Source organism: Mesorhizobium sp. LSHC412B00 (assembly GCF_000503035.1).
Classification (GTDB): domain Bacteria; phylum Pseudomonadota; class Alphaproteobacteria; order Rhizobiales; family Rhizobiaceae; genus Mesorhizobium.
This window is the reverse complement of record NZ_AYWB01000008.1, coordinates 56274-110335: the sequence shown is the minus strand read 5'-3', so window position 1 is coordinate 110335 and position 54062 is coordinate 56274. Positions and strand designations below refer to the sequence as shown.

Here is a 54062-nt window from a genome sequence, read left to right as displayed (position 1 = left end):
TCCAGTTTGCTGGGGTTCCTGGAAGCTTTTCGAACTTTCTGCGTCGCGGGTCAGCCCGAATTGCGCTTGCTTATGGACTCGTTAAGCCTGTGGTCGGGAGGCTCGGACCGCACCGGCCCACGATATCGCGTCGGCGGCGCCGCACCTATTAGAGCGCTTATGGGTGGCTGCTGCTCAACAGGGCGAACGTCTACGACGCCCGCCTTCCGCATGAGCCAGGCAGGACACAGTTCCTTCAGTACCGATTTGAGATAGTCGACCATGCAAAGGCAACGCGCGTTGCCGCCTGCCGGTTCCGCCGCCGACTTGGCGCTCACATACCGAGCGTTTGAGTGCTTCCGACAGGTCGAGCCGCCTCAGCGAACAACTCAGCCGCTGCTTGCACCTTATCGGCAGCCTCTTCGACCCGATCGAAGCGCGTCAACACACGACATTGGAGCATCGACAACCGCGCCGCATGGTAAAGCTCGCTGCGCTTGTGACCGTCCAAGTCCAAGGATTGAAACAGCATCGTCATGGCGAAACCCCTCCCTCCGGTGCCCGGCTCTCGTCGAAGGCCGGGCGGTTAGACTGCGATCAATAGTCGGTGTCATAATCGCTGTTGTCGTCCTGCTGAATGACGACGTGACGGCGGTGATGCATCGGACGGTTGATCGATCCGGTGACCACAAAGTCGCTGGACCGGTGATGATGCCGGCGCCAGGCGCGCTCGCCATTGTCGTAAAACGCCTGCTCGCCATGATGGCGGCGATGGAGACGGTGTCCGTTCCGATAGATGACCACACGGTCGTTATTGTTGTCGTCCCAATAATGGCGGTGGTGATGTCGCTGGGTCTGGACGACGATGCCTTCTTCTGCGGACGCGACCGCAGGCGCAGCCAAGCAAAGCGCCAATGCGCCAAGGATGATGGTCTTCATTTCGAGTTCTCCAAAAACCTAAAACGCCCTTCGTAAGGAAACTTTGCTCAACGACTTTGGTTCCGGCATCGGTCGAGACGTGCCCATGAGCACCGTGCGCAAACTCGCAGCGATCAGACGCCAACTCGCGCAAATAGCGGCGCTCGTCGCTGAGATCGAAACGGAGTTCGAGGATCGGAGTTCTGGAGATTGGGTCGAGACGGCGGTTGCCGCCGAGGCTCTCGGCCAGAAGATCGGAAAGGTTTCGGCCGGCGCGTCGGCGGCAGATGGAAAGCCGAGGTAGCGGCTATGCGGGAATATTTTCGGCAAACGTGACATACGCGACGGGACGCATCGCGTTTGCGATGGACATAATGGCAATGAACATCGCTGCCAAGACATCTTGCTCTTCGAAAATGGCCAGCGCGGCTTACTTCAGATCAGCACTGAAGCTCCCGAGACCGACCTCGGAATTCGTCGCGGCGGAAAATGCCTACCGCAAAGAGTCCGGCGCTCGGCGGGGTCTGAGCGGCAGGCTCGAAGCACTGAAGATCGAAGCAAACATCGACAACCCTTCCACGGCGAAGATTCCGACGCCCGGCACCGATTCCTTCAAGGACCAGACCGGCGGCGGCCGGCACTTCGAGAAGATTGGGGTCACCAGTGCGCAGCCGGCCTTTACAACTGCAGGTCCAATCAGCCGGACATGCGCCGATTTCAACGGCATCACCAGCCAACTGATAGGCGCGAGCATCTCCAATTTCGTGGGGCTGTCGTCCGGCTTTGTGATCTGTTCGGGCTACATCGATGCCATCAACACTAACAACATTGGCGCAGGCAACGCCGCTAACAATGACATCCTGTGGGTGACGACGCTGGTTACAAATGGCACTTCTATCCCGGGGCCCATTGGCCAAGGATCGAATTTCGTGTCGTACCCTTGGCAGGTTCCCAGTACTGCCATTTCGACCGGCGTGCCTGTGGTGACGACATGGCGCCACGAAGGCGGGAGCCTCTATTCTCAGTCAATGGCGGCATCGAGGCGTCCGTGGCGTCGGGTAATACCATCAACGATTTGACGACGCGCAAGATGTGCCTCGGCAAATCGGTTGGCGGCTATCTCGACCGCAAGATTTTTGAGGTTGCAACGTTCTCGACGGTACCGAGCGCACCCGAGAGGGACACCGCCATGCCGATTTCATGGCCCACATCGGTGCAGTCTGATGGTTGCGGCAACCTTCTGGCCATGATGTGCAACCAATCGCGATGCGCTAGTTTATGAGTTTGAAGCCTGCGACTAGACCCACGCTGCGTTCAATCTGGGCAGTGTACAGCCCTTTGTTCGCCACGTTGTCCCAGATGTAGAACACGGCGACAGCGGCAAGGATCAACAGAAATATTCGCATGATCTGCGCCTCGGTAACGTGGTTTGCCCACGGCGCCTTAGGCGAGTTGAAGGTTTCGGCCCGAGCCCGCGCGCATCCTCAACACCAGCAGGCGCGTCGCTGCGAATGGCGTCAAAACAATAAGCGCCATCGTGGTGTTGACTAAGAGCGACAGCAAACAGATCGAGCTTTGGGCGTAGCAAACGGATTCCATGACGTTCCCCTTTTCCATCGTTACTGGTGGCCTCCGTGCGGCAAGAATGATCCTGGTTCACGGGAAATACAAGCAGTTGCTAATACGTTGATATTTCCCCTAGGGTTGGGCAACGATGCGAAATCGACGCCGGTCAGTTGTTTGGATAGCGATTGCCCTTGTCCTGGCGGCGTTGGCGATCACGGCGGCGATCATTGGCTTTCAGAATTTACGGCGCGCGTCACCGATCATGGTCTCGGCTGTGTCGTCCTTTAATACTGGCGGGCTCGTCCCTGGCCCGACGGTTAAGGCGCCCTCGAAAAACCTTGGTGCTGTTGCTGCCGGTCGGGATATCTGGCTCGAAGTCTCATGGAAGTTCTTCGGGGAGTTGCGGACGCTGGATACCGTAACTGTCGGCGACCTTCAGGCAAGGCGCCTGGTGCGCAGTCATGATGTGCCCTCAAGCGCCAATTCCGAGATCTGGTTCATATCAGCCGGCAGCGGCGACATATTGGAAAACACAACGTCGACCGACATCGGGTTCACTTTTGATGGCGGCAACCCGTCTGTCACGGCGCAGATTTACAGAGTGGTTGGAGCTTCCGAGATACCTGCCGCGACAGCTGCAGAAAGCGGCGACAGGATTACCATCACCATTCCAGCCGATGGCATCGCTTTTATCTCGCTCATCGCTTCCGGTACCACCTCCGGCTCCCTGAGCAATGTCACCGAAGATTTTAGTGCCCTTTGTGGAAAGGATTTCCTTGGCATCCATGCATCAACAAGTTCGACCTCCGCTGAATCAGCGACTGCTACGTTTTCGGGAAACTCAACGGCAGATTTTGCTGCTGTCGCACTTCAGCCGGCCGCAGCGAGATAGCTAACCAGCCGCGCCATTCCAAAGCCAACGCCTAGGCCGACAGCGAGGCCAAGGAACAGCTTGGCGGCAAGATCGAGGGCGCGAAGCGGACTGGGCGCCACACGTCTGAGCGGGGCTCTCTGAGGGNAGCTTGGCGGCAAGATCGAGGGCGCGAAGCGGACTGGGCGCCACACGTCTGAGCGGGGCTCTCTGAGGGCGTTGGCGATATCATCAAACACCGTTTCCATGGAATGATTCTAGATCGGAACTCCGGAAATGTGAATCCCCTGTTTGTTCCACTGTCGCCCCATTGGGCAACCTGCACGGTTCGCCCGAAACCGTGCAGCAGCAAAGGTGGCTTAACGCACCACTCTGAAGCCACTCGACTTCAGCGACGCTAGTGCCGTCTCTGCAAAGGTCGAGCAATTGTCCGAAAGATCATTGTTTTCATAGAGCGTGGCTTGATAGGCTCCTGCTATGCCTTCAAAAATGGCGGCTAGAACTTGGTCGCGGCCTCTAGCGGCGTCAGCGGCCGGTTCAACAGTCATCTTTGGTGTTTCTGGGTGTTTGCCTTCCATGAGGAAATCGAGGAGCGCCGACCCAGCCACTCGGCGCTGTCCTTGTCCAGGGTCCCGCAAGACTCGGCCGGGCTCGCGTCACCTCGCCGGGCGGTGCGAGCCCACAATCGCGGGCCATCTGGTCCGCTGCTTCAGCTTGGGCTTCATCAGAATGAAGGGCGACATGGTTCATCCGAATGTAGAAATTTGCGTTGGGGGGAGGTGAGAATGAGGCTACCAGGAAATGTGTTGGCTGGGAGAACGCCGAGGTGCAGTGCGGTCCGCGAAAGCGATCAATGAGGTTGAATGCACAGAACGTGCCGCCAAGACAGCCAGGTTGAAATCGCTACGCTTGGCTCAGATCTTGCCAGAGGCCGACCCGCACTTTTCGTTCAACGAGGAACTCGACTGCTCGGTACTTGTCGCCGTGCTGGCTCGGGAACCGCATAATAATCCAAAGCGGCCCGAATCCCATTCTTTCCGGCGGCTGCCCCTGCGACGAGGCCTTTGATCTCCTCAAGCAGCGCCGTTAGGCTTTGTCGACAATCGGCTTTTTTCGCCGTGGCGACCCCACATGGCTCTCAACAACGCGCACGTGCTCGGCGTCGACAGTCACCAGTGGCCGCAGGCTGACGGTTACCTTGTCGCCGTCGATGCGCGTGACCGGGCCGACTAATTCCATATCTGGCCGATCACGGCCTTCGAAGTCGAATCGACAACCGCATGCGGGAAGTCATAGGAGGGAATCGTCACGCTTATGCGATCGGGTGTCACCCGGCCGCGGGCGGGTGCAGTGTCAAGGATGAGAGGTTGCTAACAAATGAGCGTCCGTGGCCTGAGGTTTCTCGATAAGTGGGTAGCCAACAACTGCCCATTGTGGCGCGGGGAGACCCCATCTCGGTTGGCGACTTGAAAGACCAGTTGATGACAGCTGCCGAGAAGGCCGGGATTCCTGCCGACGAGATCAACGGCGAGCTTGAAAGCGTCTTCGAATTGATTATCGAAGTGAATCGTCGTGTCGCCGAAAGGGTGGACTTAGCCTGAGGCTTCCCCGACGTGCCGGTCATGTCCTACATGCCGTACTGCCCTGACAAGGGGCTCGCCAGCAAGTGGGCCTACAACGTGTTTGCGGTGACAGACACCTACCCCGAGCTTCGGGCTGAAAGCCTTATCATTGATCCAGACGCGGAACTGGAGGACGGGTGCGTTGTGGTCGCCATGTTTGGAGGCGGTCATCCGCAAACCATGAGCTGGCGCAACAATCACGGGCGAGGCTAGGGGGGCCGCTTTGCCGCCAAGGGAAGTCTGCACGAGACGTTCCTTCTCGATTCCCTGGTGTGCGGACGAGGGCCATCTTCTTGCATTCGCATCCTCGGCCGGGTGTTCGGCTACCGGCCGCGCTTCCCGCGCTACAGAACCTGGAACGATCCAGTTTAATTCTTGAATAATTTGGCTCGCTGCCTCACGGTGGCGGGCTTTTTTGTTGCTCAGCCCCAACGTCTCGACGCCGGGCTGCGGAACGCAAACGTCGTGATGTCGTCACGGGAAATCCCGATGTCGCTGAGCATGTCGTCTGGTGACTTGCTCAACTCGTCCGTCGCCTTAAACAGCGCCTTCTGCTCGGCTCGATGACGGACCCAATCGGCAAGGGGACCAACTGCGACAAGACGAAGATTCACAAGCATAGGAAGGTTCACAAGCATCGGGACCACTCCCTTTACCCCTGCAGGAAACTGCACGTAGCCTACGCCGATACGTCGATGCGTCCGTGACAAACCTCACAGTCCGATCCGACGGGGCAAAAACTGCCCGGACGCCTGACGGTGGCGGGCCTTTTATATATTAGCAATGCATAAAATTCGAGAAGGTTCATGTCATGGTTGTTAGCAAACTCGCTGCTATCGTGCGACGCAGGTCTCGGTGGATGGTGTGCTGGAATGCGCGGGGCTGGATGGATCAGGGGTCTGATGGAAGCTGATGCTCGCGATCTGCGGAGCGAGATCAGTCGGCTCCAAATAGACTTGATCGCTGCCGCCAACTCTCAGGGCAAATCCAGGCTGCATGACGTCGCGCACACACTGCGATGCCAGAAGGCGCGGCTGGAACGTCTGGAAGAGTGCCTCGCTTCAATGACGTCGAATGTCCGGCCAGAGACATCTGCAACCCCGCCCCATGAAGGCCGGCCGTAAAAGGCAGCTCATCATTTCCGAAAGAGAACCCGCTGCCTCACGGTGGCGGGCTTTTTATTGCTCAGCCCCTTGGCGGCGTGGAATAGCTAGCCGGTTGCGCATCAGAGGAAATTCTCAATACCGCCATAGCCTGTTACTCGGCTGACGATGTGGAATACGATCGCGCAGATCGCCGCGATTGAGATCGGCACGCCGAACGGAACAACACCCTTGCGATCGAGATGCTCGGCGTAAAGCCGAAAGGCACCGGCAGGCAGCATGAAGGGATTCTTCACGACCGCTGCCGTGATGAGCGCAAAGACCAGCAACAGCAAGGTAAACAACACGAGGTCGGTCCCGCCGGCCAGAAACGGCACCACCGCTATAAGCTTGACGTCTCCGGCCCCGACCTTGCGCAAGACCCAGATGGGAAAGAGCACGACAAACAGGGCAAAGCCCACAATGACGCTCAGACCCATGTCCCACCATGACCCGGCCTGAATCGACATAAATTGCATCGATCCGATTCCCAGGCACAACAGCAGCAGCACATCACGATTGGATATTTTCTGTGTCGTGAAGTCCAGCCATGCAACTCTCGCGAGAAGCGGAACGGCGAGCACCTTCAGCAGCAGCGACGCGGCAAGCAACATGCTGGGGCTCTACCGCTCTATGTTCTGCACGCTGGATGACAGCAGCTTCAGATTGTTGACCACGGTCGGATCGTTGGGCGCCAGTTCGTAGGCCTTGAGGAAATTCGCGCGTGCGTCCTGCAGCTTGCCGCGCAGCAGATAGGAATAGCCGACATTGTTGTAATATTCGGGCGTCGCGCCGACCAGCTTGAAGGCTCGGCCATAGGCCCGATCGGCGAGGTCGAAGCGGTGGATCCGGTCGCATGAGGCGGCCAGTCCCATCCAGGCGCCACCATCATTGGGGGCCAGTTGCGTCGCCTTGAAGAACAGGGCGCCGGCATTGCCGTAATTTTCTCCACGGAACTGATTTTTGGCCTCGGCGACGGCCTGGTCCGAGGCATAGTATTCGACGTCGCCGACCGTCTTCAGCCCGTCGAAAGCATCGCCAAAGGACGTTACGTCGCCTTTCGATGGCTCGTTGGTGCGAACGACACCCAAGCTGCTATCGGTCGACTGGCAACCGGCGAGCACGAAAAGCAACACGCTGGCTGCGGCGGTGAGACGTATTGGCCCTGTCATTTCGTTCCCCAGGGTTCCTTCGACTCGGTTAATTAGAACCAAAGCATATAGGTTAATGATTGAAAATGGCCTGCATCCGAATAACAACAGGCAGAAGGACGATCATTAGCACCACCGGGAAGATACAGATACCCAACGGGATCATCATCTTGACCGGCAGCGCATTCGCACGCTCTTCCGCTTGAAGGATTCTCTGTGACCGCATTTCATCGCTGTAGACGCGCAACGCATCCGTAAGGCTGGTGCCGAGTTCTTCCGATTGACGAAACAACACAGCCAAAGCTCGCGCCTCATCCAGGCCGATGCGGTCCGCCAGTTCACGCAAAGCCTCTCGCAACGGTTTACCCGCGCGCAGCTGCAACGTCATGATCGAAAGCTGTATCCCCAGCCATTTGTGGGTCGCGACCAGTTCCTGGCTCACCCGTTCGACAGCGGCCTCCAGGCTCATGCCGGCATCGGCACAGGTGATCATCATGTCCATGAAATCGGGGAAGCCGCGCCGGTAGATTCGCTTCTGCGAATTTTCGAAACGATCGAGCATGATGCTCGGAATAACGATGCAAGCAAGCCCGAACAAAGCGGACCCGGCAAGGGTCACAAACGCGGGCAAATCAGGGGGCAGCACTTGAGATAGAAGCGCATACATCAACGAGAAGCCGACACAAACCGCTCCAAATCGTGACAAGGTGTATATGAAAGGAGCGCTTGCTTGATAAAAGCCGGCGCGAAAAAGCTTCGCCTCAAGGGCATTGGGCTCGTCCCGCTCTTTCTCTACGGACCGGAAATACGCCTCGATGGGTCGCTGGGCCAAGACTTTAGCCTGTTGCTCAAGGCCGAGCATTGACCGGCGATCGACGATCCCCTCGGCTGTCAGGCTTTGTGCGACCAGCTTTCGTGTCTGCAACGCGGGCAAGAAAACAAGAGCGCCGAAAAGGAAAAGCGCCACCGCCGCCATAAAGACAGCAAGGGAGACAAGAAGGCCCACATCAGGCATATTTGCTAATATGTTTATACTTACCTCCCGTCAAAAGTCGAAGTTGACCATTTTATACATGATGAAATCACCCAGAAGTGCCCATGTCCCAAAGATCACGAATACAGGCATAATTATTGGATTGCCCAAAACATCGCCATAGTACGCTGGCGCAAGAACCAGTAGAACGAAGAACATAACGACTGGAAATAGCGAGATGATCCATGCTGACACTCTACCTTCCGCTGAAAGCGCTCTGATTTTCATCCCAAGCTTATGCCTTTCACGCAGCACCGATGAGAGATTGTGCAAGATATTCGTCAGATTACCGCCTGTTTTTGCCTGAATCGACAGTGACACTGACAGCAGATGAAGGCCTTCGAAGCCGACACGCTGAGACAGCTTCCGCACCGCTTGCTCCATGCTGAGACCAAAGGTGATCTCGTCGGACACGATGCCGAACTCGGTGCCGAGAGGATCGGGCATCTCCCGGGCCACGAGACCAACTGCCACCGTGGCGGGATGTCCAGCCCGCAGCGAGCGCACGATCATGTCCAGCGCATCCGGAAGTTGCCTGGCGAACTTCCGGATACGCTTGTTTCGGGCGCGTCGCAGAACAAGGATTGGCAGCAAAAGCCCAGTCACCAGGAAAATGATGAACGATATCAGGGTCGAGACACCCAGGAACAATGAGAGAACCATTGCCAGGGCAAGCCCAACGACAATGAATGTCACCGCGAAAGTCACGGGATTCCCTGTGATGCCGGATTGCGTGTAGAGTCTATTCAGACCCACTAGACCAAAAAGGAAGTCACCGGAGCTTGTCAGCCCACGCTCGCGCAGCAGTCGTTGCAGGGTCTGCTCGGCCGGAACCTCGTCAGCAAGGCGCTTCAACCGGCGATTGACCGCTCCGGCGCGCGAGCGGCGACTGGCATAAGAAAGATACAGGGCCTCAGCGGCGAGAATGACTGACGCTGCCGCCACCGTATAGATGAAATAGAGCAAGGGCTGGCCGGACAGCATCAGAGCGGAACCTGCGGATTGAAGGCGTCCTTGCCAAAGTGATGTCCGAGCGTCGCCGCCTCCGATGAGAAACGCGGACGGACACCAGTTGCTCGAAAATCGCCGATAATCGCACCGTCCGCAGTGACGTCGCGTCTGACGAAGTGATAGATTTCCTGAAGCTGAACGACATTGCCTTCCATGCCGGTCAGTTCCGATATCGAAATGACCCGTCTGCCCCCATCCGAAAGACGCTGCGTCTGCACGATGATGTCGATGGCCGAGGCAATCTGAGCTCTGATGGATTCGTGTGTCATCGGCATGCCGGCCATGCCGACCATCTGCTCCAGGCGCGAGATGGCGTCTCGTGGTGTGTTGGCATGGATGGTGGTCATCGAGCCTTCATGGCCGGTGTTCATGGCCTGCAGCATGTCGAAGGCTTCCTCGCCACGCACCTCACCAACGATGATGCGGTCGGGCCGCATGCGCAGTGCGTTCTTGACCAACTCACGCTGACGGACCTCGCCCTTGCCCTCGACATTCGGCGGACGTGTTTCGAGCCGACCGACATGCGGCTGCTGCAATTGCAGTTCCGCCGCGTCCTCGATGGTGATCAGGCGTTCCCTGGAAGGAATGTAGCTCGACAGCGCGTTGAGCAAGGTCGTCTTGCCGCTGCCGGTGCCACCCGAAACCAGGATCGACTTGCGCGCCTGGACGGCGATTCGCAGCAGATCGATCATCGGCTGCTTGATTGAATTGAGCGTCATCAGTCGTTCGAGCGAATACGGATTCTTCGAGAATTTGCGGATTGAGACCAGCGGGCCGTCCACCGATATCGGCCGAACCGCGATGTTGACGCGGGAGCCGTCCTCCAGCCGCGCATCGACCATCGGGGACGATTCGTCGACGCGCCGGCCGATCGCCGAAACGATCTTGTTGATGACGCGCAGCAGGTGCGCCTCGTCACGGAACCGGATAGCCGTCTCTTCAACCAGGCCACGCCGTTCAATGAAGACACGCTTGTGGGTGTTGATCAGGATATCGGTAATGGAGTCGTCCTTGAGCAGCGGCTCGATCGGCCCGAGGCCCAGCATCTCGTCGGCCGTGTCGATGGTCAGTTGGTCGAGCTCGCGGGCGTTCAGCGGCACACTTCGATTTCGAACGAACTCGCGAACGATCGGACGGATCTCATTCAGAATCTCGTCCTTGCTGGCATTTTCAAGAGCGGTCAGATTGAACCGATCGATAAGGTGCCGATGAAGTTCGACCTTGAGTGTCAGAAAATCATCGCCGCGCGGTTCAATATCAGCGGCCGGCGAAAGGGCCGGAGCGGCAGGCAGCACCGTCGGCTGCTCGGCCCTTATCGCAGCCTGCTGCTCGCTTGGTCCCTTGATAAACCGCCCCAGCATAATCCCTTACACCCCGCTAGCCCTTATTAGCGGAAACTAAACGTTAACCAAGCGAGGCACAAGCGCTGGAGGGTCTCGCGTGAGGCCAATGCTTTCAACATAGTTAAGGAGGAGGCCAGAAAAATATCGTTTTATTTCGATGCCGCGCGCTTGACCGTCTCCCCAACTTCCACCTCACGGGACCTTTCATACCGCAACAAATGAGATGCGGGTGAAAGATCCCCGTAAACCCTTAGATATAAAGGAATATGCAGATTTGCTAATACGACTGTCGTTTTGCCTTGGCTGCGGCCAAATTGTGAACGAATGGTTAAGGACGGTTGAAAATCCAGCCGAATCAAGCTCTTGTTACAATTCAAATGGCTTTTGATTGCGCAAGTTCAGGTATTGGAGGGTTAAGGAACCGTTAATCCGTTTGACTCTGCTTTTTCGTGCGACCTAGGATCGAGACGACGGGGGATGCTTGGGTATGGGGTTCATCCTTGGCTCTGTCTCGTCGGGTTCAACCTCCAAAGGGAGACATTGACATGAAGAAGCTCATGACGATGACCCGGCAGTTCCGCGACGATGAAAACGGCGCTGCTATGGTCGAATATTCCATCCTCGTCGGCATTATCGCCGGCGCGGCGATCCTGGCGATCCTCGCCATCGGCGGCTGGGTCAGCGGCCGCTTCAGCGGTCTCTGCGACACCCTGAATGGCAAGGCTGGCGGCACCTGCCTTAAGGGCACCGGCGTCGGCACCTGATCGGGACAACTGACATCGGGACAACTGACATGGAAAAACTCACGACGATCACGCGGCAGTTTCGCGATGATGAGAGTGGTGCTGCCATGGTCGAATATTCGATTTTGGTTGGCATCATCGCTGGTGCAGCCATTCTCGCCATTCTGGCGATCGGTGGCTGGGTGACCGGGCGCTTTACTGGTCTCTGCGGCAAGCTCGACGGCAAAGCCGGCGGACTTTGCGATGCAGCCGCCGGGACGGGCAGCTGATCGACAAGAAATCAGGCCCGGATCCTAAAATCCGGGCCTGATCCTAAATCGAGGCGGGCGAGTTCCCGCAGTGGCCTGGGGGCTTGGGTCAAATGCGTGCCAATACATTTATCATGATCGTGCTCGCCGGCGTGTTTGGCGTGCTCGCGGTGGTGCTTGTCAACATTTGGCTGGCCAACCAGCGCAGCGCCATGGCCGAGGCAAACGGCGTCCAGCGCGACACGGTCGTGGTGGCGGCGGTGCCGTTGAAGTTCGGCGACACGCTGACATCAGAAAAGCTGCGCGAAATCGCCTGGCCGGCGGGCGCGGTTCCAGCAGGCGCATTCAAGACAACAAAGGACGCGCTCGCGGGCGAAGGCGCAAAGCAGGCGCTGCAGATGATCGGCGTCAACGAACCGCTGCTTGCCAACAAGATCACCGGCCCAGGCCAGCGCGCCACGCTTTCGGCAGTGCTCGGCGAAGGCATGAAAGCAGTGTCCATTCGCGTCAACGACGTGCTTGGCGTCGCCGGATTCGTCTTCCCGGGTGACCGGGTCGATGTCTTGCTGACGCGCACTGTGCGCGACAGTGACGGTATGGACAAGAGTTTTGTCGATGTGTTGTTACAGAGCATGAAGGTGCTTGCCGTCGACCAGGTCGCCGATGAAAGCAAGGACGCCCCGACCGTGGTCAAGGCCGTAACGCTGGAGGCCAGCACCAAGGATGCGCAGAAGCTGACCCTGGCGGCGGGCGCCGGCCAATTGTCGCTGGCGCTTCGCCAAGCAGCGGCCAGCAAGGGCGAGACGACCGAACGCGTCACGCTCTCGGATCTGACCGGCGAAACGCCTGACGATGTTGCTAAAAGGCAGGCCGAACTGGATAAGCAGGCAGCCGCCGAAGCGGAGGCCGCAGCTGAGCGCAAGCGCGCCGACGACAAGATTGCCGGATTGACCCAGGCGGTGGACAGAGTGGGTAGCCGCCTCGACGAGTTGGGCAAAGTGAAGCCGGCTCCGGCCGTGGCGTCCGCGCCGGAAGTCCGGGAAGTCGTTAAGGAAGTGATAAAATACGTACAGCCGGAACCGCCGAAGAATGTTACAGTGGGCGTGTTTCGCGGCGTAAAGCTCGAATCCTACGATGTGCCGCGACAACCATAGAAGACACGCGGTAATCGAGGGCTGCCGGCGGCAGTGATTGGGGAGATGGGGATGCAGGGGTTTTGGGCTAGGATGGGGGCGGCCGCGTTGTCCGGTATGGCTGCGCTGATGCTATCGGGCCTTGCAGCCGATGCGGCTGACCGTTTCATCGACGTTTCGAACCCCAGTGTCCATCGTGTTTTTCTGCCGATCTCGCAATCGGTCACGATTCAGGTGAGCGCCAATCTGGGCGATATCGTCGTCGGCGACGAGAAGATCGCCGATGCTCAGCCGATGACCGATCGCACGCTCTATGTCATCGGCAAGGGCGCCGGCACCACCACGGTCAATCTCTTCTCGCCTGAGAAGCGCTCACTCGGCGTCATCCAGATCGAAGTCGGCGTTGATGTCAGCGACATGGCGCAGGCGATCCGCCAGGTAGCGCCCAGGGCGCGCATCGAAATCGGTTCGATCAACGGCAAGGTCAGGCTCGGCGGTCACGTCAAGGATGGCGCCACGCTGGCGTCCATCATGGAAGTGGCGCAGCAATATGGTCCCGACGCCATCATCAATTCCGTCATTGTGGATGATAGCCAGCAGGTCAATCTCGAGGTCCGCGTGCTGGAAGCCAAGCGCAATGCTGGCCGCGACCTCGGTGTGTCGATCAAGAGCACAAATCGCAGCGGCACGACCCGTACAGGCACGGGCGTTGCTGCCGTCGACGAAGATGATGTGGTGCTGGGGCCCGGCAATCTGATCACCGGCCTGCTGTCGAACACCAATCCCTTCGCGGCGCTGATCACCCGCGTCATCGACAGCAACATCAAGGTCGATCTGATCATCGAAGCACTCGAGGCCAAGGGTGTGGTGCGCACGCTGGCTGAGCCCAACCTGACGACGCTTTCGGGCGAGCCGGCCAGCTTCAACGCTGGAGGCCAGGTCCCGATCCGCAGCGTCACCGCCGACGGGCTGATCCAGATCGAATACAAGCAGTTCGGCGTCAATCTCAATTTCACGCCGGTCGTGCTCGACGACGGCAAGATCCATATGAAGCTTGCGCCGGAGGTGAGCGACCTCACCGGTTTCACCACCGCCGGAGACCCGATCTTCACCAACCGCAAGCTGGAAACCGTCGTCGAATTGCGCGACGGCCAGAGCTTCGCCGTCGGCGGACTGCTGTCCACCAAAACCACCAAGTTGCAGAACCAGGTTCCGTGGCTCGGCCAGGTTCCGGTCATCGGCTCGCTGTTCCGCAATTCGAGCAACCAGAAGGAAGAGACCGAACTGGTCGTCATCGTCACGCCGCACATCGTGCGGCCGGTGAAGCCCGGCGAGCAGCTGGCGACACCATTCGACAAGACACGTCCGGCCAACGACCCGGAGTTCTTCATCCTCGGTCAGCTCGAAGTGAACAAGGACATGATACGAAAATATGAAACGGGCGACGGCGTGACTGGCCCCTATGGCCACATGCTGGACTTCAAATCGAAGGACAAGATGCTCTATGTCAAGAAATAGCGCCTTGATCCTCATTCTGTGCGCCGGTGCACTATCGGGCTGCGCCGCCGACTATCTGAACCACTACGATTCAGTGACGCTCGCCGCCGGCGACACGCAGAAATACAATTCGCTGCTGCAGACGGTGGATCCGTTCAATCCGAACGCGAAGAACACACATATCGAAGGCGACGGCACGCGGGCTGCCGCTGTTGCCCAGAGCTACAAATTTCCACCGCCACCACCGCCACCGCCAGCGATAACGGTCAATGTCGGCGGGTCGGGTGTGACCAACGGAGCGAATTGAACAGAAGGATGCGGTCGCGTTGTGCCGGGTGAGCGAGGGGCCCGGTGAAAGGAAGCAGAGAGTAAGGTCATGTTGGGGACCATTAGGGCGTTCTGGAACGATCAACGCGGCCTAGCGATGCTATTCGCCGCAATCATGGTGCCGGTGCTCGTTGGCTTCGCGCTTCTGGCGATCGACATGAGCCGGGCCAATAGTCTTCATAACGATATGCAGAAAGGCGCCGATGCATTTGCGCTGGCGGCAGCGGCCGAGCTGGATGGCAATACGGACGCTATTACCAGGGCCAACCGGGCTCGCGACAATCTTCTGAAGACAAATGCCACGAAATTTTCTACCGCTGACTATCACAAGCTGGTTCCCGCCGACCTGACCGTCACCTACCTGTCCGGCATTCCCGCCAGTGACAGCATCGGGCTCAACGCCGCCGGCGTGGACGAAAACGGCGTGAACTGGAGCACCACAGATCCGAAGGTGGCGAGATTCGCTGAGGTAACTGTCAACTCCACTGCGTTTGCTACAATCTTCCCGGCGAGTTTTGTCGGAAGCAATGACACCATGAACCTGCAGACGCAGGCGGTGGCAGGGTTTAACAACGCCCTGTGTCAGTTCACACCGATGTTCATTTGCAATCCCTATACGTCTATCGGCGCTCTCCAGACAGCCGTGTCGGGAACCACTAAGCCGATGATTTGGCTGAAGGAGCAGACCGGCGGCTCCAGCGCACAATATGGTCCCGGCAACTATGGGTTCTTGTCATCGCCGCAGGGCGACAAATCGACGGAGACGCTTACTGAAATGTTCGCGGTTACCAGCCCGCCTGCCTGCTATAGTCAGAACGGCGTAAAAACCCGCCCGGGCAACATTCCTCCAGTAAATGCCGGAATCAACACCCGTTTCGACATTTACGACAATGGCGGGCCATATAAGACCGATCCCACACTTAACCCGCCGGCGCCCAATGTCCGCAAAGGCATGGTTGTGAAGAATGCGGGAAAGTCAAACTGCAGCTATGATGCGCCCAACAGCGGGCAGGCGAACAATTATAAGGCGCTTCCCCGGGACAATTGCTTTACGTCGGGCAGTTGTTCGCAGGCAGGCGTGCTGGGAGATGGCAGCTGGGACTTCGCAGGTTACTGGACCGTCAACCATGGGAACGCCAGCACTGCCGGGGTGATTACCTCGTGCGGCGCAAATCCCAGCCGATACTGTGTCTACAAGTTTGAAACTGCCAATCCCACCCTGAAGAGCGGGCAGGAGGCGACTGCCCCTCAGTGCAACACGACGACGCAGGGTGCCGACAGAAGACTGCTTTACGTGGCGATCATCGACTGCGTGGCCAACACAGTCCAAGGTGGTGGGCAGACTTTGCCGGTGCAGGCTTTTGCCAGCGTGTTCGTAACCGAACCGGCGGGCGGTGCGCCCAACGCCGACATTTACGGCGAGATCGAGGACATCAGCACGGTCGTCGGTCAGAATACGCTGAAGAAGCTTCAGCGCAATGAAGCCCAGCTCTACCGGTAGAGCAGATGATCAGGCTCAGGCAAATCACCCGGCGTTTCAGAGGCGACGAGAACGGCGCTGCACTGGTCGAGGTGGCGCTCATCGTACCCTTAATGCTGCTTTTGTCGGCGGGTGTGTTCGAATTGTCCAACATCCTGAACACGCGCCTTCTGCTCGAGGCTGGTGTAGAGGACGGCGCACGTTACATGGCCCGCTGTAACGACAGCAACTGGGCCAATTGCGTTACCCTGGGAACGAACCTGGCTGTAAATGGCACTGTGACCGGCAGCATCGCGAGGGTAAAAGGCTGGACCAATGGACAGGTCACGGTCACCAAGAGTTTCGCTGACGCGGTCGATGTCTCCACTGGCACCGAACTATACCTCAGCAGCACCAGCACAGTGGATGTCGTAGAGGTCAGCACTTCATTCCCATACAGCGATCTAGGGCTTTGGAGCTATCTGGGCTTCGGGGCTCTCACAATAACCGTGTCGCATCAGGAGCGAGTCTTCGGATGGTGACGGCTAAGACAAAATTCGGCGCGGATCAGTCCGGCGCTACAATGGTTGAAATGGCCGTTGCCATGCCGTTGCTGCTGACGCTGCTGCTCGGCTTTGTCGACTTTGGCTATCTCTTGTACCAATGGAACGCGGGCAACAAGGCCGTACAGATGGGCGCCAGACTGGCGCAGGTTTCGACGCCGGTCGCGAGTGGGCTTGCGCAGGAGGCAAAGACACCCTCCGACACCTTGCTGGTGGGAACCGCCGTTCCTGCGGGCACGTACGACTACATCTGCACCGCCAATACCGCCGGCACCGTTTCGTGCGTTTGCCGCACAGGCAGCACATGTCAGGACCTCACAGCGAGCCAGGTCTCATTCGATTTTGTTTTCAGCGGTGGCGGGGGGCGGGCGGGCATGGTCACTCTTCTGCCCACCCTCCAGAAATCCGAGATTCAGATAGAATACGCCGCCTCCGGCCTCGGCTACTGGACGCGTCCCAGCGGGCCGGTTCCGACGATAACGGTCAGCATAGTCAATCATCCTTTCCAGTTCTTCTTTCTCGGCGGACTGCTCGGGTTCGGCGACATCACCATGCCCTCGATGCTGAGCACGGTTACGGGCGAAGACATGAAGAGTAGCTACCCATGAACGCCATCAACACCAAGGTTACACCGACCAAACGCAAGCAGGTCGCCCTGTTCTCGTCGGATGCGAATTTCAAGCGCGATGTGGCGACGCGGCTCGACGCGCTGGCGATCTATGATGTCCGGATTTCCGAGACCGGTGACTTCCTTAAAGGGCCGCCCGCGGACACGCGCCCCGGCATCGTCATCCTCGACCTCGGCAATGGCGAGTTGCTCGGCAGGCCGGGCATCGTCGAAGTGCGCGCCCTTTGGGCAACCGTGCCGCTTATCGCGGTCTCGGACGAACTGTCGTCGGAGCAGACGCGTGTGCTGGTGCGCATGAACGCTTCGGACTGGCTGCACAAGCCGCTCGACGGCAAGGAACTGCTCAATGCGGTGACCTTCCACGACACCGGCAACCAGGGAACCAAAAGCCGTATCATCACCTTCATCAGTGCGAGCGGCGGCGCCGGCGCGACGACGCTCGCTCTCTCGGCGGCCGAGTTCCTGTCATCGAAGTCGAAAGAGCGGGCGGCTTCCACTTGTCTGGTCGACCTAGATTTCCAGAGCGCCAATTGCGGCGCCTATCTCAACCAGTTCAACCAGTTCGACCTCGGCGGCATCATCGGCCAGCCGGAGAGGCTCGACGTCGAACTGATGGATGTCATCAAGCTCTCGCGCCCGTCCGGGCTGACGCTCTATTCCTTCGAGAGGCCGCAATTGCCTTTCGAACCGCAGGGCAGTGATTTTGTCTTCCGGCTGCTGGACCTCGTCGCCTACCGGTTTGACGACATCGTCATCGACCTGCCGAACATCGAGACGCCTTGGCACAATTCCGTGCTGTCGACGAGCGATGAGATCTTCATCGTCTTCGAACTCAACGTCGCCTCGCTGCGGCAAGGCAAACGGCTCTACAAGAAGATCCGTGAGTTGCGTGGCAATGCTGTCAGCATCACGCTGGTCGCCAACAAGCACAAGCGCAAATGGTTCGGCAACCACTTTTCGCGCAGCGAACTCGAAAAGATTTTCAAGGCGCCGCATATCAAATCGGTCGCGCTGGACAATGCGCTTCTCACCGATGCGTTGAACCGTGCTATCCTGCCTGCCGAGGTGGATGGGCGTGCGCGCTTCAACAAGGACCTCAAGCGGATGTTCAAAGAGCGGCTCGATGACGCTGCCAAATAGGGGGCGGCCAAGTAGGTATCGGATTGGCCCGGGATTGGCCTGCGTCATGAGCATTGCGCTGATGATGCTGGTCCAGGATTTCGCCAGCGCACGATCGGCACTTTCGGATCGGCCGCCGCTGCCGGCAATGGGCCCCAGCCTGCGCAAGACAGTTGCCTTCGAGACGACAGAACAGCCCGGAACAATCGTTATCCGCAAGGACGAGAAAGCGCTTTACCTGGTGACCCGACAGGGCCAGGCGCTTCGCTATCAGATCAGCGTCGGACGCGACGGATTTGGCTGGACCGGGGTCGTCAAGGTGGGGGCGAAGACCGAATGGCCGGAATGGCGCCCACCCCGCGAAATGCGCGCCCGCCAGCCGGACCTGCCGCAAATGGTGCCTGCCGGTCCCTACAACCCACTCGGCGCCAGGGCGCTCTATCTGCTTCGGGACGGGCGTGACACGCTCTATCGGATACACGGAACCAACGATCCCAAGGGTGTTGGCTTCGACGGAACATCGGGGTGTTTTCGCCTTACCAACACCGATGTGATCGATCTCTTCAAGCGCGTCGCGATCGGCGCAAAGGTGGTGGTTCAATGACGATGATCAGCGAACCGGACATGCCGGCAATCGAGATTGGGACAGCAGCCCGCACCGGAGAGCAGGCTGTCGTTGGGAAACCGAGCGACAAAAGCATTATCGGCGCGGTCATCATCGGCACCTCCCTGCTCACTTTGGTGAATATGGTAGCCGCGGTTTATCTATACCGCGGCATCAGCGATATGCGCCTTTTGGAAGGGCGCTTGGAACAACTAGGCACGTTCGAACAACGAATCGGGGGCCGGCTGGACATGGTCAACAACGGTTTTCAAAGCCGATTTGAAAAACTCGACAGTCAACTGCAGAGCAGCTTTGGCGAAATCAACCGGAGCATAGCCCGGCTGGAACAGAACCAGCCTATTGTCCATGACGAAATCACGTCGAGCGCAGCGGAACCTTCCGTCGACACGACCAGCAGCATGGCGGAGGCGCCTGCTGTTCTCGATGGTGAAGACGCGACCGAGCCCAGCGTCGTCGATACACCGCGTCCGCCCAAAAGGAGGATTGCAGCTGCAGCGCCTGCCCCAAGCCCCGACTACCAGCGCATAGAGCAGGCCGACGGCAAGGTTTACTACCGGAAGATCAACTAACGCCGGAAAAAGGTGGGGCTATCCTAGAGATCTCGCTGCAGAGCAACGAGCCTAGCGGCCAGCGCTTCGGACCGCTGTCGGGTTTCGCTGAGGAAGATGACATGGCAGTAGGCGCATGCCGTCACGCCCAGAAACAGCACAAGACTGTTCTTCAAGGTGAAATCGACCGTTAGTTGGAACGGAAGGCCGCCGGGTACCGTGAAAGAGGCGATCGTGCTGGCTGTTTCGGAATGGCTGGTGACAGCGATCATCAACCCGGCGAAAAGCAGGGCGACGTGGTTGGCAAGGAAGAAGAACGCGGCCGACCTTCTTGTGCGGCACGCCATCCAGCAAGCGGTCGACGCGGCGGCCAGCATCAAGGCATCAAAAACCATCGACGACCCGAGATAAAGATCGACCTGTTGCCAGAACATGGTCGACAGCGGCCTTAGTTCAAGCCAAAACCGCCACATTGTGGGACTGGCCGGATATGCTCCCAGCAAGAAAGTCGCCATGCGCTCCCCTGCCAAGATAAGCAGGATCAGAGCTGGGAAGGCAAAGAGCATTATCGACTTGCGCTTCATGTCACCCTCGACAAACTGGCAACAAGATAGCTTGCAGAGATTGAGCGAGGCTTAACGGAGCGTTGGTGGTGCCGCGGCAGCGCAGCCAGCGGCGCATGGCAGCTGCATATCAGAAAGCGGCATGCGCCATTAGTTGTTTTGGGTGAGCACGAGCGTCACCACCTTCGGCTCGACTCGTTGCAGACATCGTTCCGGAATATTGGGCCACATCGCCTTGGCGCATCCCTCTTCGCCTGGCGCCGGCGCCAGCGAGAGTTCTGAGCTACGGGCTTCCTCGGCGGTCGACAGGAATACCTGTGTAGCCAGCGCGGTCGCCATGGATACCTGGACGAGGATAAGAGCGTAAGCGAAACTTCTGATCATCCGCTCGCAACGCCGAATTCGCGAACTGGTTCCAATGGCCTGGCTACCGGGTAACCACGATCGCGATTCTTGGCTCCTCGCAGTGAATTTTGCCATTCAATACCGGCGGATGTTGAACGAAGTACGCGTCTTGTCCTTGGCCGCCTTTCCAGAATACGACGCGTACTCGCGAAAGGTGCCGATGCTCGTCCCTTTTTCGCGAAGGTTGACGCTAGCCGCGCATTGATGGCCAGCAGTCGGGGTCGGTTCCGGTAGGGCGCGCGCCGGCATTCATCGCTGATCCGGTGCCGCTTGAACGTCCGCTCTTGACACCCTTGAAACTAGAGGCCCCCGAATTCGCCTCCGAATGTCAGTAATTGCGAGAGCGCTTCGGGCAATCCCGGAAAGAGCAATCCCACTTCAATCGCGATTACCGCGAGGACTTGGAGCAGGACGATGCGAGCGAGGCTGGAGCGGAACGGCTCCTTGCGCGTCTTGTGCCGGATCGTCTTTTGCGCGATCACAGTCCCGATGCTACCGCCAATGATGGCGAGTGTAAGAAGCGTCGACTCTGGAATGCGTTGGGCACCGTTTTTGGCCTTAGCCTTGTCGAACGACATGGTGGCGTAAGCCAGCAAGTTTACCGCGACAGCGTAGCCGATGACCCCGATTGCAAACTGCCCCGGCATGCGCTCCTCCACCTTCGGGCCAGTATAACCTAAGCCCGCTAAATCATCGGATGGCAACGGGTCCATCTAAATGGGCTATCTGAAACGTCGTCATGGTGACACGAAGTGACCGATGAGCCTGTCGAGTTCATCCTGCGTCGGGCGCCTGTCGCGCTGATGGCCTTTCCAACCACGCGAAGCCTCTTCAGGGCAATACGCGCGAGATCAACCGGTTCGACCTTGACGGGCAGACCGTGCACCGCAGCGGCATGAGCCAGAATGAGTTTTACAAAGCCAATGTCGATGCCGAGCGTCATCGGTCCGGCACCTTGGGCGGCCCGGTCGCGACCAAAACGAATGAGCCGTTCGCGATCAAGGGCAGCTATGTTGCACTTCCCCAGATGTCTTTGGAGCATATCGAGGGCTGCGGCCTTGGAGCGGCGAGGGGACTTGCCTACATCGCACATGTCGTCGATATGAAGGTCGATGGGTTCGCCGAAAGTTTTCAGGCGCGCTATACGGACTTGGTCGGCGTCTCACCGCGATCGACTTGGCGCTCGGTTTAGGTTGCCCAGCGCCTGGCGTCGTCTCGGCGCAGAAAGGTCTCGCTAACGTAGCGACCCTTGCGACGGACTTGGACACGCCATGAACCGGACGAGAGTTTTGTGTAGGTGGCCATTTTCTCGTGTGCGCTCCGTGTGCACTGAGAGATCGAAACGTGGCGAAAAGGGTCGTATTCTGGCGTAAATTCGCGTGCACTCGGGCTGCTCTAACGATTTGATGTTAAAGAAAAAATGCTGAAAAATCAAGATCATAGACTGGCTATTGCACCCATGATGGACTGGACCGACCGGCATTGCCGGTTCTTCCACCGCCAGTTGACGCAGCGTGCGCTGCTCTACACCGAAATGGTGGTGGCGGACGCTGTCATCCATGGTGCGCGCGAGCGGCTGCTTGGTTTTGACGAGACCGAACATCCGGTGGCACTGCAGCTCGGCGGCTCCGATCCGCAAAAGCTGGCCGAGGCGGCGCGCATCGGCGAGGGCTTCGGCTACGACGAGATCAATCTCAATGTCGGCTGTCCGTCCGACCGCGTCCAGTCCGGCACGTTCGGCGCCTGCCTGATGAAAGTGCCTGACCTCGTCGCCGATTGTGTGGCGGCGATGAAGGCGGCGGTGAAAATCCCGGTGACGGTCAAATGCCGCATCGGCGTCGACGAGCAGGATCCGGAGCCCGCGCTCGACGCGCTGGCCGACGGCGTTTTCGCGGCCGGCGCCGACGCGCTGTGGGTGCATGCGCGCAAGGCTTGGCTGGAGGGTCTGAGCCCGAAGGAAAATCGCGACATCCCGCCGCTCGACTATGACAGGGTCTATCGCCTCAAGGCGGGAAAATCGAACAAATTCATCGGCATCAACGGCGGCGTTCAATCGCTCGAAGAGGCGGCTCGCCACCTCGATCATGTCGATGGCGCCATGCTTGGCCGCGCCGCCTACCACACGCCAGGCATCTTGGCCGGCGTCGACGCGGCATTCTACGGCGACAAGGCCGGCGCCTACGATTTTGCCGCGCTGATCGACACGATGGCCGACTACGCCGCGCGGCATATCGAGCAGGGCGGGCGGCTCGGCCACGTCACCCGCCACATGGTCGGGCTGTTCCACGGCCTGCCGGGCGCGCGCCGCTTCCGGCAGATACTGTCCACCGACGCGACGAAACCCGGCGCCGGACCGGATGTGCTGAAGGCAGCGTTCGCTGCCGTCGATTTCGACCGTGTTGAAAAGGCCGCTTAAGCAGTTCAGTCGCGCAGAATCATCCGGTCGCCGCGCACGTCGAAACCCGACAGGGAACCGATGAAGTTCATGCCGAGCAGGCTCTGGCTGAGCGCGCCGGGCGCGGCGACCATCACCTGCATGTTCTTGCGCACGATGCCGCCGATCGCCAGTTCGTCGGTGCGCACCGAAGCGGCGCGTGCCATGCCATTGGCGGTCGAGACCGGGACGGTGAAGCTCAGCGCGGCCGGATTGAAGCCGGCCGCCTGCGCGTCTTCGGCGGTGAGCACTGTACTGGTCGCGCCGGTATCGACGACGGTGCGGATCGGCGCGCCGTTGATCGTGATGCGGGCCTCGAAATGGCCGCTGTCGGCCTTGTCCAGGGTCACGGTGGCATGGCCGTCCTCGACGCCGAGCGCCAGCGGGCTGCCGGGAACGAGGCCCGCCGTCACCCGGCTGGCGAAATCCTGCAACTCGTAGCGGTACTGGTAGCCGGCGACGAGCGCCAGCACGATCAGGGCCCACGTGCCGAGATTGCGGGCCATGACGCCGAGCGGCCTGCCGGACCGGACAAGGCCGGCGCTGACGAGCAAGCCGATCGCCCCCAGCCAGACCAGACGGCTGAAATCGTAATTCTCGATGCCGAACGTGCTGCCGGCGTCGTTGTTGATCATCAGCAGCACCAGCCCGAGGCCGATTGCCGCCATCACGATCCAGAACAGTCGGTTCATTGGACCTGCCGCCTCAAGAGAGGACGTCGCGCTCGCGCGCCATGCGGCTGCGGCGTGTTTCCCGGCGCGGCCGGCGCTCGACCGTTTCCAATCGGGCCGGCAACTCGGCCATGACGCTGCGGCGTACCTCCGGCGTCATCCCCATCCAGGCGCCGATTTCATCGCGCGTGCGGCCACAGCCGAAGCAGAAGCCGGTTTTCATGTCGATCGAACAGACCAGGATGCACGGGGATTCGATGGCCGTCATGACTTTCTCTTGAAGGTTCCGTCCGGAATCCCTCGTTCCATCTCCACATGGTGCAACGGCAAAGCCAATGCAAGCCCTTCGGAATGCGGCGCGGGCAACCGCTTTCGCGCCAATGTCGAGGGGAGTTGTGCCGGCCGGGCAAGGCGGTTATGCCGCTGATCAACCACAGGGAATGATCAGGACCGACATGACCAGCGCGCTGCCCTTCGACGACTTTCGCAATCTGCTGGCGAGCCTGCCGCCTGCCGATACAGTCGCGGAAAACAGGGTGCGCACCCTGTTTTCCAAGGCCGACAAGCCGAAAGCCTCGCTTGGACGTATCGAGGACATCGCCGCCTGGCTTGCTGTCTGGAGCGGGCGCGCCCCGCCGGCGGTGAACCGGCCCCTAGTGGCGATCTTCGCCGGTAACCATGGCGTGACCCGCCACGGCATCTCGCCGCGCCCTGTCGCTGCGACCGCAAACGCCGTTGAGCTGTGCGCCGCCGGCGGTGCGGCAATCAACCAGATTTGCGTCGCCAACAATCTTGGCCTCAAGGTGTTCGATCTGGCGCTGCACATTGCGACCGCCGACATCACCGAGGACGCCGCCCTCGACGAACGCGGCTGCGCCGCCACCATGGCCTTCGGCATGGAAGCCATTGCCGGTGGCTCCGATCTGATTTGCCTCGGCGATCTCGGCGTCGGCAACTCCACCGTTGCGGCGGCTTTGTGCGCCGCCCTGTTCGGTGGCAGCGGCGCCGACTGGGTCGGCCCCGCCTCGGGCGCCGACGCGGCCATGCAGGCGCGCAAGGCTGATGTAGTCGATAAAGCCGTCGCCTTGCATGGTGCGGCTCTGAAGGACCCCCTGGAAGCACTGCGCCGGGTCGGCGGCCGCGAATTCGCGGCCATTGCCGGCGCTATCCTCGCCGCCCGGATGCAAAAAATCCCGGTGCTGCTCGACGGCTTCGCCGCGACCGCTGCCGCTGCCGTGCTGCATGCCGCCAACCCGGGTGCGCTCGACCATTGCCTGCTGGCCAGCCAGTCGCCCGAACCCGGCCAAAGGCTTGCCGCCGAGCGGCTCGGCCTCAGGCCGCTGTTCGATCTCGGCATCAGCCACGGCGAAGGGGTAGGGGCCGCCCTTGCCGCCGGTCTGGTCAAGGCGGCGGCGCTTACCAGTTCGGGCATGGCGGCGGCGGTCAAAGCCTAGAACAAGCTGTCAGCGTCGGCGAGCCGCCGCGACCGCCTTTGTCGGCAGCGCCGGCAGTTCCTCCATCACTCGGGCGAGCGGGAAGATGGCGATTGCCTCGGTGCCTTCGCGCAATTTCGACTGAAGTTCGAATTCGCCGCCATGCATGGCGAGCAGGCCCTGAACGATCGGCAGCCCGAGCCCGGTGCCCTGTTCGGCGCTCTTGATGGCGATCGAGCCCTGGCCGAAGGCGGACAGCACGATCGGGATTTCGTCCTCCGGTATGCCCGGCCCATTGTCCTTGACCGAAATGTACTGGCCGCCGCCCGCCGTCCAGCCGACGCGCACGCGAATTTCGCCGCCGGTGGCGGTGAATTTGATGGCGTTGGACAGGAGGTTGAGCGTGATCTGCCGCACCGCGCGCTCGTCGGCGAACAGCCGCGGCAGGGCACTTTCGAAATCCTGGACGATGCGGATGTCCTTGTTGCGCGCCTTCAATTCCATCATGTGGCAGCAATCTTCGGCGATGTTGAGCAGCATCACCGGCTCTTCGTTGAGCTGATAGCGGCCGGCCTCGATGCGCGACAGATCAAGGATTTCATTGATCAGGTCGAGCAGATGCTGGCCGGAATCGTGCACGTCGCGGGCGTAGTCGCGATAGGTGGGGTTGCTCATCGGCCCGAGCACCTCATTGGCCATCACCTCGGAAAACCCGAGAATGGCGTTGAGGGGTGTCCTCAGCTCATGGCTCATAGAAGCAAGGAAGCGCGACTTCGCCAGATTGGCGTCTTCGGCCCGCCGACGAGCTTCGTCCGACATTGATTTCGCTGTCTCCACCTCGGCGAGCAGCGCGTCCTTTTCGGAGCGGAAGGACAGAAGTATCAGCGACGAGCGGTTGAGATGGCGCGCGATATAGGCAAAGAACGGCAATGCCGCGACCAGCAGGGCGACCATGATCGTCCCGACCGGCACCCAAAATTTCGTTTCAGCATAGGCATAGACCGCCACCGGAACGACGAAGGTGGCAAGCAGAGAGCCGCGCAAGGACGACGCCATGATAGCGGTCGCCGCCATGGCCAGCAGCAGCACCACCGCCTTGGCGGCCTGGAACTGGTCGATCTGGCAGGTGGCGCAGCCGAGCCATGCGAACCACGCCCAGCCGAGGCCGCACAGCGAATGTCCGATCAGGAAATCCCTGCGGGTGTGAACAGGATTGAGCTCGGCGGCTTCGGTGCGCTCGACGCGGCGCGCCATGAAGGCGACGATCGAATAGCAGATCAGGGTGAACAGCGCCCAGACGCTGATCTGTTTGTCCACACCGGCCAGCAGCCCGGCCGCCGCGACCGCCAACACCAGCAGTGGGATGACGGCTGCGCCGCGCACCATGGTCCCGGCATGCAGCTTCAGCAGTTCACGGTCGAAGTCGAGATTGCCAACCTGCTGCGAAAGACGGTCGCGCGTCTTGCGCACCGCGCGCGCCACATCGCTGTTGCGGTGCGGTTTCCGGCGGTCCACAATGAATTTATCCGCTGTGTTCGAGCGTAGCAGAGGCATGGAAACTTCGATTTATGCGCGCAGCGATCTCAATTCGTTAAGCTACGTTCGAATGATTAAGAGACTGTTTGCCATATGAGCCGTTCGTGGTCGCCAAGGCCGCGCCGGCGATACTATCCGCCGCCGCCGCGAAGCCTGTGGCGCAAGCTGCTGGATTACGCGCTGACGGTCATTCTGCTCGGCCTGCTGATCCTGCTCGCCGCACGCCTCGACCGTTTCGAGACGCGCAAGGCGGAAGGGGTGGCGATCGTCAACGATGGCGATTCACTCACTCTTGGCACCGAACGTATCCGCATGCGCGGCATCGACGCTCCGGAATACCAGCAGATCTGCCGTAGGGATGGCGCAGACTACGCCTGCGGCAGGCTGGCGCGCCAGGCGCTGGTGCGGCTGATATCAGGAAATCCGGTGACCTGCAGCGGCTGGCAGCGCGACCGCTACGGCCGCCTGCTCGGCGATTGCAAGGCCGGCGGCAAGGATCTCAACCGGGCCCAGGTTGAGGCCGGCTGGGCCATTGCCTATGGCGATTTCGACACCGAGCAGGCCATTGCCCGCGCCGGCAAGGTTGGCATCTGGGCCGGCACGTTCGATGAGCCGCAAGACTGGCGCGAAAGCCACCACGGCGGCCCGCTCGAAAGAAAGCACGGCACCCTGGCTTCGGTCGGTGACGCCTTGCGAGAGATGTTTCGCTTCTGGTGACGAGCACTATAGTTGAAGGACCAGATCGGGAGGATAAGCATGAAACTGTTCGACGGCGGCCGCGCCCCCAATCCGCGGCGCGTGCGGGTTTTCCTCGCCGAAAAGGGCATCGCAGTGCCGCTGGTGCCGGTCGACATGGGTGCGATGGGGCACAAGCAGGAGCCGGTCAGGTCGCGCAACCCGCTGCAGCGGCTGCCGGTGCTCGAGCTCGACGGCGGTACCATCCTCACCGAATCCGTCGCCATCTGCCGCTATTTCGAGGAACTGCATCCCGAACCGGCGCTGTTCGGGCAAGGCGCGCTCGGCAGGGCCAAGGTCGAGATGTGGCAAAGGCGCATGGAGTTCAATCTGCTCAGCTGCGTCGCCCAGGCTTTTCGCCACATCCATCCGGCGATGAAGGAATGGGAAATTCCGCAGATCCCCCAATGGGGCGAGGCCAACAAGGCGAAAGCGGTCGAATTCCTGAAACTGCTCGACCCCGAACTGGCAAACCGCGAATTCGCCGCCGGCGACGCCTATTCGATCGCCGATATCACCGGCATGATCGCCATGGATTTCATGAAACCGGCGCGCATCAAAGTGCCGGACGAGTGCACCAACGTGCTGCGCTGGTACAGCGCCGTCTCGAGCCGTCCGAGCGCTTCCGCCTGATGGAGGCGGAACTCGAACGCTTGACGGCAAAGGTCCGCGCCTGCCGCATCTGCGTCGACACTCCGGTCGGCAGGCCACTGCCGCACGAGCCGCGCCCGGTGCTGCTGCCATCATCCAGTGCCCGCATCCTGCTCGCCGGCCAGGCGCCAGGCACAAAGGTGCATTTGTCGGGCATGCCGTTCACCGACGCGTCCGGCGACCGCTTGCGAAGCTGGCTGGGCGTGACAAGCGAGGAATTCTACGACACGGATAAATTCGCCATCGTGCCAATGGGGTTCTGCTTCCCCGGCCAGGACGCCAAGGGCGGCGACCTGCCGCCGCGCCGAGAATGCGCGCTGGCCTGGCGCGCGCCGCTGATGGCGCTGATGCCGCAGATCGACCTCGTTTTGACAATCGGCTCCTACGCGCAATCCTGGCATATGGGCGCCACGCGCCGGCCGTCGCTGACCGAAACCGTGAAGGACTGGCGCACCATCTGGGATGCGCCGGCCAGCCTGAAAGTGCTGCCGCTGCCACACCCGTCATGGCGCAACTCAGGATGGCGGAAGCAGAATCCATGGTTTGAAATGGATTTGCTGCCGTTTCTGAGATCGGAAATCCGCTATCGCATAGATTAGACTTTAAGCAAGATATCACTCGCTTTTGTGCCATCCGGCAGAATTTCTTTCTTGTGAAAGGTCGAAATAAGAGGGAGTATAGCCAATCTATTCCCAAAGCGCGTCGCGCCCGAGGGAACGCGGCCTGCACCAGGAGCACCTCAATGGATCGCCTCGACAGAAAAATTCTCCGCCTCCTGCAGGAGGACGCGACGCTCGCGGTTGCCGATGTCGCCAAGAAAGTCGGCCTGTCGACGACGCCGTGCTGGCGCCGCATCCAGAAGCTGGAGGAAGAGGGAGTCATCAAGCGGCGCGTCGCCATTCTCGACCACGAAAAGGTCAATGTGCGCGTCACCGTCTTCGTGTCGATCCGCACCAATTCGCACAGCCATGAATGGCTGCGGCGTTTCTCGGAAGTCATCCAGGAATTTCCCGAGGTGGTCGAATTCTACCGCATGAGCGGCGACGTCGATTATCTCTTGCGCGTCGTGGTGCCCGATATCGCCGCCTATGACGCCTTCTACAAGCGGCTGATCGCCAAGATCGAGATCCGCGACGTGTCGTCGTCCTTCGCCATGGAGCAGATCAAGTACACGACCGAAATGCCGCTCGACTACATGCTGCTGGACAAGGAATCCGGCGCCAACGCGGCCTGAGCGCGGTTGTCCGTGACTGGGCGGTGACGCTGCACAAGCCGGCGGCGCTTAGTTTTTCTTTTTGTTGAGGAAACTCCAGGGCGAGTTGACCGGCAGCGTGATCGTGTCCGGCACCGTGTCGACTGCCACCACATCGGCTTTGCGTACGGTGTAGCCGGACTGGATGATGCTGACGCCGTCGAGAATGAACAACTGGCTCTTCTCCAAGCCGGGCCGCAAGGCGCCGGTCACGGCAACCGACTCATAGGCCTGCGACATCTTGTAGGGACGGGCCGGCGTCACCAGCACGATCTGGTTGGGCGGCGGCGTCGGCATGTGGCTGCAAGCGCCTGTCCACGGCACCAGCAGGAACTGGTAGACGAGGTCGCCATCGCGGTCGACCGGCAATGCATAGCCGGCTAATTGTACCATCTTGTCCTGCAGGTTGAGCGACAATGTCTCGCCACGATCGGGCAGTTTTGCCGCAATCATCGGCAGGCCGGCATCTTCGGCCACCGCCTGCGTCGCAGGACGCAGATCTTTCCAGAAGATGTGCGCGGTTTGGCCTGAGGCGTTGGTAGCGGTGAACACCAACAACGCGGCTGCAAGCGCCAAGGTCGATTTGAGAGGACTGCTCATCGGCCGCTTCCTTTGTGCAGGAGTAAAGACGCCGCGGCCGATCGCGTCAACGCTCGAGCCGCATCACATGTCTGCGAGAGCCGGCCATGCCGACCTCATGGAACCCGCGAGCGATGAACACGCCGCGAAACCCCATGAAACGGTAGCTCGGCGATGCCTCGTCGACCGGGTAGGCCTCGATCACGCCGGCGCCCTTGGCAAAGGCGTGATCTATGGCAGCGTCAAGCAGCGCTGCCGCCAGCCCGCCGCCGCGCAGCGCCCTTGGCACATAGAAGCAGACGATCGACCAGATGCCGGTCTCGTCATCGTCCTGTTGCGACGTCAGCTTCCGATAGGTCTGGCGCGGCGCGACCGAGCACCAGCCGACGGTCTTGCCGTCAATCTGGGCCAAGATTCCCACCGGCGTACCGGCCTCGACAAGCGCCATCATGGCCCGTTTCAACTCGGCGTGCTGGACATGCTCGCGGCGGCCGGGCAGGGGCCGCCAGGCCATGCACCAGCAATACTTCGGACCGCCTTGCGCTTCGAAGAGGCCTTCGAAATCGGCGCGCGTCTGCCGCGTCACCTCGGTGAACCGGACGTTGGCTAGGTCAGCCTTTTCTGGCGGCGATCCGCTCGACGATCTTGGCATTGGTGAGTTCCCGTACGGCGTCCTTGCCAATCCAGCGCGCCGTCTTGTCGGCCGACTGGGCCAGTCGTTCGGCCACGGCAAGGGCAGCGCCGTGCATCTCCAACGATCGCTTGCCGATCGAACGAAGCGCCCAGTTTGCCGCCTTCTTCACGAAATTGCGGCTGTCGGCGGCATGCGCTTCGATGATCGGCAGGAAGCCGAGGAAAGTCGCCACCGGCTCCTGCTTCCGGTGCACGACGGACCACGCCATCATGGCAAAGGCCGTGCGTCGAACGAACTCGCGCTCGTCCGCCGCGAACTCTTCAATCAGCTCCTTCCAGGCGTCCGTGTCGACGAAGAGATCGGAGACGCCGTCGACGATATCCCAGGAATCGAAGGACGCGGCCCATTGTCGTGCATCCGCGGCTGAGAAGCGCTTCGGGTCGGCCGTGACGGAAGCGATGAACTGCGCCTCCATGATGCCGGTCTGCCAAAGTTCGAAAGCTCGCTCGTGGTTGCGCTTGATCTTTTTGGCGATCTGCCGCTGCATGCCATGCGAGATGCCGAGCGCGCGCTCGGTCTTGATACCGTAGCGCAACATGCCGCGGCGATTGTCCTCCGAGCCGATCGAGCGCAAATGGGCGACGATCTCATCGGCGCTCGATTGGGGCGAAAGCTCGGCCATTGCGAACGCTTATTTTTCCAGGCGCGCCAGCAAGGACGAGGTGTCCCAGCGCTTGCCGCCCATCGCCTGCACATCCTTGTAGAACTGGTCGACAAGGGCGGTCACCGGCAGTCTCGCGCCATTGCGGTCGGCTTCATCGAGGCAGATGCCGAGATCCTTGCGCATCCAGTCCACGGCAAAGCCGAAATCATATTTACCGGCATTCATCGTCTTGTGGCGGTTCTCCATCTGCCAGGACCCGGCAGCGCCCTTGGAGATGACTTCGATGACCTTCTCGATGTCGAGCCCGGCCCTCTTGCCGAAGTGGATGCCTTCGGCCAGTCCCTGCACCAGCCCGGCAATGGTGATCTGATTGATCATCTTGGTGAGCTGGCCGGCGCCCGACGGCCCCATCAGCCCGACCATCCGGGCAAAGGCGTCGATGACCGGCCTGGCCTTGTCGAAGGCAGCCTGCTCGCCGCCGACCATCACCGTCAGCACGCCGTTCTCGGCGCCCGCCTGCCCGCCGGAAACCGGCGCGTCGAGGAAGGAAAAGCCGGCCTTTTCAGCGGCGTCGGCCAGTTCGCGCGCCACTTCGGCCGAAGCGGTGGTGTTGTCGATGAAGACGGAGCCTTTTTTCATCGCGGCGAAGGCGCCATCGGCCCCGGTCGTCACCGAGCGCAGATCGTCGTCATTGCCGACGCAGGAGAAGACGAAATCCTGGCCCTCTGCGGCGTCCGCCGGCGTCAAAGCAAGCTTGCCGCCATGCTGGGCCACCCATTGTTCCGCCTTCGCCGCGGTGCGGTTGTAGACGGTGACGTCGTGGCCGCCTTTGTTCCTGAGGTGCCCGGCCATGGGATAGCCCATCACGCCAAGACCGAGAAATGCCACAGATGCCATGGGTTTGCCCTTCAGACGGAACGGAATTGTCTTGGACAGCTCTAGGCTCTACGCGCCATTCGTCAAGACGCGCATGAGCCGATCGACTGGTACAGCCGAACGCTCAGCGGATCAGATGAATGGTGATCCGTCGCTCGATCCATTCGACGCCGTGGCGCAGGATCTCGACCATCACCAGATAGACGATGGCGACCCAGACATAGGCCTGGAAGTCGAAGGACTTGGCGTAGGCCAGCTTCGCGTTGCCCATCAAATCATAGACTGTGATGATGGCAACGATGGCGGAGGCCTTGATCATCAGGACGAGTTCATTGCCGTAGGGCCGGAGCGCGACGATAAACGCCTGCGGCAGGATGACCTTGCGCAGCGTCTGCAATTTGTGCAGGCCGAGCGAAGCAGCGCCCTCCCATTGGCCCCTCGGAACACTTTCTATGGCGCCGCGCAGGATCTCGGCCTGGTAGGCGGCGGTGTTGAGCGCGAAGGCGAACACACCGCAATTGAAGGCGTCGCGGAAGAACCACCACAGTCCGACGGATTCGAGCTGCACCCGGAACGAGCCCAGGCCGTAATAGACGAGATAGACCTGGACCAGCAGCGGCGTGCCGCGGAAGAAGTAGACGTAGCAATAGGCCAGGACGGACAGATAGCGGTTCTTCGACATGCGGGCATAGGTGACGGGCAGCGAAAAAAGCGCGCCGAGCACCATCGAGATGGCCACCAGCGCAAGCGTGGTTCCCAAGCCCTGCAGATAGGCCGGCGCGTATCTGGCGAAGAATTCGCCATTCCAAGCGTAAACCAGATAGACGGCGATGCCGATGCCGAACAGGATCCAGAAGCCGACCAGCGCGTAGCCGACGATACGGGCCCGCGGCCAGCCTCGCGCCCGTGGTGGTGGCTTCTCGATGTCGACGGCGGCGCGCGTCACGACGCTCATCGTGCCTCCCTCCTCCCGAGCGAACGCAGGATGAAGCCGGTGGCGATCGACGACAGGATGGCAAGGATAAGGAACACCATCGCCGCGACGCTGTAGAACAGGAAGGAATGTTTGGTGACACGGGCCGCCACGCCGGCGTTGCGCAAGGTTTCAGCCAGGTTGACGACCGACACCAGGGCCGTGTCCTTGAGCAGGCTCAGCCAGCAATTCTCAAGGCCGGGGAAGGCGATGCGCAGCAGCTGCGGCAGGATCACCTTGCGCATCGTCTGCCATTTCGACAGCCCGATCGCATAGCCGCCCTCATACTGGCCCTTCGGAATGGCGCGAAAGGCCGAAAGGAAGACTTCGCTGGAATAGGACGAAAAGATCAGCGACAGCACGATCATGCCGGCGAGGAAGCTGTCGACATCGACCGTCGCTTCCGGCCTGAACAGACGGATGACATACTGCAAGAGGATCGGCATGCCGAAGAAGAACAGGAAAAGCGTCACCAGTTCCGGCAGTCCGCGAAACACCGTGGTGTAGATGTTGGCAGCCACGCGAAGCGATGGCTCTTCGGATTGTTTCGCCCAGGCGACGAAAAAGCCGATCGTCAGGCCGATCGGCAGTGTCGCCAGCGCGAGCGCAATGGTGACCAGTGCGCCATAGGCAATATCGTCAATCCAGCCATCGGGTCCCCAAGTGAGAAGTATCCATATGTTCTGGCTTGGCATTGACGGGTCTTGTCTCCACTTCTGTCAGGCCAAGGCGGCAGGAGGAAACTTCCCCTGCCGCCTTGTTCAGACGATCAGGACTCGGCGCCGAAGACGTCGAACTTGAAGTACTTGTCGTTGATTTCCTTGTACTTTCCGTTGGCGCGGATTGCGTCGATGGCGCTGTTCAACTTGTTGACCAGATCCGTCTCGCCCTTGCGCACGGCGATGCCGGCGCCCGGTCCAAAGATATCGACCGGCTGCGGCGAAGGCTGGCCGAGAATCTTGCAGCAGGCGCCATCAGGCGAATCCAGGAACTGTTGCAACACGACGATATCGTCCTCGATCGCGTCGAGACGGCCATTGGCGAGATCGGCCTGCTCTTCGGGGCTGCTCGGATAGCCCTTGACCGTGCTGTCCGTATAGGTTTTCGAGGCATAATTGAAATGCGTCGTGGTGGTTGCGACGCCGATGGTCTTGCCGGCCAGGTCTTCCTTGGTCACGCCCTTGAGGGTCGAATCCTTGGGTACCGCGATCGCCGACGGCGTGTTGTAGTATTTGTGGGTGAAGTCGACCTTCTCGGCGCGCTCCGGCGTGATCGACATCGAGGCGACGATGGCGTCGAACTTGCCGGCCTGCAGGGCCGGAATGATGCCGTCCCAATCCTGGGCGACGAAGGTGCACTTGACCTTCATCTCGTCGCAGAGCGCCTTGGCGATGTCGATGTCGAAGCCCACGAGCTGGCCGTCGGAGGTCAGGTTGTTGAATGGGGGGTAGGCGCCTTCGGTGCCGATTCTCAGGGTCGTTTCCTGAGCCTGGGCGACGCCGAGCGTCAGCAGCGCAGCCGATGCGGCGAGCGCGATACGCAGTGCAATACGCATGATAGTCCTCTCTTTATGGCTCCCGGCCGTCGTTCCGGAACGGCTCTGTGGGGCGGTGCTTTTGACCGCCCGCTGGCGCGATACTCCCACTGTTTTCGGGAGAAAAGCAACTGTAAAACCGTTGCTTGCGGGATTTGCGGGTCCAGCCAATGCCGACGCCTGGGTTAATGCATGTCGCCCAAAAGTGCGCAGCGGTTTTGGGACGACGACATGCATAAATAAAACAACCTGAAGCGCGTCGCATGGCCGTTCAGGCGCGACGCGCTTAGGCAACGGCTGAAGAGGGCGGCTGAACCGGGCGAGGGCAGGGACCTCAAGGTTTGAGGCCGGTCATGCGCTCGATGAAGTCGGCTATCCCTCCCGTGTCGTCGAGATCGAACACAGGCAGGCTTTCGCCCGTAACCGCGAAGTCGGCGGCAATCGCCACGATATGTCCGTCGTTCGCCGACAGCGGCGAGCGGTCCTTGGCCTCCCGCCGCCGGGTCTCGATCTTTTTGTGCGCCTCGCGCTTGTAGCCTTCGACCAGCACGATGTCGCACGGGGCCAACCGCGACAGGACCGTCTCCAGCGTCGGCTCGTCCTCACCGCGCAATTCATGCATCAGCGCCCAGCGTTTGCCCGACACCACCGCGACCTCGGTGGCGCCCGCTTGGCGGTGGCGATAGCTGTCGGCGCCAGGCTTGTCGATGTCGAACTCATGGTGGGCATGTTTGACCGTCGACACTGTCCAGCCGCGCCGGACGAGCTCTGTGACCAGCTTCTCGGTCAGTGTGGTCTTGCCGGAATTCTTCCAGCCGGTGATGCCGAAGATGTTCATGGGCCGATGCTCTGCAACAGACGCTCGGCCACCGCAAGGTCGTGCGGTGTGTTGATGTTGAAGAACGGGTCGATCTCGTCACTGCCGTGGGTCAGCAACGGAAATTCCACTTCGACACAGTTGTGCCGCTCGATGAAGGCGGAGACGCGCCTGTTGTCCTCGTGGATCAGAAAGTGGCGGAGTGCCTGGCCTAGCCCAAGCGGCCACAGCGCGAAGGTCGGATGCTGCCGGCCGCCGGAACTGGCAACCGCAATCGAGCCTGGTCGCTCGTCAACAGCCGCAGCCAGCCTCACGACCAGGTCCACCGGCAGGAACGGCGTGTCGCCGGCGGCCGTGGCCAATGCCTTGAAAGCGGTATTCGCTGCCGCCCATTCGAGGCCGGTGAGGATTCCGGCAAGCGGTCCGGCATAGCCTTCCACCGCATCGGCGAGAACCGGAAGACCGGCCGCCTCGAAGCGCGCCGGGTCGCCATTGGCGCTGAGCGCCAGCGATCCGACCTGCGGCGCCAGGCGGGCAACGACATGGTCGAGAAGCGGACGCCCGCCAAGCGCCAGCAAAGTCTTGTCGCCGCCGCCCATGCGCCGTGACAGGCCTCCGGCCAGGATAATTCCTGCAATGTCTTGGCTCATGGCCAACCTATATGCCGTCCGGCGCCATGTCGGGTCCAGCGCTTTCGGCCGCCGGCTTCTGCCGGCCGACGACCCGCTCGCGATAGAGCGCGTAGAGGCCGGAGCCNTCAGACGTGTGCTCTTCCGATCTGCAATGAAGGAGATGTCGCCGGCCCGCATTGCTATGATGATGAACTGGTAGCCGATCAGCACCAGCACCGCCGCCAATGCCAAAAGTGCCGTGCCTTTGCCGGACATCGGCGTCCAGCCGCCCATCGGCGACAGGAGCACGGCGCCAACGATGGTCATGGCGATTGCCGTTGCCGTCGACACCAGCAAGGTCGGGATAGCGCTCGGGATGCGCTTGGTGGCGAGGTCACGTACTGCGCAACAGGCGACGCTGACGAGTGCGTACAGCGAATAGACGCTGAAGCCTTCGAAGCCTGGCCGCACGATGATCAGCACGCCGCCGAAGCCGACCGCGATCGCCAGCCAGCGCCGCCAGCCGACCGCTTCGTTGAATACGAGTGCCGCCCCCATCGTCACCGCCAGCGGCAGCGCCTGCAGCACCGCCGAGACATTGGCGATCGGCAGATGCGCTAATGCCACAAGGAAGGCGACGGTGGCGCCGGCCTCGGCGACCACGCGAAGCGCCACCAGCGGCTGCAGCATCGACCTCGGTCGCGCGAGCGCGCCTTGCTGCCAGGCGAGCAGGCCGACGAGCAGCGACGCAAAGGCGCCGCGCACCAGCATGACTTGCGCCATGTTCATCGATTCCGACGAGAACTTGGTGATGGCGTCGTTGAGGGTGAAGCCGATCATGGCCACCATCATGCACAGCGCGCCGCGAATGTTTGGGGAAAGAGGCAAGGGCGTTACCGGTTTTGCAAGAGCAATTCCAGGAAAAGTGTGAAACGGTTTTCCGTCCGGAATTGCGTGAAAACAAAGAATAAAGCGGTTCGACGTTTCGGCGAAACGGTGAACCGCTCAAGCCTGTAGCAGCCGGCGGCAAGACAGCAACGTCAAAGAAATAGGCCACGGATTTTCACCCGTGACCCATAGAAATCCCTGAGAGGGCTGGCCGATGACCGGCAGGCTCATTTCGGCGTCAGCACCTCGGTGCCGCTGCCGTTCTTACCGGCGATGGTCCACAGGCCGTGCAGCGAGCCGTCATCTTCTACCTTGTAGACGACGAGACCGATTTCCTTGCCCATGACATAGCCGGCGGAGAAGGCATCGTCGTTGCGCATGCAGATGCCGTCCGACGATGATCCGCCCGTCTCCCAATGGATGGTGCAGGTGGTCTCGCTGGTCAGTGTGATGGTGGCTTCGCCGCCATATTTCGAGCCGTCGAAATTGGTGCCCGCAACGGTGTAGCTGCCACCGATGGACTGTGCTGCTGCCGGCGCGGCGGCAAACCCAAGCAGTGCAAGAGAAAGTAAGAATGTGCGCATGTCGTATTCCCCCAAACCGAGCGACGAGCCGCTATGTCCAGGAATCTAGGCTCGAACGCGCTTGCGGTAAATCCGCCAGCTATATGCGCATGAGACTTTTTCTGGTGTGTGTCCGAAAAGCTCACGGTCCTTTGAGGCTGCCGGCAATGGCGCCGACCAGCGGATCGTATTTCGCTTTAACGGCCGGCGGATAGTCGATCCGCACGGTGCGGATGACGCCGTCCTTGCCGAACAGGCGCCGTTCGTAAAAAATCTTGCCATCCTTCAGTCCCGACAGCACCGCCCAGTTCTTGCCGGTCTTGCTGTAGCTGATCTGGTAGCCCGCTTCCTTGATTGCCTTCTCCTCGGCGACGAAGCTCTTTGGGGTGTCGTCACTGACGTTGAAAATACCGGAGCAGATCAGGCTGGCGCCGTCGGCGCTGAGCCACTGCTGTCCGTCGCCATTGTACGGCTCGGGCTGGCGATCGGTGAAGATGTCGTCGGGAAAGGTGCAGACCGTGCCGAAGCGCGCATTGGTGTAGGTGAACGGCGCTGCATTGGCGCTGCCTGCCGCGATCAGTGCAACTGCCAATCCAATGGAAAGACGCTTCATTCGATGTCTCCAGCCGACAATGGGAGACATTCCTTGCACCAATCGCGGAGAAAATCAGCCGCCGGTGACGCTCATATGTCTCGACACCGACGGGCGGCTGGTGCGGCGGTCGATGATGAAATCATGGCCTTTCGGCTTGCGGCCGATCGCTTCGTCGATGGCAGCAGCGACCAGTTCGTTGCCTTCGGACGCACGCAGCGGGGCGCGCAGGTCGGCGGCATCCTCCTGGCCCAGGCACATATAGAGCGTGCCGGTGCAGGTCAGCCGCACGCGGTTGCAGCTTTCGCAGAAATTATGCGTCATCGGCGTGATGAAGCCCAGCCTGCCGCCGGTCTCTGCGACATGGACGTAGCGGGCCGGACCGCCGGTCTTGTAGGGGATGTCGCTCAGCGTGAACTGGCGCTCGAGCGAAGCGCGCAGCAGCGACAGCGGCAGATACTGGTCGGTCCGGTCGGCGTCGATCTCGCCCATCGGCATGGTTTCGATGACGGTCAAGTCCATGCCGCGGCCATGCGCCCAGCGCATCATCTCCGGCAGCTCGACGTCGTTGAAGTCCTTCAGCGCAACGGCGTTGAGCTTCACCTTCAGCCCCGCCGCCTGCGCGGCATCGATGCCTTGCATGACCTTGCCGAGATGGCCCCAGCGGGTGATGGCGTGGAACTTGTCGGCATCGAGCGTGTCGAGCGAGACATTGATGCGCTCGACACCGCAATCGGCAAGCTCGGCGGCAAAGCGCGACAGCTGCGAGCCATTGGTGGTCAGCGTCAACTCTTCCAGCGCGCCGCTCTTCAAGTGCCGCGACAACTGGCGCACCAGATGCATGATGTTCTTGCGCACCAGCGGCTCGCCGCCGGTGAGGCGCAGTTTGCGCACGCCCTTTTCGATGAAGACGGTGCAGAGCCGGTCGAGTTCCTCGAGCGACAGCAGGTCCTTCTTGGGCAGGAACGCCATGTCCTCGGCCATGCAATAGGTGCAGCGGAAATCGCAGCGGTCGGTGACCGACACGCGCAAGTAGCTGATCGTGCGACCGAAGGGATCGATCATGTCCATGCGTTCAAGCGTTTCCAATGCTGCGAGTGGTGCCGTTATATACGGCTATGTGATACGATCCAACCCGCCATTCAAGATAGCCGGTCTCGATCTTTGGTGACATTCCCTGGCCGACATCCGATGTCGGCCGGGTCCAAATGGCCTTTTCCGCTCGCGCGAAGCAGCGTAGGGAAGGGCGGATTGATGCGGGATGCAGAACAATGACGGCGCCGAAGGAACTCAGGGTCTCGAAGGACAGAAAACTGCTGTCCGTCACCTTTCCCGATCATCGGCCGTTCGAACTGCCGGCCGAACTGCTGCGCGTCGCTTCACCCTCGGCCGAGGTGCAGGGCCATTCGCCGGACCAGCGGGTGACGGTTCCCGGCAAGCGTAACGTTGCTATCCTGAAGATCGAGCCGGTCGGCAACTACGCCGTGCGCATCACCTTCGACGATTTCCACGACACCGGCATCTTCACCTGGAATTACCTACACACGCTTGGCCACGAAAAGGACGCGCGCTGGAATGCCTATCTCGCCGAGCTCCAGGAGAAGGGACTGAGCCGCGACCGCTAGTCGGCACTGTCCGCAAAACGTCATTGACTGGGGGTAACGCCGGCAAAGGTTCGGAGACGGGAAAATGTCTGACATCACCACGGTCGAACAGCTCGAAGCCCTCTACGGCCTGCCCGGCGAAGCGTCGACGATCAAGGAACTCGACCACGTCATTCCCGAATATGCCGCCTTCATCGAAGCCTCGCCTTTTGTCGCTCTGGCGACGAGCGGGCCGGAAGGGCTGGACTGTTCGCCGCGCGGCGATCTCGCCGGCTTTGTGCGCATGCATGACCCGAGAACGCTGATGATGCCGGACCGACGCGGCAACAACCGCGCCGATTCGCTTAAGAACATCATCCGCGATCCTCGCGTCGGGCTGCTGTTTCTTGTGCCGGGTTCGGGCACGACGCTGCGCGTCAACGGCCGCGCCCGCATCGCCACCGACGCCGCGCTTTGCGCCTCCTTCGCCGTCGAAGGCAAGCCGGCGCGCTCGGTCACCGTGGTCGATGTCGATTCGGTCTATTTCCAGTGCGCCCGCGCCATCGTTCGCTCGGAGCTGTGGAACCCGGCAAAGCACGTCGACCCGAAATCGCTGCCGACACCCGGAACAATCCTGGAAGTCACCAGCCGCAAGAATATCGATGCCGGTACTTACGACAAGGAATGGCCGGAGCGGGCGAAGAAGACGATGTGGTGAGGTGGGAGGCGCGTGGATCGAACGGCTCAGGTATCCTTCAGCACGTCATAGATCTTGCGCATCTGTTCGCCGATCATATCGCACTGTTCCGCTGTCGACTGGCTCATCGCCTTTTCGATCAGCGCCATATGCACCTTCAGCGCCTTCATCAAAAGCTCCGTGCCGGCCTCGGTAAGCGTCAGCCGCAGCACGCGTTTGTCCTTCTCATCGCCTTCGCGGCGCAGCAGGCCGCGCGCCTCGAGCTGCGGCAACAGCATGGTGATGTTGGAGCGGCCGACCAGCAGTTTGCGGGCGAGATCGTGCTGCGACATGCCGGGATGGCGATAGAGGTTCATCAGCACGTCGAGCTGCGCCGGCTTGAGATCCAGCGGCGCCAGCTTTACCGCCAGCGCACGCTCCAGCACATGGCAGGCGCGCGCCACCGCGACCCAGTTGCGAAAGCGCGGGTTGTCCCAGGGCAGCTCTTGTTTAATGTTCATGTTTGAACTATTATGTTCATGCTTGAACGGAATGGATGGATCGCCACTATGGCATCATTTGGACTGAAGGTCATCCGGGGCGTGTTCGGCGCGGCCGAGCTTGTGGCGCCGCGTCTTAGCGGGCGCGCGGCCTTCGAACTGTTCTGCCGCACGCCGAGCGTGAAGGCGCTCAGCGACGGCGAGCGGCGTGCGGTCGACCGCGCCGCCGGCTTCATGGCCGAGGCGCGCCATCATCGGCTGCCGACCAAGGCCGGCTGCGTCATGGTGCACGAATTCCGGCCCGAGCCGGGCAGGGCGTCCGCCGGCACGGTGCTGGTCGTCCATGGCTGGCGTTCGCGCACGGAATATATGCGCGCTCTGATCGAAGGTTTTCGCGATGTGGGCTACCGGGTCGCCTCGCTCGACCTGCCGGGCCATGGCCAGTCGCTGGGCCGGCATCTCAACATGGTCAATGCGGTCGAGGCGGTCAGGGTCGCCAGCGAATGGTTCGGTCCGTTCAAGGCGATCGTCGGCCATTCCTTCGGTGGCGCCGTCGCCGCCAATGCCATTGCCGGTTCGATCAGGGGTATCCACCCAGTGGCGGCCGAGCGGCTGGTGCTGGTGGCCGCGCCAAGTTCCCTGCCGGCGATCTTCGCCGACTTCAGCCGCATGCTCAACGTCGGCCCGCGTTCGCAGGTTTCCATGGCCGATCAGGTGAAAAGGTTGTCGGGCCGGCCGCTGCACGAATTCACCGGCGACCGCCAATTGGCCGAAGCGCCGGTGCCGACGCTGGTCATCCATGCGCCGGACGATCGCGAAGTTCCGGCCGACCATGCCAGGCGCTACGCCGGCGCCGGCAGCCATGTGCGGCTGCACTGGGCCGATGGGCTCGGCCACCGTCGCATTCTCGCTGACAAAGGTGTCATCGAACGCGCCGTCACCTTTGTCAAAAACGAGCGCGAGCCGATACTGCATTGATTCCAATGGGTGTATTGTCGACTCCGACAACGCCGGAGCGGTGAGCTAACCGTTCTTCTTGCCGCCCGGCTCGACGGGCAATCCGGCCGACTTCCAGGCGGTATAGCCGCCAAGGATGTGCTTGACCGGCGACAGCCCCATATCCTGCGCCGTCTTGGTGGCCAGCGCCGAGCGCCAGCCGCCGGCGCAAAAGAAGACGAAGCTCTTGCCCGAGGCAAAGAACGGCTTGTGGTAGGGGCTTTCGGGATCGATCCAGAATTCCAGCATGCCGCGAGTGACATGTTTGGCGCCGGGGATCTGGCCGTCCCGCTCGATCTCGCGTGGATCGCGCAGGTCGACGAAGATGGTGTCCTCGTCGTCGAGCAGCCCGGCCGCTTCCTCGGGCGAGACCACCTCGATCTCGGCATTGGCCTCGTCGAGCAACTCGCGATACCCTTTTTTCACGGATGATCCCTCCCGGCGCATTTCGCCGCCGACTGGATTTCCAGCACAAGCTCCGCGCTTTGTCACGCTGTTCCGACCAGCCCCTGCCACGCCGCCATCGCTCCGGCCACTGTGGCCATCAGCGCTTCGCACGAGGCGCCGTCGCGGGCCTGGATCGACATGCCGTGCTGGACCGTCGCATAGAAGGTCGCCGCCGCGTTGCTGTCGAAGCCCGCCGGCAATTCGCCTTCCGCCACACCGCGTTCCAGCCGTCTCAGCAAGAGGGTGTGGTTTTCGGCGCGGCGGCGGCGCAAATCATCGCAGATCGCGCCGCTGCTTGAATCCTGGTGCAGTGCGCCCAGCGCGATGAGACAGCCCTGCGGGCGGTCGTCCTGAGAGTACGCTATTGCCGTCTGGCGCAGGAAATTCTCGATCGCCTGGCATGCCGTCGGCGCTTCGTCCAGCGCGCTCCAGATCTCGGTGCCTTCGTTGCGGGTGTAATACTCGGTCGCTTCCAGAAACAGCGCCTCCTTGCTGCCGAAGGCGGCATAGAGGCTGGGCGAGCTGATCCCCATCGCCGCGGTCAGGTCGGCGATCGAGGTGCCCTCATAGCCTTTGGCCCAGAACAGCTCCATCGCCTGCCGCAAGGCGGCGGTTCGATCGAAGGTGCGGGGACGGCCTCTTTCCGGCATGACGATCTTTTCTGTGTTGATCGACACATAATTCACTTGACGTCGCCAGGCAAGGTTGCCAGATATTTATGTATCGATCGTTACATAACGGAGAAATGACATGTCAGCGAACGGATTGAACGGCAAGGCAGCACTGGTCACCGGCGGCAGCCGCGGCATAGGTGCTGCGATAGCAAAACGGCTTGCGGCCGATGGCGCCGACGTCGCCATCACCTACGTCAACAGCTCGGCGCCGGCCCAAGCTGTCGTCGCCGAGATTATAGCGGCAGGTGGTCGCGCGATCGCCATCCAAGCCGACAATCGCGACGCTGCCGCCATCGAAAATTCGGTCACCGAGGCGGTGAATGCCTTCGGCCGGCTCGACATCCTGGTCAACAGCGCCGGCATCTGGCGCGCGGCGCCCATCGAACAGATGTCGCTGGCCGACTTTGACGAGACCATTGAGGTCAATCTGAGAGCGCCGTTCGTGGCCTCGAAGGCGGCAGCGGCTCACATGGGCGAGGGCGGCCGCATCATTTCGATCGGCAGCAATCTGGCCGAGCGCGTCACCGACACCAGCCTCAGCGCCTATTCGACCAGCAAGGCTGCGCTGGTCGGCCTGACCAAGGCGCTGGCGCGAGACCTCGGTCCGCGCGGCATCACCGCCAACGTCGTTCATCCCGGTTCGACCGACACCGACATGAACCCGGCCGAAGGCCCGCATGCCGAACACCAGCGGCGGAAGATGGCGACGCCCCGCTTCGGCAAGGCTGACGAGATCGCCGGCATGGTTGCCTGGCTCGCCGGTCCGGAAGGGCGCTTCGTCACCGGCGCCGCGCTCACCATCGACGGTGGCGCCAACGCCTGAAGCAGCAGCCGCTTTGACCGGTCTGGAGCGGCAACGCCGCTCCAGACGTCACGATGTTGTGAAACCGTTCTGCAACAGGCCTGCGGAAATTTATGGAAGCTTAACGAAATCGGTATGAATCGGTATAGTAGCGCCTTACATCCGCCATGCGGTTGGCAAGATCGTCTAGCGGCGCGGAACGGGAGCCGGCTTGCAGCCGGAGCGGGTGATTAATGAAATTCCTCGGAAATAAAGCCACCGTGATGCCGCTTGCAGTGGCGGCAGCACTGGCCTTCGGTGTGCCGCAGGCAAGCGCGCAAGGCCTGTTCGACATGCTGTTCGGCGGTGGCGTCAAGCACAGGCCGCAAGGCGAATTCCCGCCGCCGCCAAAGCGCAAGCCGAAGCCCGCCGTATCGGGCGGCGGCGGCACCAGGATCAGCAGCCCGTCCTACTACACCTACAAGGCCGACCGGCTGGTGCGCGTCGACTTTGCCGCGTTGGTGGCAGCACCTCCCCAGGTGGCAACAGCTGAAGACGCCGCCTTTGTGCCGTCGGCGACCAGCACTGCCTTCCGCGAAGCCGTTGCAGGCCTTAGTGACTATGAACTCTATGCCGAGCCCGATATCGCCAAGGCACTGATTGCCTATTACTCTGCCAATCCTGATTTCATCTGGGTGAACGAGGGCAATCCCAATGCCCGCGCCCAGGATGCGGTGCGGGTGCTTGGCGAAGCCGCAAGCTATGGTCTCACGTCGGCCGACTACACGGTCGAGGTGCCGGCAGCCAACGCATCGGCAGTCGATGCCGACGCCCATCTGAAGGAACTCGTCCGCTTCGAGATGGCGCTGTCGGCGCGCGTGCTGCGCTATGCCCGTGACGCCCAGAGCGGACGCGTCGATCCCAATCGCATCACCGGCTACTATGAATTTCCGCCGAAGCCGGTCGACATGGAAGGCGCGCTCAAGACACTGGCCCACACCCAGGAAGTGCGCACCTACCTCGAATCGCGGCACCCGCAGAACGCGGAATATCAGGCGCTGCGCGTCGAACTTGAATCGCTGCAGGCGAGCGCCGAAAACGAAATCGTCGTCGATCCCAAGCTGTTGCTGAAGCCCGGCGAGACCAGCGCCGAACTGCCGAAGCTGCTGACGCTGATCGCGCGCAATCTCGACGACGAGATGGGCGGCGCCTATGGCGAGATCCTGTCTCGTCTCGGCACCAGCGATGTCTATGTTCCCGAACTGGTTCCGATCATCAAGGCCGTGCAGGTGAAGGCCGGCATGAAGGGCGATGGGGTCATCGGCCCGCGCACCGTCGCCTCGCTCGCCGGCACGTCCAAGGCCGACAGGCTGCAGAAGGTGCAGGTCGCGCTGGAAGAATTGCGCTGGATGCCGTCCGATCTCGGCAGCCCGCGGGTGTTCATCAACCAGCCCGCCTTCACCGCCAGCTATATCGACAATGGCGAGGAGAAGCTGAAGACCCGCGTCGTCATCGGCCGGACCACCAACCAGACCGCCTTCTTCTTCAAGGAGATCAAGCAGGTCGATTTCCATCCCTATTGGGGCGTGCCGCAGTCGATCATCGTCAACGAGATGCTGCCAAGGCTGCGTGGCGATCCGGGCTATCTCGACCGTGCCGGCTACGAGGTGACCGATTCGCGCGGCAGGCGGGTTCCCTCTTCCTCGGTCAATTGGGGCGCCTACGGCGCCAACATTCCCTACAGCGTGCGCCAGCAGCCGAGCGAAGCCAATGCGCTGGGCGAACTGAAGATCCTGTTCCCCAACAAGCACGCCATCTACATGCACGACACGCCGCAAAAATCCTTCTTCCAGCGCGATATGCGGGCGCTCAGCCATGGCTGTATTCGCCTTCAGGATCCGCGTGGGATGGCAGCGGCGGTGCTCGGCGTCTCGGTCGACGACATCGCCGAAAAGCTCAAGCACGGCCATGCCAGCGAAGACGTGACACGCACGATTCCCGTCTATGTCTCCTACTTCACTGCCTGGCCGGACCTGTCCGGCAAAGTCGAATATTTCAACGACGTCTACGACCGCGACACGCGGCTGATGCAGGCGCTGGACGCGACTGAAGCGGTGCGCTCGCCGACGAGCTGAACCAGCGGAGTTCCTCGTTCAACGAACGAGGAACTCACTTTATCTCTCTGGTTTAATTAGATTTTTGGCCGATGGACGGTCGCCCGTTTCCTGCGATCAGCGCTGGATGAGCGGACGCCGGAAGCCGGCGTCGCGGCCCGCGATCAGCCAATAGACCAGACCGGCTACGAGGCCGGCGGCGGCGATGATGCCGATATCGGCCCAGCGTCCGGCATCCTCTTCCGCGGCCGGCCAGACCAGGAAGAAGCCGGCTGCAGCGGCAGCGGCGCCAAACAGCATGTGCACCAGGAAATTGCGCAGGGCAAAGAATTCGGCGAGCAGCGCGAAGATCAGCGTCTGCAGGCCGGTCAGCACGATCGTCAGGAAATAGACGACCATGCCGAGCGGCGGCCACAGCAGCACGACAATGGGCGAAAATTGCATGGCGCCGAAATAGTCCGGCGCGTTGGGCAATACGGCGAGTGCGCAATATATCGCCACGACCGCGAACAATCCGATCAGCACCGAAACGAAATAGCCGGCAAGCATCATCAGGATGCGCTTCAAAACATGCTTAACCATGGCCATGCACCCCCGTGCCCTGCAACTGTTACGCGCACTCAGCCATCAAAGGCGGACCGGCGCAAGAGTGCATCCAGCAGTGCTTTGCGGCAAATCTTCAGGCGCCGCCGCATAGATGTTGTGAATCCGGCAAAACCCATGTGCCTTTTATCGTGAGGTCGACGCCGTAATAGACCCGCCCGCGCTCGTCGCCCTGCGGACAATCCCTCGGGATCGAAATCAGGCACATGACGACAGGATCGCCGGCTTTCGAACTGGCAAGGCCAGGCTCCCGCTCGTAGGAAACCCCGGCGCCGCCATTGCTGAACCGCGCCAGGCTGCCGGCTTCAGGGCCGGCGGTTTCCAGCCGGTCGTCGCCGAGCCGCGTCGTCAGCGCGGTGATGTGGGTCAAGGCGCATTGGCCGATCGACGAGGGCAGGGGCTGGTCGGGGCTGCCCGGATGGCGGGCCGCGGTGTCGAGCGCCTTCTTGCCGATCAGGGCGATGTTGTAATCCTGCACCCAGGACGGCGCATTGCCGTAGGTCTGCAGCGCATTGTTCTGGGCGCTGACGATGCAGGCGGCATCCTGCCCACAGGCGTTCCTGTCGTCGATGAGCGCACGGGCGATCTTGCGCTTGTCGCCGCCAAAGGCTGGCTCGAAACCCGTAAAGGCCTCGGCCACCAAGGCATCAATTGCCGACAGTTGCGGGTCGGCACAGATCGCCTTTTCCACCGGCAGGCTGGCTTTGCGGCAGTCGAAGGATGGCCCGTCGGCACGCGCTGGACCAAGGCAGACCGCCGCGCCAGCCAGTGCAACGACAAGCGCAAGCGAGTTGGCAATTCGATTGGAAGAAAGCATGGTCGCCCCGTTGTCCGACAACTGCCACCATCGTAGGCAAAAAACGCGGCGGACGGAATTGCCGAAGCGGTGCGGTATCGGCGCTATTTCGGTTCGGCGGTCACGGGATCGAAGGTGATTTCGACTTTCGCCTTGTCGGCGGTGTAATAGGTCACGGTGTAGCCGTCCTTGTCCCAGTCGACCTCCTTCACATAGCGAAAGCCGTCGCGCTGCTCGACCTTGGCGATGATTGCCGACAGTTTCTGGGCATTCGTCGGCGGCAGCGGGCTGTCATCCGCGGCAAAGGCCGTCGAGCCGGCCAGAACAACGACGACACCGGTCGCCAGAACAAGATTTCGCATGATTACCCTCATTTCACGTTGGCTGAACCGCACCGGAAACTCGCAGGCAGCACAGTTTGTTCCGATAGCTGACGTCGCGCAGCTTCCGTGAAGCCCTGGATCGCGGCGATCAGAGCGACGGCACGCCCATATTTGCGCCAACGGCCGGCCAACCATGAGTGCTGCCACGGCCCGCGCTGGACAACCCGATGGTGGTAGAGCTTTGCCAAAGACCCTGCTAGACTTCTGGTCCTGGCGGGGTGGCATGGCGCGCCAACCCCGCCGGAATCTTCATCTCTCAGCGCGCGGCGAAGTGTTTCAGGAACGGGTCGTCGCCTGTGCTGGACCAGAACCAGAAAGGGAGCGGGGGCTCGAACATGGCTGTACGGAACTACACCCGTCAGCTGGCGACAATCATTTCTATCGATGCCGTCGGGTTCTCGAGGCTGATGGGCATCGACGACGAGTCTGCTGTCGCGGCATTCGAGGAACGGCGCGACATCATCGCCGACAGCTGTGGCACATTTGGCGGCCGCACGTTCGGCGACGCCGGCGACAGCATCATGGCCGAGTTCGGCAATCCGATCGAGGCGTTGCGCGCAGCCTTTGATTTCCAGGGCCGCATCGTCGCCCTCAACGCCGAGGTTGCCGACGATATGCGCATGCCGTTTCGCGCCGGCATCAACACCGGCGACGTCATCGTGCGTGGTGGCCGCCTCTACGGCGACGACGTCAACATCGCGGCGAGAATCCAGGAATTCGCGCCGGGCAACGGTCTCGCCGTTTCGGAGACGACCTGGCACCATGTGAAGGACAAGACGGCGGCCGATTTCACCGATCTCGGCGAATTCATGCTGAAGAACATCGCCTTGCCGGTGCGCGTTCTGATCGCCGGCCGCAGCGGCAACGGATCCTCGCCGGCGGCGTCGTTCGCGGCCATTCCCCAGGCCAATGCGCAGCAGAAGCTGTCGTCCAAGGGGCCGCCGGCGATCGCCGTCCTGCCCTTCCACGCCGATGGCGGCGAGCATGACATCGGCTACATGGCCGACGGCATCGCCGAGGACATCATCTATGGTCTATCCAACACCAGATGGCTCTCGGTCATCGCCAAGGGCTCCAGCTTCCAGTTCCGCGACGACACGCTGGGCACGCGGGTGATCGGCAACGCGCTCGGCGCGCGCTACATCGTCAGCGGCACGCTGATGCGCAATGGTGGCCAGATCCGCCTCAACACCTCGCTGGCCGACGCGTCCAACGGGCGGCTGGTGTGGTCGCAGCGCTTCGATCGCGATCTGGTCGACATCTTCAACCTGCGCGACCAGATCGGCGCTGAGATCGTTTCGATCCTCGACAAGGAGGTCGACCGGGCGGAACAGGCACGCACCTTCCAGGTTCCCTGGGAAAGCCTGGAGACCTGGCAACTGGTGCGACGGGGCCGCTGGCACATGAACCGGCGCACCCGCGGCGACACCGAAACCGCACTCGAGTTCTTCCAGAAGGCCTACCGCGAGGACGCCAACTCGAGCGCCGTGCTCAACGAACTGGCGTGGTGGTATTTCTGGCGGGCATGGCTGCGTTTCGGCGACAGCGACGATTTGAACAAGGTCGAGCAGTTTGCCCGCAAGGCGTTGCTGGTGGACAGCCTGGATGCGCGCCCGCACGCCCATCTCGGCGCCGTCGACATCATGCGCGGCGAACCGCGGTCGGCCGTCGACCATCTCGAGGAAGCGATCCACATCAATCCGAGCTTTGCCTTCGCGCGCTCGGCCATGGGCAGCGCCCAGCTGCTGCTCGGCAATGCCGCGACCGCGATACCGTTCTTTCTCGATACCGAGCGATTGAGCCCGTTCGACCTCTACCGCTTCCACAATCTGGGGGAACTGACGGCGGCCTATTGTTTGGTCGAGAACTGGCCGGCGGCGATCGCTGCCGCTGACCGCTCGCTCAACCTGTCTCCCGGCTATTTCTATTCCAGGTTCCTGAAGATCGGCGCGCTGATGCGAAGCGGCCGGCCGGAACAGGCGCGGCGCGAGATGACCATTTTCACCACCCGGCATCCCGATTTTTCAGAACAGCGTGTGCGCTGGATACCGTTCACCGACAAGGCCGCGAACGAGATCCTCGTCGCCAATTTCCGACTGGCCAAATGAACATGGCGTCAATGCTGGCTGGAACATGGACCAACTGTGAAAAGATTCACATACGTGTAACCGATGCAAACCTAGGCGTTGAACGGCCGGCATCGCAATAACGTGGATAGCCGGGGGGCTTGAACGCGCATGACCGAACTGAAGTATTTCGACGCTATTCGCGCGGCCCAGAAAAACCAGCGCCCGCTGTCGGAAATGCCGCCCTTCGATCTCGGCCGGATCCGGAAGACAGGGCTGATTGCGCGCATCGTCGGGTCTCTGGCCGAAGACCCCCGCTGGGCGCTTTCCTTGTTGCGGCGTTTCCGGCCGACCGGCAAGCTCTTCGGTGTTCTCGTGGTCACCAAGAACGCCGATGTCCGCGACATATTGGAGCGCGGCGACGAATTCCAGACCCCATACGGCCCGGAAATGACCGAGCTTGCCCGGGGATCCAACTTCATCCTCGGCATGCAGGACGGCGCCGACTACCGGCGCATGAAATCGTCGGTGCTGAGTGCATTCCCGCCGGCCGAGGTCGAAGCCGCCGTCAGGCCGATCGCGGCGCGTCATTCGCAAGAGATCATGACGCGCGCTAGCCCCGGCTTCGATGCGATCTCCAGGTTGATGAAGATCGTCCCGGTGCACATCTGTCGAGATTATTTCGGCGTCGAGATCGACGATGAATCCGAATTCGCCGACTGGGCGATCGCGCTGAGTGCGCTGTTCTTTTCGGACCCGACGGCGAGCCCCGTCATGCGCGAACTCGCAGTGGTGGCGGGCGACCGTCTTCTCAAAGTCATCGATCGCTCCATCCAGTCGGCCAGGGACCGGGGCTTGAAGGCCGAGCAACCGCTGGCGAGGCTGGTTGTCCAGATGGATCAGGGCCGCCTGTCGCGGGACGACCTCAATTCGATCATGCTGGGCATGATCGCCGGCTTCGTCCCGACCAATGTGTTGGCCGCCGGCAATTGCCTCGACGTGATCCTGTCGCGGCCCGACGCACGGCAGGCTATCGATGCCGCATTGGCCGAAAACGATACCGCCAAGCTCGACAGGGCCGTCCTTGAAGCCATGCGCTTCAAGCCGATCTGGGTCGGCCCCTGGCGCTACACGGCCCGCGACGCGATCATCGGCAAGGGTACGCGCCGCGAGCGCCTGGTGAAGGCCGGCACGGTGGTGATGCCGGCGACGCTGTCGGCGATGTTCGATGCCGACGCCGTGCAGAACCCGGACCAGTTCGACACATCGCGCCCGCATCGCGACTACATGGTGTTCGGCCACGGCATTCATCAGTGCATCGGCGCCGAGATCGCCAGGATCCAGATCGGCGAAAGCCTGCGCGCCCTGTTCCAGAAGCAGGGCGTGCGCCGCATGCCCGGCAAGGCCGGGCGCATGACCCGCATCGGCGCCTATCCCGAAACCCTCAAGGTCGATTTCGAACGGGCAGAACTCTGCCGCACCGTAACGCAGTCTATGGTGACGGTGGTCTGTCCGGTCACCCGGTCCGCGTCGCTGGATGCTGTCCGCGACAAGGTTGCCAGCCTCGGCAACCCGGCCGTCGAAGAGATCCGCACCGCGCTCGACATTGCCGGCACCGTCCACTTCACCAGCCTGACCGTGGTCGGCACCGGCGAGATCGGCGCTGATTCCGGTCAGGAAAAAGGAGCTCTGGTTCTCGAGATTTCCGGTGACGGCAGCATCGACGATGTCATCGACGCAGTCACGCACGCCATCGGGCACCGGCTGCGGCCGATCTTCAAGGAGGTCTGCGATCTGCGCGATGGCGGCGCATTGAACGATTTCCTGCGCAAGCACAATGTCGACATATCGCCGTCTTTCGGCAGCAATGCCGGACTGGTGTTTTCGGGCACGCCGGGGCACTCGGTCCAGCGTATCAAGGCCGAGCAGCAGCTTTTCGAAGCCGTGCGCGACATCGTCGAGCGGCCACGCAAAGGCGCCGGCAACGCTCCTGCCGTGCTCGCTGAAGTTCGCCAGCGTGTCCAGTCATTAGGGACGTTTGCCTGGGCGTTCGAGCCGGCCGAAAGCCTGCTCGAAAAGCCGCCGGGTCATTGGGGCCGTGCCCTGATGACGACGTTGCTGGTGCCGCCGGTCTTCGTCACGGTGGCGATCATCTGGGCTGCTTGCTGGTACATGACCTACGGTGTGGTGTTCGGCAGATCTATCGACATCAGTTCCCAGGAAATCTCCTTCACCGCCATAGCCGTAGCAATCACCTCACTTCTGTTGTCGGGACTCGGAATGTTGGTGGCAGCGGCGCTGCTGGCGTTTTCGTGCTTGCTGGCGCTGCGACGCCGCGAGGACAGGGATCGGCCGGAAAGCACATCGATCGGCATATCTGAATTGAACGCGATACTCGTCAAGGAGGGCCACGCGGCACAAAACCATCTGACTGCGATTTCGACGATGAAGGCCGGCATTCTGCGGCGGCTGGCGCTCAGGTTTTCTTTCTACCTGATCTCGATAGCTGCCCAGAAGGTATTCAAGCCAGGCTTCCTCAACACCATCAACACCATCCATTTCGCCCGCTGGATACTGCTGCCCGGCTCCAACCGATTGATGTTCTTCTCCAACTACGGCGGCAGCTGGGAAAGCTATCTTGAGGACTTCATCGCCAAGGCGTCCGCTGGCCTGACCGGCGTGTGGAGCAACACCGTGGGCTATCCACGCACACGATGGCTGTTCCTGGACGGCGCCCGCGACGGCGATCGTTTCAAGCGGTGGGCGCGGCGCCAGCAGGTGCCGACCCTGTTCTGGTACTCCGCCTATCCCCAAATCAACACGGAGCGCATCCGGATCAATTCCCGGGTCAGGCGCGGCATTGCTTCCGCCGTCGGCAACGAGGCGCGCGACTGGCTGAGCTTGTTCGGTTCGCTACGGCGCCCGGCGAGCGAAACGACCACCGTTCAAAAGACCACTTCGCTGCTGGCCAATATCAGCTCTGCCTTTCCGGCGCCTCTCGAACAGCAGCTGGAAACCGGCGAGATCCAGTCCATCTTCTTCGGCCCGCTCGGCCCGCTCGCTTATTCGCATATGCTTGCGATCCGGGTGCCGGACAAGTTGCCGGCGCCCAAGCGCAGAGCCTGGCTCGATTTCGTTGTCGAGCAGACGAGTTTCGGCGAAGGCAGGCCCGCCGGGCGAGCTATGATAGTCGCCTTTGGTCCCGGTGGCCTGCGGCAGTTTGGGCTCGACGAGGATGTGGAGGGCGATCCACTGGAAACATTTCCGATCGCCTTTCGCCATGGCATGGGCAATCCCGAGCGTGGGCGCATACTGGACGACCGAGGCCGCGACGGCCCGGACGAATGGGAGTGGGGGTCGTTGGAGAACCCTGTGGACCTGGTCATCGTCTGCTATGCTGAAGACCCGGGACGGTTGAAGACCGAGATTGCCACCGTGAGACGAAAGACGACCGGTGCAGGCATGAAGGTCGTCGCCGAACTGCCGCTCGCCGTAAACCGGGGTCCGACCGACACGAAGACGAAATCGTCCGACGGGGCAAAGCGTGACGATCGGTCGGAACGTGGGCCAGCCTACGAGCATTTCGGTTTCGCGGACGGGATTTCGCAGCCGATTGTCCGGGGCACGACCCGCGCCAGCAGGGGTGCTGCATCAATGCATCTGGTCGCGCCCGGCGAGTTCCTGTTCGGCTATCGTGATGAGCATGGGTTCTATCCAGCCTCGCCCTCGGTAAGCGCATCACGCGATCGGACTGGAATCCTTTCGCAGGTGCGCCGTAGCCGGCTGATTCCGGGCCTGCCGCCACCGCCGCGCGATTTCGGGCGCAACGGTTCATTCCTGGTTATTCGCCAGTTCGAGCAGCACGTCGACGTCTTCAACAACTACTGCAAAAAGGCTGCAGCCTTGGTCGCGAGCCAACTCGGCAACCAAGCCATCACGCAAGACTGGATTGCCGCCAAGATGCTCGGCCGCTGGCAGAACGGTAGCTCGCTGGTGCGCAACCCGGATCATCCGGGACGCGTCATCGACAACAACTTCGCCGCTGGCGCCGAGGATCCGCAAGGCCATCGCTGCCCGCTTGGTGCCCACATTCGCCGTTCCAACCCACGCGACTCGCTGGGTGAGGACCGCGATACGCAGATCAATATCGGCAAGCGCCATCGTATCCTGCGGGTCGGCCGCACCTATGAGAAGCAGGACGGTAAGAATGGCAAGGTCGAAAAGGGGCTGCTGTTCATGTGCCTCAACGCCGACATAGAGCGCCAGTACGAATTCATTCAGCAGACCTGGGTTTCGTCGGCCACGTTCCAGGGCCTCGTCGCTGAAAAGGACCCGACGATTGGTTCGCGCGGCGGCGATGGCAGGTTCACCATTCCGTCATGGGAAAAGGTCACGACGCTCCGTGACATGCCGCAATTCGTCACCACCAAGGGGGGTGGATATTTCTTCATGCCCAGCCGCTCGGCGCTGCGCTACCTGATTTCGCGGCTCTGATTCGGCGTCAGT

Annotated in this window: 64 protein-coding genes and 1 pseudogene (1 of these 65 only partly in view); 30 read left to right on the top strand and 35 right to left on the bottom strand. The window is 61.3% G+C overall.

Annotated features, from left to right (window positions below):
• Nucleotides 1-313 precede the first annotated feature (313 nt).
• On the bottom strand, nucleotides 314-517 hold the full coding sequence (locus X757_RS12865; protein WP_023706890.1) for a hypothetical protein: 204 nt from the start codon (nucleotides 515-517) through the stop codon (nucleotides 314-316).
• A gap of 59 nt (nucleotides 518-576) precedes the next feature.
• A complete protein-coding gene (locus tag X757_RS148255) occupies nucleotides 577-918 on the bottom strand; it encodes a hypothetical protein (protein WP_023706891.1) in 342 nt (113 codons plus the stop codon).
• Nucleotides 919-1003: 85 nt separating this feature from the next.
• On the opposite strand from X757_RS148255, the gene X757_RS148260 reads away from it, so the two are divergent.
• The 3 genes from X757_RS148260 to X757_RS148270 all read left to right on the top strand — a co-directional run bounded on the left by X757_RS148260 (nucleotide 1004) and on the right by X757_RS148270 (nucleotide 3355).
• Entirely contained in the window at nucleotides 1004-1201 is a 198-nt protein-coding gene (locus X757_RS148260; protein WP_023707506.1) for a hypothetical protein, read from the top strand.
• A 76-nt stretch (nucleotides 1202-1277) separates the two neighbouring features.
• A complete protein-coding gene (locus X757_RS148265) occupies nucleotides 1278-1976 on the top strand; it encodes a hypothetical protein (protein WP_156932442.1) in 699 nt (232 codons plus the stop codon).
• Between the two features lie 635 nt (nucleotides 1977-2611).
• Entirely contained in the window at nucleotides 2612-3355 is a 744-nt protein-coding gene (locus X757_RS148270) for a hypothetical protein (protein WP_023726625.1), read from the top strand.
• 338 nt (nucleotides 3356-3693) lie between these two features.
• Here the strand turns inward: X757_RS148270 and X757_RS1000000168005 are convergent, their stop codons facing one another.
• The gene (locus tag X757_RS1000000168005; RefSeq protein ID WP_156933441.1) at nucleotides 3694-3942 is read right to left on the bottom strand and encodes a hypothetical protein; all 249 of its coding nucleotides are present in this window, start codon (nucleotides 3940-3942) and stop codon (nucleotides 3694-3696) included.
• 858 nt (nucleotides 3943-4800) lie between these two features.
• Here X757_RS1000000168005 and X757_RS0134150 point away from each other — a divergent pair.
• Both X757_RS0134150 and X757_RS148280 read left to right on the top strand, forming a co-directional pair.
• Nucleotides 4801-4935, top strand: coding sequence for a DUF768 domain-containing protein (locus tag X757_RS0134150; protein WP_023738764.1), 135 nt, complete (start codon nucleotides 4801-4803; stop codon nucleotides 4933-4935).
• 21 nt (nucleotides 4936-4956) lie between these two features.
• Nucleotides 4957-5169: a hypothetical protein gene (locus X757_RS148280; RefSeq protein ID WP_023726621.1), complete on the top strand. Its 213-nt coding sequence runs from the start codon at nucleotides 4957-4959 to the stop codon at nucleotides 5167-5169.
• A gap of 209 nt (nucleotides 5170-5378) precedes the next feature.
• Here the strand turns inward: X757_RS148280 and X757_RS148285 are convergent, their stop codons facing one another.
• From X757_RS148285 to X757_RS148310, 6 genes are all read right to left on the bottom strand, one after another.
• Nucleotides 5379-5594, bottom strand: coding sequence for a hypothetical protein (locus X757_RS148285; RefSeq protein ID WP_023726620.1), 216 nt, complete (start codon nucleotides 5592-5594; stop codon nucleotides 5379-5381).
• 587 nt (nucleotides 5595-6181) lie between these two features.
• On the bottom strand, nucleotides 6182-6712 hold the full coding sequence (locus X757_RS148290) for a prepilin peptidase (protein WP_023726619.1): 531 nt from the start codon (nucleotides 6710-6712) through the stop codon (nucleotides 6182-6184).
• Between the two features lie 9 nt (nucleotides 6713-6721).
• A complete protein-coding gene (locus X757_RS148295) occupies nucleotides 6722-7270 on the bottom strand; it encodes a tetratricopeptide repeat protein (RefSeq protein ID WP_023726618.1) in 549 nt (182 codons plus the stop codon).
• Between the two features lie 52 nt (nucleotides 7271-7322).
• Nucleotides 7323-8264, bottom strand: coding sequence for a type II secretion system F family protein (locus tag X757_RS148300; protein ID WP_023753010.1), 942 nt, complete (start codon nucleotides 8262-8264; stop codon nucleotides 7323-7325).
• Between the two features lie 30 nt (nucleotides 8265-8294).
• Entirely contained in the window at nucleotides 8295-9266 is a 972-nt protein-coding gene (locus X757_RS148305) for a type II secretion system F family protein (RefSeq protein WP_023726616.1), read from the bottom strand.
• The gene (locus X757_RS148310) at nucleotides 9266-10654 is read right to left on the bottom strand and encodes a CpaF family protein (RefSeq protein WP_023726615.1); all 1389 of its coding nucleotides are present in this window, start codon (nucleotides 10652-10654) and stop codon (nucleotides 9266-9268) included. The genes X757_RS148305 and X757_RS148310 overlap by 1 nt, the downstream gene beginning before the upstream one ends.
• 527 nt (nucleotides 10655-11181) lie before the next feature.
• Between X757_RS148310 and X757_RS148315 the strand changes: the two genes are divergently transcribed.
• From X757_RS148315 to X757_RS148365, 11 genes are all read left to right on the top strand, one after another.
• Nucleotides 11182-11400, top strand: a complete 219-nt coding sequence (locus X757_RS148315) for a Flp family type IVb pilin (RefSeq protein WP_023726614.1) — start codon at nucleotides 11182-11184, stop codon at nucleotides 11398-11400.
• A 29-nt stretch (nucleotides 11401-11429) separates the two neighbouring features.
• Entirely contained in the window at nucleotides 11430-11648 is a 219-nt protein-coding gene (locus tag X757_RS148320) for a Flp family type IVb pilin (RefSeq protein ID WP_023726613.1), read from the top strand.
• Nucleotides 11649-11740: 92 nt separating this feature from the next.
• Nucleotides 11741-12781 (top strand): Flp pilus assembly protein CpaB, encoded by a 1041-nt coding sequence (gene cpaB, locus X757_RS148325; RefSeq protein WP_023726612.1) that lies wholly within the window; start codon nucleotides 11741-11743, stop codon nucleotides 12779-12781.
• 51 nt (nucleotides 12782-12832) lie between these two features.
• Nucleotides 12833-14278 (top strand): type II and III secretion system protein family protein, encoded by a 1446-nt coding sequence (locus X757_RS148330; RefSeq protein ID WP_023726611.1) that lies wholly within the window; start codon nucleotides 12833-12835, stop codon nucleotides 14276-14278.
• Nucleotides 14279-14282: 4 nt separating this feature from the next.
• Complete coding sequence (locus X757_RS148335) at nucleotides 14283-14564, top strand: hypothetical protein (protein ID WP_023753016.1); 282 nt, start codon at nucleotides 14283-14285, stop codon at nucleotides 14562-14564.
• A 69-nt stretch (nucleotides 14565-14633) separates the two neighbouring features.
• Entirely contained in the window at nucleotides 14634-16085 is a 1452-nt protein-coding gene (locus X757_RS148340; RefSeq protein WP_023726609.1) for a TadE/TadG family type IV pilus assembly protein, read from the top strand.
• A gap of 5 nt (nucleotides 16086-16090) precedes the next feature.
• A complete protein-coding gene (locus X757_RS148345) occupies nucleotides 16091-16585 on the top strand; it encodes a TadE/TadG family type IV pilus assembly protein (RefSeq protein ID WP_023726608.1) in 495 nt (164 codons plus the stop codon).
• Complete coding sequence (locus X757_RS148350; RefSeq protein ID WP_023726607.1) at nucleotides 16579-17214, top strand: TadE/TadG family type IV pilus assembly protein; 636 nt, start codon at nucleotides 16579-16581, stop codon at nucleotides 17212-17214. The genes X757_RS148345 and X757_RS148350 overlap by 7 nt, the downstream gene beginning before the upstream one ends.
• Entirely contained in the window at nucleotides 17211-18374 is a 1164-nt protein-coding gene (locus X757_RS148355) for an AAA family ATPase (RefSeq protein ID WP_023726606.1), read from the top strand. The genes X757_RS148350 and X757_RS148355 overlap by 4 nt, the downstream gene beginning before the upstream one ends.
• Nucleotides 18358-18957, top strand: a complete 600-nt coding sequence (locus X757_RS148360) for a L,D-transpeptidase (RefSeq protein ID WP_023726605.1) — start codon at nucleotides 18358-18360, stop codon at nucleotides 18955-18957. Before X757_RS148355 ends, X757_RS148360 begins: the two co-directional genes overlap by 17 nt.
• Complete coding sequence (locus tag X757_RS148365; RefSeq protein ID WP_023726604.1) at nucleotides 18954-19547, top strand: hypothetical protein; 594 nt, start codon at nucleotides 18954-18956, stop codon at nucleotides 19545-19547. The genes X757_RS148360 and X757_RS148365 overlap by 4 nt, the downstream gene beginning before the upstream one ends.
• 23 nt (nucleotides 19548-19570) lie before the next feature.
• Here X757_RS148365 and X757_RS148370 read toward each other — a convergent pair whose 3' ends face one another.
• The 3 genes from X757_RS148370 to X757_RS148380 all read right to left on the bottom strand — a co-directional run bounded on the left by X757_RS148370 (nucleotide 19571) and on the right by X757_RS148380 (nucleotide 21141).
• Nucleotides 19571-20110: a hypothetical protein gene (locus X757_RS148370; RefSeq protein WP_023726603.1), complete on the bottom strand. Its 540-nt coding sequence runs from the start codon at nucleotides 20108-20110 to the stop codon at nucleotides 19571-19573.
• A 129-nt stretch (nucleotides 20111-20239) separates the two neighbouring features.
• Nucleotides 20240-20428 carry a hypothetical protein gene (locus tag X757_RS148375; RefSeq protein ID WP_156931615.1) on the bottom strand — a complete coding sequence of 63 codons (189 nt, stop codon included), beginning with the start codon at nucleotides 20426-20428 and terminating at the stop codon, nucleotides 20240-20242.
• Between the two features lie 365 nt (nucleotides 20429-20793).
• Nucleotides 20794-21141, bottom strand: coding sequence for a DUF1294 domain-containing protein (locus X757_RS148380; protein ID WP_023726602.1), 348 nt, complete (start codon nucleotides 21139-21141; stop codon nucleotides 20794-20796).
• A 248-nt stretch (nucleotides 21142-21389) separates the two neighbouring features.
• Here X757_RS148380 and X757_RS1000000168000 point away from each other — a divergent pair, with 248 nt between their 5' ends.
• Together X757_RS1000000168000 and dusA are read left to right on the top strand one after the other, a co-directional pair.
• Nucleotides 21390-21686 (top strand): hypothetical protein, encoded by a 297-nt coding sequence (locus X757_RS1000000168000; protein WP_023726601.1) that lies wholly within the window; start codon nucleotides 21390-21392, stop codon nucleotides 21684-21686.
• Nucleotides 21687-21914: 228 nt separating this feature from the next.
• Entirely contained in the window at nucleotides 21915-22910 is a 996-nt protein-coding gene (gene dusA / locus X757_RS148390; RefSeq protein WP_023726600.1) for a tRNA dihydrouridine(20/20a) synthase DusA, read from the top strand.
• A 5-nt stretch (nucleotides 22911-22915) separates the two neighbouring features.
• Here dusA and X757_RS148395 read toward each other — a convergent pair whose 3' ends face one another.
• Both X757_RS148395 and X757_RS148400 read right to left on the bottom strand, forming a co-directional pair.
• Nucleotides 22916-23620 (bottom strand): TIGR02281 family clan AA aspartic protease, encoded by a 705-nt coding sequence (locus tag X757_RS148395; RefSeq protein ID WP_023726599.1) that lies wholly within the window; start codon nucleotides 23618-23620, stop codon nucleotides 22916-22918.
• A 13-nt stretch (nucleotides 23621-23633) separates the two neighbouring features.
• Nucleotides 23634-23867, bottom strand: coding sequence for a DUF1289 domain-containing protein (locus X757_RS148400; protein ID WP_023824914.1), 234 nt, complete (start codon nucleotides 23865-23867; stop codon nucleotides 23634-23636).
• 187 nt (nucleotides 23868-24054) lie between these two features.
• Between X757_RS148400 and X757_RS148405 the strand changes: the two genes are divergently transcribed.
• Nucleotides 24055-25053: a nicotinate-nucleotide--dimethylbenzimidazole phosphoribosyltransferase gene (locus tag X757_RS148405; RefSeq protein WP_023726598.1), complete on the top strand. Its 999-nt coding sequence runs from the start codon at nucleotides 24055-24057 to the stop codon at nucleotides 25051-25053.
• Nucleotides 25054-25062: 9 nt separating this feature from the next.
• Here X757_RS148405 and X757_RS148410 read toward each other — a convergent pair whose 3' ends face one another.
• Nucleotides 25063-26586 (bottom strand): HAMP domain-containing sensor histidine kinase, encoded by a 1524-nt coding sequence (locus tag X757_RS148410; protein ID WP_023726597.1) that lies wholly within the window; start codon nucleotides 26584-26586, stop codon nucleotides 25063-25065.
• A 75-nt stretch (nucleotides 26587-26661) separates the two neighbouring features.
• Here X757_RS148410 and X757_RS148415 point away from each other — a divergent pair, with 75 nt between their 5' ends.
• The 4 genes from X757_RS148415 (at nucleotide 26662) to X757_RS148430 (ending at nucleotide 29188) form a co-directional block, all read left to right on the top strand.
• Nucleotides 26662-27285 (top strand): thermonuclease family protein, encoded by a 624-nt coding sequence (locus tag X757_RS148415; protein ID WP_023726596.1) that lies wholly within the window; start codon nucleotides 26662-26664, stop codon nucleotides 27283-27285.
• Nucleotides 27286-27324: 39 nt separating this feature from the next.
• Entirely contained in the window at nucleotides 27325-27936 is a 612-nt protein-coding gene (locus X757_RS148420; protein ID WP_023669015.1) for a glutathione S-transferase, read from the top strand.
• Entirely contained in the window at nucleotides 27936-28553 is a 618-nt protein-coding gene (locus tag X757_RS148425) for a uracil-DNA glycosylase family protein (RefSeq protein ID WP_023669014.1), read from the top strand. The genes X757_RS148420 and X757_RS148425 overlap by 1 nt, the downstream gene beginning before the upstream one ends.
• A gap of 143 nt (nucleotides 28554-28696) precedes the next feature.
• Complete coding sequence (locus X757_RS148430) at nucleotides 28697-29188, top strand: Lrp/AsnC family transcriptional regulator (protein WP_023669013.1); 492 nt, start codon at nucleotides 28697-28699, stop codon at nucleotides 29186-29188.
• A 48-nt stretch (nucleotides 29189-29236) separates the two neighbouring features.
• On the opposite strand, the gene X757_RS148435 is transcribed toward X757_RS148430, so the two are convergent.
• From X757_RS148435 to moaA, 13 genes and pseudogenes are all read right to left on the bottom strand, one after another.
• On the bottom strand, nucleotides 29237-29806 hold the full coding sequence (locus X757_RS148435) for a DUF3299 domain-containing protein (RefSeq protein WP_023669012.1): 570 nt from the start codon (nucleotides 29804-29806) through the stop codon (nucleotides 29237-29239).
• 46 nt (nucleotides 29807-29852) lie between these two features.
• Nucleotides 29853-30437 carry a GNAT family N-acetyltransferase gene (locus X757_RS148440; protein ID WP_023669011.1) on the bottom strand — a complete coding sequence of 195 codons (585 nt, stop codon included), beginning with the start codon at nucleotides 30435-30437 and terminating at the stop codon, nucleotides 29853-29855.
• Complete coding sequence (locus X757_RS148445; RefSeq protein ID WP_023710489.1) at nucleotides 30397-31101, bottom strand: DNA alkylation repair protein; 705 nt, start codon at nucleotides 31099-31101, stop codon at nucleotides 30397-30399. The genes X757_RS148440 and X757_RS148445 overlap by 41 nt, the downstream gene beginning before the upstream one ends.
• Nucleotides 31102-31110: 9 nt before the next feature.
• Entirely contained in the window at nucleotides 31111-31980 is an 870-nt protein-coding gene (locus X757_RS148450) for an NAD(P)-dependent oxidoreductase (RefSeq protein WP_023726595.1), read from the bottom strand.
• Between the two features lie 103 nt (nucleotides 31981-32083).
• Nucleotides 32084-32914, bottom strand: a complete 831-nt coding sequence (locus X757_RS148455; RefSeq protein ID WP_023688511.1) for an ABC transporter permease — start codon at nucleotides 32912-32914, stop codon at nucleotides 32084-32086.
• Nucleotides 32911-33627, bottom strand: coding sequence for an ABC transporter permease (locus X757_RS148460; protein WP_023669007.1), 717 nt, complete (start codon nucleotides 33625-33627; stop codon nucleotides 32911-32913). Before X757_RS148460 ends, X757_RS148455 begins: the two co-directional genes overlap by 4 nt.
• Before the next feature lie 74 nt (nucleotides 33628-33701).
• Nucleotides 33702-34487, bottom strand: a complete 786-nt coding sequence (locus tag X757_RS148465; protein ID WP_023688509.1) for an ABC transporter substrate-binding protein — start codon at nucleotides 34485-34487, stop codon at nucleotides 33702-33704.
• Nucleotides 34488-34800: 313 nt separating this feature from the next.
• A complete protein-coding gene (gene mobB / locus X757_RS148470; RefSeq protein ID WP_023726594.1) occupies nucleotides 34801-35304 on the bottom strand; it encodes a molybdopterin-guanine dinucleotide biosynthesis protein B in 504 nt (167 codons plus the stop codon).
• Complete coding sequence (gene mobA / locus X757_RS148475) at nucleotides 35301-35933, bottom strand: molybdenum cofactor guanylyltransferase MobA (protein ID WP_023726593.1); 633 nt, start codon at nucleotides 35931-35933, stop codon at nucleotides 35301-35303. Before mobA ends, mobB begins: the two co-directional genes overlap by 4 nt.
• Nucleotides 35934-35940: 7 nt before the next feature.
• Nucleotides 35941-36782 (bottom strand): annotated as a pseudogene (locus X757_RS01000000164905) (DMT family transporter).
• A 227-nt stretch (nucleotides 36783-37009) separates the two neighbouring features.
• Nucleotides 37010-37366, bottom strand: a complete 357-nt coding sequence (locus X757_RS148480) for a hypothetical protein (RefSeq protein WP_023682496.1) — start codon at nucleotides 37364-37366, stop codon at nucleotides 37010-37012.
• 121 nt (nucleotides 37367-37487) lie between these two features.
• Entirely contained in the window at nucleotides 37488-37958 is a 471-nt protein-coding gene (locus X757_RS148485; RefSeq protein WP_023726592.1) for a hypothetical protein, read from the bottom strand.
• A 54-nt stretch (nucleotides 37959-38012) separates the two neighbouring features.
• Entirely contained in the window at nucleotides 38013-39008 is a 996-nt protein-coding gene (moaA, locus tag X757_RS148490; protein WP_031193366.1) for a GTP 3',8-cyclase MoaA, read from the bottom strand.
• Nucleotides 39009-39208: 200 nt separating this feature from the next.
• Between moaA and X757_RS148495 the strand changes: the two genes are divergently transcribed.
• Together X757_RS148495 and X757_RS148500 are read left to right on the top strand one after the other, a co-directional pair.
• Nucleotides 39209-39562 (top strand): gamma-butyrobetaine hydroxylase-like domain-containing protein, encoded by a 354-nt coding sequence (locus X757_RS148495; RefSeq protein WP_023668999.1) that lies wholly within the window; start codon nucleotides 39209-39211, stop codon nucleotides 39560-39562.
• Nucleotides 39563-39626: 64 nt separating this feature from the next.
• Nucleotides 39627-40238, top strand: a complete 612-nt coding sequence (locus X757_RS148500; RefSeq protein WP_023726591.1) for a pyridoxamine 5'-phosphate oxidase family protein — start codon at nucleotides 39627-39629, stop codon at nucleotides 40236-40238.
• Nucleotides 40239-40264: 26 nt separating this feature from the next.
• Here the strand turns inward: X757_RS148500 and X757_RS148505 are convergent, their stop codons facing one another.
• Nucleotides 40265-40717 (bottom strand): MarR family winged helix-turn-helix transcriptional regulator, encoded by a 453-nt coding sequence (locus X757_RS148505; RefSeq protein WP_023668997.1) that lies wholly within the window; start codon nucleotides 40715-40717, stop codon nucleotides 40265-40267.
• A 48-nt stretch (nucleotides 40718-40765) separates the two neighbouring features.
• Between X757_RS148505 and X757_RS148510 the strand changes: the two genes are divergently transcribed.
• Entirely contained in the window at nucleotides 40766-41674 is a 909-nt protein-coding gene (locus X757_RS148510; protein WP_023726590.1) for an alpha/beta hydrolase, read from the top strand.
• A 45-nt stretch (nucleotides 41675-41719) separates the two neighbouring features.
• Here the strand turns inward: X757_RS148510 and X757_RS148515 are convergent, their stop codons facing one another.
• Together X757_RS148515 and X757_RS148520 are read right to left on the bottom strand one after the other, a co-directional pair.
• Entirely contained in the window at nucleotides 41720-42118 is a 399-nt protein-coding gene (locus X757_RS148515) for a rhodanese-like domain-containing protein (RefSeq protein ID WP_023690747.1), read from the bottom strand.
• A 62-nt stretch (nucleotides 42119-42180) separates the two neighbouring features.
• Nucleotides 42181-42789: a TetR/AcrR family transcriptional regulator gene (locus tag X757_RS148520; RefSeq protein ID WP_023690748.1), complete on the bottom strand. Its 609-nt coding sequence runs from the start codon at nucleotides 42787-42789 to the stop codon at nucleotides 42181-42183.
• A 100-nt stretch (nucleotides 42790-42889) separates the two neighbouring features.
• On the opposite strand from X757_RS148520, the gene X757_RS148525 reads away from it, so the two are divergent.
• Both X757_RS148525 and X757_RS148530 read left to right on the top strand, forming a co-directional pair.
• Complete coding sequence (locus X757_RS148525) at nucleotides 42890-43636, top strand: 3-oxoacyl-ACP reductase family protein (RefSeq protein WP_023726589.1); 747 nt, start codon at nucleotides 42890-42892, stop codon at nucleotides 43634-43636.
• A 212-nt stretch (nucleotides 43637-43848) separates the two neighbouring features.
• Entirely contained in the window at nucleotides 43849-45729 is a 1881-nt protein-coding gene (locus tag X757_RS148530) for a murein L,D-transpeptidase (RefSeq protein ID WP_023702268.1), read from the top strand.
• 96 nt (nucleotides 45730-45825) lie between these two features.
• Here the strand turns inward: X757_RS148530 and X757_RS148535 are convergent, their stop codons facing one another.
• The 3 genes from X757_RS148535 to X757_RS148545 all read right to left on the bottom strand — a co-directional run bounded on the left by X757_RS148535 (nucleotide 45826) and on the right by X757_RS148545 (nucleotide 47469).
• Entirely contained in the window at nucleotides 45826-46296 is a 471-nt protein-coding gene (locus X757_RS148535) for a hypothetical protein (protein WP_023668992.1), read from the bottom strand.
• Between the two features lie 91 nt (nucleotides 46297-46387).
• The gene (locus tag X757_RS148540) at nucleotides 46388-47128 is read right to left on the bottom strand and encodes a lysozyme inhibitor LprI family protein (protein WP_023726588.1); all 741 of its coding nucleotides are present in this window, start codon (nucleotides 47126-47128) and stop codon (nucleotides 46388-46390) included.
• Between the two features lie 83 nt (nucleotides 47129-47211).
• The gene (locus tag X757_RS148545; RefSeq protein WP_023726587.1) at nucleotides 47212-47469 is read right to left on the bottom strand and encodes a PepSY domain-containing protein; all 258 of its coding nucleotides are present in this window, start codon (nucleotides 47467-47469) and stop codon (nucleotides 47212-47214) included.
• A 356-nt stretch (nucleotides 47470-47825) separates the two neighbouring features.
• Between X757_RS148545 and X757_RS148550 the strand changes: the two genes are divergently transcribed.
• Together X757_RS148550 and X757_RS148555 are read left to right on the top strand one after the other, a co-directional pair.
• On the top strand, nucleotides 47826-49598 hold the full coding sequence (locus X757_RS148550; protein ID WP_023726586.1) for an adenylate/guanylate cyclase domain-containing protein: 1773 nt from the start codon (nucleotides 47826-47828) through the stop codon (nucleotides 49596-49598).
• A 129-nt stretch (nucleotides 49599-49727) separates the two neighbouring features.
• Entirely contained in the window at nucleotides 49728-54050 is a 4323-nt protein-coding gene (locus tag X757_RS148555) for a cytochrome P450 (protein ID WP_023726585.1), read from the top strand.
• Between the two features lie 7 nt (nucleotides 54051-54057).
• Here the strand turns inward: X757_RS148555 and X757_RS148560 are convergent, their stop codons facing one another.
• On the bottom strand, nucleotides 54058-54062 hold the 3' end of the coding sequence (locus tag X757_RS148560; protein WP_023726584.1) for a Crp/Fnr family transcriptional regulator. It continues 682 nt past the right edge of the window; only the last 5 of its 687 coding nucleotides appear in the window; its start codon lies off the right edge, out of view — the gene reads right to left on this strand; its stop codon occupies nucleotides 54058-54060.

Coding starts and splice junctions, on each gene's coding strand:
- X757_RS12865 (WP_023706890.1), bottom strand. CDS start 517: ATGACGATGCTGTTTCAATCCTTGGACTTGGACGGTCACAAGCGCAGC.
- X757_RS148255 (WP_023706891.1), bottom strand. CDS start 918: ATGAAGACCATCATCCTTGGCGCATTGGCGCTTTGCTTGGCTGCGCCT.
- X757_RS148260 (WP_023707506.1), top strand. CDS start 1,004: ATGAGCACCGTGCGCAAACTCGCAGCGATCAGACGCCAACTCGCGCAA.
- X757_RS148265 (WP_156932442.1), top strand. CDS start 1,278: ATGAACATCGCTGCCAAGACATCTTGCTCTTCGAAAATGGCCAGCGCG.
- X757_RS148270 (WP_023726625.1), top strand. CDS start 2,612: ATGCGAAATCGACGCCGGTCAGTTGTTTGGATAGCGATTGCCCTTGTC.
- X757_RS148280 (WP_023726621.1), top strand. CDS start 4,957: ATGTCCTACATGCCGTACTGCCCTGACAAGGGGCTCGCCAGCAAGTGG.
- X757_RS148285 (WP_023726620.1), bottom strand. CDS start 5,594: ATGCTTGTGAACCTTCCTATGCTTGTGAATCTTCGTCTTGTCGCAGTT.
- X757_RS148290 (WP_023726619.1), bottom strand. CDS start 6,712: ATGTTGCTTGCCGCGTCGCTGCTGCTGAAGGTGCTCGCCGTTCCGCTT.
- X757_RS148295 (WP_023726618.1), bottom strand. CDS start 7,270: ATGACAGGGCCAATACGTCTCACCGCCGCAGCCAGCGTGTTGCTTTTC.
- X757_RS148300 (WP_023753010.1), bottom strand. CDS start 8,264: ATGCCTGATGTGGGCCTTCTTGTCTCCCTTGCTGTCTTTATGGCGGCG.
- X757_RS148305 (WP_023726616.1), bottom strand. CDS start 9,266: ATGCTGTCCGGCCAGCCCTTGCTCTATTTCATCTATACGGTGGCGGCA.
- X757_RS148310 (WP_023726615.1), bottom strand. CDS start 10,654: ATGCTGGGGCGGTTTATCAAGGGACCAAGCGAGCAGCAGGCTGCGATA.
- X757_RS148315 (WP_023726614.1), top strand. CDS start 11,182: ATGAAGAAGCTCATGACGATGACCCGGCAGTTCCGCGACGATGAAAAC.
- X757_RS148320 (WP_023726613.1), top strand. CDS start 11,430: ATGGAAAAACTCACGACGATCACGCGGCAGTTTCGCGATGATGAGAGT.
- cpaB (WP_023726612.1), top strand. CDS start 11,741: ATGCGTGCCAATACATTTATCATGATCGTGCTCGCCGGCGTGTTTGGC.
- X757_RS148330 (WP_023726611.1), top strand. CDS start 12,833: ATGCAGGGGTTTTGGGCTAGGATGGGGGCGGCCGCGTTGTCCGGTATG.
- X757_RS148340 (WP_023726609.1), top strand. CDS start 14,634: ATGTTGGGGACCATTAGGGCGTTCTGGAACGATCAACGCGGCCTAGCG.
- X757_RS148345 (WP_023726608.1), top strand. CDS start 16,091: ATGATCAGGCTCAGGCAAATCACCCGGCGTTTCAGAGGCGACGAGAAC.
- X757_RS148350 (WP_023726607.1), top strand. CDS start 16,579: ATGGTGACGGCTAAGACAAAATTCGGCGCGGATCAGTCCGGCGCTACA.
- X757_RS148355 (WP_023726606.1), top strand. CDS start 17,211: ATGAACGCCATCAACACCAAGGTTACACCGACCAAACGCAAGCAGGTC.
- X757_RS148360 (WP_023726605.1), top strand. CDS start 18,358: ATGACGCTGCCAAATAGGGGGCGGCCAAGTAGGTATCGGATTGGCCCG.
- X757_RS148365 (WP_023726604.1), top strand. CDS start 18,954: ATGACGATGATCAGCGAACCGGACATGCCGGCAATCGAGATTGGGACA.
- X757_RS148370 (WP_023726603.1), bottom strand. CDS start 20,110: ATGAAGCGCAAGTCGATAATGCTCTTTGCCTTCCCAGCTCTGATCCTG.
- X757_RS148375 (WP_156931615.1), bottom strand. CDS start 20,428: ATGGCGACCGCGCTGGCTACACAGGTATTCCTGTCGACCGCCGAGGAA.
- X757_RS148380 (WP_023726602.1), bottom strand. CDS start 21,141: ATGCCGGGGCAGTTTGCAATCGGGGTCATCGGCTACGCTGTCGCGGTA.
- X757_RS1000000168000 (WP_023726601.1), top strand. CDS start 21,390: ATGAGCCAGAATGAGTTTTACAAAGCCAATGTCGATGCCGAGCGTCAT.
- dusA (WP_023726600.1), top strand. CDS start 21,915: ATGCTGAAAAATCAAGATCATAGACTGGCTATTGCACCCATGATGGAC.
- X757_RS148395 (WP_023726599.1), bottom strand. CDS start 23,620: ATGAACCGACTGTTCTGGATCGTGATGGCGGCAATCGGCCTCGGGCTG.
- X757_RS148400 (WP_023824914.1), bottom strand. CDS start 23,867: ATGACGGCCATCGAATCCCCGTGCATCCTGGTCTGTTCGATCGACATG.
- X757_RS148405 (WP_023726598.1), top strand. CDS start 24,055: ATGACCAGCGCGCTGCCCTTCGACGACTTTCGCAATCTGCTGGCGAGC.
- X757_RS148410 (WP_023726597.1), bottom strand. CDS start 26,586: ATGCCTCTGCTACGCTCGAACACAGCGGATAAATTCATTGTGGACCGC.
- X757_RS148415 (WP_023726596.1), top strand. CDS start 26,662: ATGAGCCGTTCGTGGTCGCCAAGGCCGCGCCGGCGATACTATCCGCCG.
- X757_RS148420 (WP_023669015.1), top strand. CDS start 27,325: ATGAAACTGTTCGACGGCGGCCGCGCCCCCAATCCGCGGCGCGTGCGG.
- X757_RS148425 (WP_023669014.1), top strand. CDS start 27,936: ATGGAGGCGGAACTCGAACGCTTGACGGCAAAGGTCCGCGCCTGCCGC.
- X757_RS148430 (WP_023669013.1), top strand. CDS start 28,697: ATGGATCGCCTCGACAGAAAAATTCTCCGCCTCCTGCAGGAGGACGCG.
- X757_RS148435 (WP_023669012.1), bottom strand. CDS start 29,806: ATGAGCAGTCCTCTCAAATCGACCTTGGCGCTTGCAGCCGCGTTGTTG.
- X757_RS148440 (WP_023669011.1), bottom strand. CDS start 30,437: ATGCCAAGATCGTCGAGCGGATCGCCGCCAGAAAAGGCTGACCTAGCC.
- X757_RS148445 (WP_023710489.1), bottom strand. CDS start 31,101: ATGGCCGAGCTTTCGCCCCAATCGAGCGCCGATGAGATCGTCGCCCAT.
- X757_RS148450 (WP_023726595.1), bottom strand. CDS start 31,980: ATGGCATCTGTGGCATTTCTCGGTCTTGGCGTGATGGGCTATCCCATG.
- X757_RS148455 (WP_023688511.1), bottom strand. CDS start 32,914: ATGAGCGTCGTGACGCGCGCCGCCGTCGACATCGAGAAGCCACCACCA.
- X757_RS148460 (WP_023669007.1), bottom strand. CDS start 33,627: ATGCCAAGCCAGAACATATGGATACTTCTCACTTGGGGACCCGATGGC.
- X757_RS148465 (WP_023688509.1), bottom strand. CDS start 34,487: ATGCGTATTGCACTGCGTATCGCGCTCGCCGCATCGGCTGCGCTGCTG.
- mobB (WP_023726594.1), bottom strand. CDS start 35,304: ATGAACATCTTCGGCATCACCGGCTGGAAGAATTCCGGCAAGACCACA.
- mobA (WP_023726593.1), bottom strand. CDS start 35,933: ATGAGCCAAGACATTGCAGGAATTATCCTGGCCGGAGGCCTGTCACGG.
- X757_RS148480 (WP_023682496.1), bottom strand. CDS start 37,366: ATGCGCACATTCTTACTTTCTCTTGCACTGCTTGGGTTTGCCGCCGCG.
- X757_RS148485 (WP_023726592.1), bottom strand. CDS start 37,958: ATGAAGCGTCTTTCCATTGGATTGGCAGTTGCACTGATCGCGGCAGGC.
- moaA (WP_031193366.1), bottom strand. CDS start 39,008: ATGGACATGATCGATCCCTTCGGTCGCACGATCAGCTACTTGCGCGTG.
- X757_RS148495 (WP_023668999.1), top strand. CDS start 39,209: ATGACGGCGCCGAAGGAACTCAGGGTCTCGAAGGACAGAAAACTGCTG.
- X757_RS148500 (WP_023726591.1), top strand. CDS start 39,627: ATGTCTGACATCACCACGGTCGAACAGCTCGAAGCCCTCTACGGCCTG.
- X757_RS148505 (WP_023668997.1), bottom strand. CDS start 40,717: ATGAACATTAAACAAGAGCTGCCCTGGGACAACCCGCGCTTTCGCAAC.
- X757_RS148510 (WP_023726590.1), top strand. CDS start 40,766: ATGGCATCATTTGGACTGAAGGTCATCCGGGGCGTGTTCGGCGCGGCC.
- X757_RS148520 (WP_023690748.1), bottom strand. CDS start 42,789: ATGCCGGAAAGAGGCCGTCCCCGCACCTTCGATCGAACCGCCGCCTTG.
- X757_RS148525 (WP_023726589.1), top strand. CDS start 42,890: ATGTCAGCGAACGGATTGAACGGCAAGGCAGCACTGGTCACCGGCGGC.
- X757_RS148530 (WP_023702268.1), top strand. CDS start 43,849: ATGAAATTCCTCGGAAATAAAGCCACCGTGATGCCGCTTGCAGTGGCG.
- X757_RS148535 (WP_023668992.1), bottom strand. CDS start 46,296: ATGGCCATGGTTAAGCATGTTTTGAAGCGCATCCTGATGATGCTTGCC.
- X757_RS148540 (WP_023726588.1), bottom strand. CDS start 47,128: ATGCTTTCTTCCAATCGAATTGCCAACTCGCTTGCGCTTGTCGTTGCA.
- X757_RS148545 (WP_023726587.1), bottom strand. CDS start 47,469: ATGCGAAATCTTGTTCTGGCGACCGGTGTCGTCGTTGTTCTGGCCGGC.
- X757_RS148550 (WP_023726586.1), top strand. CDS start 47,826: ATGGCTGTACGGAACTACACCCGTCAGCTGGCGACAATCATTTCTATC.
- X757_RS148555 (WP_023726585.1), top strand. CDS start 49,728: ATGACCGAACTGAAGTATTTCGACGCTATTCGCGCGGCCCAGAAAAAC.